This is a genomic window from Polynucleobacter sp. (assembly GCF_044342855.1).
In the GTDB taxonomy this organism is placed as follows: Bacteria; Pseudomonadota; Gammaproteobacteria; order Burkholderiales; family Burkholderiaceae; genus Polynucleobacter.
Genome location: NZ_JBIIPA010000001.1, coordinates 114,558 through 170,857, shown reverse-complemented (window position 1 = coordinate 170,857; position 56,300 = coordinate 114,558). Strand labels below are relative to the sequence as shown.

The window sequence follows — 56,300 nt, the reverse complement described above, 5'->3', positions numbered from 1 at the left end:
GTCAACCCACCAAAATCTTCAGCGCGCTATTTGAACCGCCGTATGCGGAACCGCACCTACGGTGGTGTTAGAGGGCTGAGGGAGTAATCCCTCAGCCTACTCGATCCTATTTCAAGGCTACGCCTGCAACTTCTTGGCGACACATTCGCTAAATCCCATCCGCCTCAACCATTCGAACCCCTTTTCTTTGTGTGCATAAATATTTATTACTAAAGTTCACAACTTCACAACTTCTGTAGTAAAGTAGTGTGAAAGGAGGGTAAATGAGAAGAGCGATACCAAAAACACATCAAGCTTTAGATTGGATAGGGAGGGGAATGACCGCAGCTCAAGCCGCTAGGAAGATGGAAATTTCAGAATCTAGCGTCTACGCCGCCTTAAGAAAAACAAAAGCAAAAGATTCAGGTTGCTGTCCAACGTGTGGTCACAAATTAAGGAAATAAGATGAAAAAAACTCTATTAGCTGTTGCCTCAATCTCCGTAGCTGCATTTGCATATGCAAATACCTCATCTGATTCTTCTGAATTGGTAAGCCAGCAGTGCAAGATCTCCGCTGAAGCAGTTTCAACATTAAAAAGTTTGCGCTATGGCAATACATCGATTCGTAAGGATGTAGCCGGCCTGATTAACTTAAATCTCAAAGTTCAGGAAAATAAAGATGCGGCGCAGATGACCTTAAACCGCATGGTTGACGATCAGGTGATTACGACATCAGCTTTGGAAGCAAAGTACTGCTCTTAATGTGCTTATGAATGGGTTGTTACCCAATCATCTGTAAAGGCGTTTGATGACCCATTCATTTGAATGTCCAGAATGTGGCAACCCCAGGGGGATGCTTGGAGAATGTCGGCAATGCGGAAGTGAGGAACCTCCAATTCCGCATATCGATACGATGGTATTGAATTTGAAGTTCGATAGTCCAAGTGCTGAAGAAGCTTTGGATCGTTTAACCGTTGGTCTACGCCGCGCATCAGAGGTGGGTATTAAGGCAATCATCTTGATCCATGGTTATGGTGCAAGCGGTGAGGGCGGAAGAATTAAGTGGGCTGTTCATGATGCCCTCGAAAATAACTATTTCTCAGACGGGGTCGATGAATACCATTTTGGTGAACAAACCGCCTTTGGTAGCGAGTCTTATCATGCGCTTTTGCGAAGAAGGCCGGGTCTTAAAGCCTATCTCAAGCACTTCAAAGAAGGTAATGCTGGAATGACAGTATTAATACTGTGATTCCTGTGTGGAATTGCTTAGAACGGACTTATCCATCTAATTCGATGGCATCAGCAAGGAGTGGTAATGACTGCTAAAAAATCGACAACTGTGCATGAAGAGGTTCAAATCAATTCTGAAAATTTAATTGGTGACTTCAAGGCGCTCATGGCAGACGCTGAAGATCTCATTAAGGCAACAGCAAGCCATAATGATGGCCCACTGAGCGCAATCCGCTCGAAGGCTTTGGATACCCTCAATAGCGCAAAAGAAAGTCTTTCCTCTGTTGAGGGTACTGTGACTGAAAAGGCTAAAGTCGTTGCTGAGCGCACTGATGGGTTTGTCCATCGCAATCCCTGGGAGGCGGTAGGTGTTGCTGCTGTGATTGGCTTATTGCTTGGTTTATTTATTCGTCGTCGCTAGGTACTCATGTCACAAGAAAATCTTTTTTCCTCGCTAAAGAATCTGGTCTCTACCGGGGCATCCATTGCTCAGACCCGTCTGGAGTTGATCTCTACTGATGTGCAGATTGCGCGTGCGAAGTTTTTGAGCCTTTTAGTTTTGGTGATCTTTACTTTGTTTTTCTTATTCTTTGGCTTGGTGATGCTGGCCTTGCTCATTGTGATTTATAGCTGGGAGACTGATCGTATCCTCGCCCTCAGCTTACTCACGAGTGGCTTCTTGGCAGTAGGGGGCATTCTGGCTTTGGTAGTTTTACGCTCACTCAAGACTATGCCAAAATTATTTGATGCAACGATTACAGAGTTGGTTAAAGATCGTCATGAGCTTGCGAAACGATGAGTCAAAAACTGGCCGAACTTCAAGCTAGGCAAAAGGTACTGCAGGAGAGGGCAGCCCAAGAGCGGGCTGATTTTGCCTTACATTTTGAGCCCATAGAAAAACCCCTGTCGTGGGCCGATAAAGGTATAGATGCTTTTAATTTCATGAAGAGCACACGGATCTTGTGGACTAGTGCGTTCGCTGTTTTAGCGCACTACAAACCCAAGCTTGCCAGCAAGGTACTCGCTGTAGGTTGGGGTACTATCAAGCTTCTCAAGGGTGCTAAGAGCCTCCTGTAGCCAGTGCTTTAAGCAACTAAGAGCGTCTTATTGGGAATCCCGCTTTGGGTTAAACTCTTTCCACCATTTAAACCAGCGATTTCCAGCAAGGTGAGAGCGCCAGCTACTTCAAAGCCAGCTTTTTTGAGTAGATTGCTAGCCGCAATGATGGTGCCGCCAGTAGCCAAGACATCATCCACAATCAAAACACGCGCACCTTGCGGCAGGGTGGACTGCTGAATTTCCAGGGAATCAGAGCCGTATTCCAAGCCATAAGACTCTCGGTGGCTTGCCAAGGGTAGCTTATTGGGTTTGCGAGCTAATACGAGGCCTTTATGGGTCTGGTGGGCCAAGGCAGTGCCAAAGATAAATCCACGCGATTCAATGCCCAGAATATGGCTATAGTTGAACCGTTGAGCCAATGCCTCAAGCTGTACCGTAGTCTCTTTGAATGCCTCAGGATTTGCCAAAAGAGGGGAGATGTCCCTAAAGAGGATGCCTGGCTTGGGAAAGTCCGGGACGCCGGGTAGATAATCTAATAAATTCATTATTGACTGACATGAAAACACAATTACTTATTATTACCGCACTGGAGTCCGAGCTTGATAAAAGCGTTTTGCCGGCGAGTGTCGACATTGTGTATTCAGGGGTTGGAAAAATCAATGCAACAGCAGCCAGCATTCGGGCTATTCATGAATTTCATCCTAAACGGATAGTGAATTTTGGAACCGTTGGAAAAATCAACCCCACCCTTCATGGATTATTAGAAATTGGGAAGGTGATACAGCGCGACATGATGACCGTACCGCTGGCACCAAGAGGGCAAACCCCTTTTTGCCCTAAACCCTCTCAATACCTATCCTTGGGTGGCGAGCATACTTGCGGCACTGGTGATAGCTTTGTAACTGCACACGATCCTTGGTTGGTATCGCAAGGTGTTGATGTAGTCGATATGGAGTTATTTGCCATTGCTAATATTGCTTATCAACTGAATATTCCATGGCAATCGTTTAAGTACGTTACCGATGATGCCAACGCAGATTCTGGAAATGAATGGGCACACCGTGTAAACCATGGTCAAGAGCTTTACCTTGACAAGCTCAAAGAGCTGTTGAGCGCTTAAATGCGGATCATGGATTAAGTCATGCAGATGAATACTCAAAAGCCTTGGCTGAAAAACTATCTCGAGGACGTACCTCATGAGATTAATTTGGCTGGTCACTCATCGATCATTGATTTAATAGAGGAGGCTTTTACAAGCCATTCTGGTCGCGTGGCGATTGAGTCGATGGGGCATAACATGAGTTACCGTGAGCTCGATATTCTCTCAAGGGACTTTGCTGCCTATTTGCAAACCTTAGGGCTTGAAGCGGGCTCCCGCATTGCCATCATGTTTCCTAATGTCCCGCAGTATCTCATTGCGATGCTTGGCACTCTCCGCGCAGGCTATGCGGTTGTTAATATCAACCCCCTGTATACCGCTCGCGAGCTTGAGTACCAACTACAAGATAGTGGGGCATCAGTATTGGTAATGCTGGAAAATTTTGCGCATGTCTATCAAGATATTTCCAATCAAGCGCTAGTGAAAAAGGTGATTGTGAGCAGTCTGGGTGAGACCTTAGGCCCTAAGGGCCTCATCGTTAACCTAATTGCTCGTCATATCAAAAAGCTCATTCCGCATTGGAGTTTTCCTTGCGTTAAATTGAATCAAGCCCTTAAGATTGGTTCGGGGCATGGATTTATTAGACCCAATCTAGCTCAAGACGATATTGCTTTTTTGCAATACACAGGTGGCACAACCGGTGTTTCTAAAGGCTCCGTTTTACTGCATCGAAACATATTGGCCAACATTCTTCAAATTGAGTCTTGGCTTGAGCCTGCCTTAAAAAATCGACATCAGCAGCAACTGGTATTTTTGTGCGCGCTCCCGATGACGCATATCTTTGCACTGACTGCTTGCGGACTCCTTGGAATTCGCAAGGGCGCTAAATTGCTACTGGTTGCCAACCCCCGAGATATTGCCGGCTTCATCAAGCTCCTAATAAAGCATCCGGATATCAATATTTTTCCAGGCGTCAATACGCTTTTTCATGCGCTGATTCATCATCCTGAATTTACGAATGTGAAGTTGCCTAATTTATTGGTAACGATTGGCGGTGGTATGGCCGTACTCAAGAAAACAGCTGATCTGTGGCAAAAACTAACGGGCGTTCCTATTGCCCAGGGATACGGCCTTTCTGAGACTTCGCCGGTGGTCTGTGTAAATACCCCGTTTGTACAAGAATTTACTGGATCGATTGGCATGCCATTGCCTAGTACCGACGTGTTGATTCTTGATGATGATGGAGTTCAGGTTCCGTTTGGTGTTGCCGGAGAGATCTGCATTAAGGGGCCGCAAGTCATGGCAGGGTATTGGAATGGGCCTGAAGAGACGAGTCAATTTATGACGCCAGAGGGATACTTTAAATCTGGTGATATTGGCATCATGAGCCCAGAGGGTTATCTGCAGATCGTGGATCGCAAAAAAGACATGATCGTGGTTGCTGGTTTTAAAGTATTCCCCAATGAAATTGAAGAACTGATTTCTTTAATTCCTGGAGTAAGAGAGTGCGCCGTGATTGGATTCCCGCACCGCAAGCTTGGCGAGATCGTGAAGGTCTATATCGTCAAAGATAAGCCTGAGCTAACCGAGGCTCAGGTCATTCAGTATTGCAAAGAGCAAATGACGAGTTACAAGCGCCCTAGAAAAATTGCCTTTATCGATGAAATGCCAAAGTCCAATGTTGGCAAAATTCTACGCCGCCATCTACGCGATTTATAAATAATTACAAGCCACCACCAAAGCGATATTGCCAAGAAATTCCATATAGGTCATAACTGTTATTGGTTCTGGAGTACTCACCAGCGCTTGCTGATAGCCGAACTGAGTTATGTTTGTTTATCGGGTAGGACATCGTTGTGCCAAAGCGCCAATTTTCTTGATTCCCGCTAATGGGATTACCGTTGACATACGATTGCCCGCCAGTGAAGTAGGTGGCGTCAACTGAGATCCAGGCGGTATTCTGAAAGTAATAAATCGCATGGGTCTGAGTTGAGTAGACGGGATTTTGAGATAAAGAGTTGTCGCCAATAAAGTTGGTATTGCTGGTGTAAAAAATGCCTGCACCGGCCAACTCTAACCTCCAAGGACCAAGAGCCTTGGATATACCCAAGCCTGGCTGGATGAACCAACGATTTGCACCCACATTCATCAGTTGGTTGTCATCGTACATCCCCCACGGAACCGATGCTGCAAGACTCGCTCCAACAATCAGATCTTGTTGGTAATTCTTAAACTCATCAAGGCTGAGTGCAGGGGCTCCGTAGAGGTTAATTGCCGCCTTGATAAGGGGGTCAGATAGGCCTTCGGTACTGGCATTGACCGTCCGTCCGCCAATAGTGCTGGATCCAGTTAACTGTCCGTAGGGAAGGACTAGAGTGAGTTTTCCGGACTGTCCGCCTGCATCAAAGATATGGGTTAGACCCATCACTTCGCTGGTCAGTGTGTAATTACCGGCCTTAGCTTGAGCAATTCCAGCGCTAATGAAGTTAATACCGACTGGTGCATTGGAATACGTCCGCGCTTCGATTTCTTGGGCATGCGATAGGGTAGGTAATAGGGCGCCAGATATCAGCAGTCAAACACCTATTGCAAGAGATCTTCCTTGAATCATTGAGGATGGCTTAATCACCAAGACTGTATTACTACCGTCTTATGAATTTGATTTTGACTTAGCGCCAAATAAAATTTCTAGAGTGGCATTGCTGCCGAGCATCAAGCTCATAGCTGTCAACAATAGGTAGGGCCACACAATTAACCAATACACAACTGCTTTGAATAAGGCAAAGCCAAAGATGGATAAAGGAATGGGCCTTTCATCTAGCGATGTTGCGGCAAAAAGGCGAGAGCGCAAAACCAAGATCCGAAGTAAATGGTTGGCTGGAATGCCTTTACAAATTCCTCTTTCACTTTTTGTTTAAAGCTATGCCCAGGAGCAATATTTGGTGATGTCGCGTTCATGAAGGCTTTCTAGGATATAGAATTAGCAGTTACTGCAAGAGCTTCCAACTTCAACTGGAGCGGGATCGTTTGTATAGCGCGCAATGAATGCATGTTTACTCTTGAGTGGTAGCTTGATCCACACGAAGTGACCAGATCCTGGTGCAACATCAATTGACTCGCCCTTGAGATTCCACATGGCATCTAAGACCATATCTTGATTGCCTTCAGGCTCAATAATCTCTAATTTATCCCCAATAGAAAAACGATTCTTCACATCGACCTTGACGCGGCCTGAGGCTTCGTCAATCTCCAAAGTCTCGCCAACATAGAGACTTCTGCCGGATAAAGAATGGCCACGCATATAGAGTTGATATTCCTTGTCGTGATGACGCTCATAGAAGCCATCGGTGTAGCCGCGATTTGCAAGTCCCTCTAGATTGCCAATGAGGGACATATTCATTGGGCGACCAGCTACTGCGTCATCAATTGCAGTGCGATAGGATTGGCAGGTACGAGACACGTAATAGGGTGATTTGGTGCGCCCCTCAATCTTGAAAGAATCCACGCCCATCTTGGTCAAGCGTTCAATGTGTTCAATTGCGCGCAAATCTTTCGAGTTCATGATGTAGGTGCCATGCTCATCTTCTTCCATCGGCATCAGATCATCCGGACGACGCGCCTCTTGTAATAGAACGACGTCACCACTGGTATTTTGTTGGCCTGGTTTGACCTTGTAGTCCCAGCGACAGGCATTAGTGCAAGCGCCTTGATTGGAATCGCGATGGGACATATAGCCAGATAGTAGGCAGCGTCCCGAGTAAGCGATACACAAAGCACCATGTACAAATACTTCCAACTCCATCTCTGGACAATCTTGACGCACTTCTTCGATTTCATCAAAGGAGAGTTCGCGTGACAAAATGACGCGACTGATGCCAACTGAACGCCAGAATTTTGCGGAGGCGCCATTCACGGTGTTTGCCTGGACTGATAAATGAATCGGCATATCTGGCCAAGCTTCTCTGGCCATCATGATGAGTCCAGGATCAGACATGATCATCGCATCAGGCTTCAATGCAACCACTGGGTCCATGTCTTTAATATAGGTACGCGTCTTGCCACCATGGGGTAGTAGATTCGATACTAAGTAAAACTTCTTGCCTAAAGCATGCGCGGTATCAATACCTTCTTTGAGTGTCTCCATTTTTCCAAAGTCGTTATTGCGGACTCGGAGGGAGTAGCGAGGCTGTCCGGCATAAATGGCATCGGCGCCAAAGTCAAAGGCGGTTTGCAGCATCGAAAGACTGCCGGCTGGGGCTAGGAGTTCTGGAATCTTGGTCATGGCGTCATTTTAGTGAATACAGGCATTCTTGCTTGATTTGCTACATTAATGGGCCCTGCAGCCCCATTGATATCGATTTATTCAGGCAGACCAAGCAAGCAGCCAGCTAATGGAGAGTATCCTACGGGGGTCTGTGGCGAGCATTTCAAAAATGAGCTGGGAGCCTTCCCCTGAGCTTTCCACCTTAAATTGAAGGCACTTATTAAAGAATTTAGAAAGAATGCAATGACCAAACTCACATCTAAGCCCATCCTGAAAAAAGCGAGCGGTATTCTTTCTCAAGAGTTTGCTATCCCCAAAGACATTGCTTGGGCCTGGGTCACGTTATTGCTGTCACAAGAAGAGCAACGGCGCGATAGTGAAGAAAAGCGCTATGCCCGCATTGCAGAATTCGAAGCCTGGATTGCAGAACTCAATTTACCGATCGACCCAAAAAATCCTGAGGGTGGCGCAGTCAGTCCGGAATCAGTAAAAAATTCAGCCAGAAATGTATTTGAGTGGCCGCATGAGTACATCTTTGAAGAGCCGGCTGCAGCCAAGCATCCAGACTCCAAGATTGCCTATGGCGATACGATTACCAAGCCCATTCTGGATGCTATTAAAGACGCCGGCGGATCAGATGATCGTCCTGCATTAATTGCGATTTTGGAAGGCTATGCAAAAGAAGGTAAAGAGCCATTCGCCAATGTCACACCAGAGGGCATTGAGTGGAAAGGCAGCAATTGGTCCGAGGGAGACAAATTCAACCTCCTCACCATTAAGGCCTTAAATAACCGCCTGGCCAATCTACGCAAAAAGGGATTGATCTAAGCCAAATCAATAGGCCTACGCCACAAAAGAAAAAACCACCTAAAAGGTGGTTTTCTTGTATCTGGCTCCTCGACCTGGGCTCGAACCAGGGACCTACGGATTAACAGTCCGGCGCTCTACCAACTGAGCTATCGAGGAATAAGCCGATATTATAGCAAGATGAAATCATCTACTCCAAGTTCTGTGCAGATCCCTAAAGTATTGACCATTGCCGGGTCCGATAGTGGCGGTGGCGCGGGCATCCAGGCGGACCTCAAAGTCATTACAGCCCTTGGTGGATATGGGATGTCAGTCATCACGGCGATTACCGCTCAGAACACCTTAGGGGTGAGTCGGATTCAGGACATAGACCTTGACGTGGTTGAGGCTCAGATCGATGCGGTATTTCTGGATATTGGGGTGGATATTGTCAAAATCGGGATGCTGGCCAGCCCAGAAATCGTGCGCACCGTGGCATCTGCCCTCAAGCAGCATGGGGCCAAAAGAATCGTCTTAGACCCTGTATTAAGGGCGACTTCAGGTGCAAGCCTTGGTGGCGACGATACAGCTCAAGCCATCATGAGTGATCTATTTCCGATGGCGATTCTAGTTACCCCTAATTTAGACGAAGCCTCATTATTATTGGGTCGAGAGCTAGCTAGCCCAAATGATTTCAAGGTGGCGGCTCAAGACTTGCTCGATATGGGTCCGCAGGCTGTTTTGATCAAAGGGGGCCATCTCGATGCGACTCATACCCAACTGACTGATTTCTTAATGTGGCGAACCATTAGGGATGGCCTTGAAGTTGTCCAGTCTAAAGAGTTCAAGCACTACCGCGTTAATACGGGCAATACCCATGGAACCGGTTGCTCACTAGCATCCGCTATTGCAACCTATTTAGCAGACGGTCATGACCTTACTCATGCGGTTGCCAAGGCAATTTCTTATGTTGAGGCAGGGTTAGAGGCAGGGCGTTTCTTGAGTATTGGCGAGGGTCCCGGACCCTTGTGGCATATGCATGATTTTTATCCAACTGCACTGCCAGAAGAAGGTAAATATTAGGTTTTCATCAACTCTTGCAGATGCTTGACGGCTGCTTTAGGGTCGCTGGCTGCATTAATAGCTCTCACAACAGCAACAGAGCCAACCCCGCTCTGTGCCACCGCATGAATACTGCTTTCATCAATTCCGCCAATAGCCACTAAAGGGTAGTGACTCAAGAGCTTGGCGTATTTATAGAGGCGACCTAAGCCTTGTGGTGCAGTTTCCATCTTCTTTAAATTGGTTGCAAACACGGCACCCATGGCGATATAACTGGGGCAAAAGCGATCTGCATACACCATCTCGGCATAGCCGTGCGTACTTAAGCCAAGTCGAAGGCCTTCGGATCGAATGGCATCTAAATCTGCCGTCTCTAAATCTTCTTGCCCCAAGTGAATACCATAAGCCCCGGCTTCAATCGCCTCTTGCCAATAATCATTAATAAAGAGCAGAGTTTTACTGCCTTTAACAGCATTGACGGATTCCGCAATTTGCTTGCGGATTAGTTTTTTATCTTCGGACTTCAAGCGAAGTTGTACGGTTGGCACTTCAGCCTCGACCATGCGCTTTACCCAATCCGCATCCGGCATTACTGCATACAGACCTAGACGCTTAGGGCACTCTGCAAAAGCATTGGGGTTCATGTTGCGTGTCCAGGGAAGCAAATCAAAATGCTCAGGCCTGGATGGCCATTTAAAGGGATTAAACCCACCATCTTGGTGAACCATGCGAGACCAAGCTTTGCCCAATACCTTGGCATCACATTCAATAAAGCCCATGGTGATTGCGGCAACCGTGCCGGCTAGTTCGTAATGATCAGCAGCATGCTCGTTATCAATTTTTGGTGGCTGAGAATTGAGGCTATAGGCTGGAATCGGGATGCACAAATCATCCTTGGCATGGGCTGCAATAATTTGATCCGCAAGGTCGCGTACTAAGCTCATTAGGATTGTTCTTTAGTTTTGGTGCCAGAAAGGCGTGCCAACCAAAGGGGTACTGGCTTGAGCAGACTGCTGCGCTTTCATGGCGCCGGACAGGTGGGCGGCACGGCCAGCATCAACTGCCATCGCAAATGCTTTTGCCATCGCCACTGGATCATCAGCCAAGGCTACGGCCGTGTTTAATAGTACGCCATCGAAACCCCATTCCATTACAGCGCACGCATGGGATGGAAGACCCAAGCCGGCATCTACTAGGAGCGGAACTTTCAAGCGGTCACGCAAGAGTTTTAATGCATAAGGATTTAAAGGGCCTTGACCGGTTCCAATCGGCGCCGCCCAGGGCATAACAGCCTGGCATCCGACATCCACCAAACGTTGGCACAAAATTAGATCTTCAGTGCAGTAGGGCAAGACTTTAAAGCCATCTTGAATTAATGTTTCTGCGGTTGAAACTAGACGCAAGGTATCGGGTTGCAAGGTGTAGTCATCGCCAATGAGCTCTAACTTAATCCAGTCAGTTTTAAATACTTCACGAGCCATCTGTGCAGTAGCGATAACTTCTTTTGGGCTATGGCAGCCTGCAGTATTAGGTAAAACGGGTACAGCCATTTTTTTGAGAAGATCCCAAAAACCAGAATGCGCTTCTGCTGTAGAGGTGCCTTGCCTGCGTAGGCTTACCGTAATCATTCCGGGATTAGATTGCTTAACGGCATTTTCCAAAACTTGTGGAGAAGGGTAACGCGAAGTCCCTAGCAATAAACGGCTAGCAAAAGTCTCTCCATACAGAACCAGTGGATCTGCAGTGTTTAAAGGATTTGGCAAAGGGGCGGTCATATGAATGGATTACTTATGTATTAATTTGATTGATTCGTAGATGAGTTAGCCGCCAGTAACCGGTGCAATGACTTCCATTTCATCGCCTTCACGCAAAACTTCTTCTGCGTGCCTGGTCTTGGGAACGAATTCATAATTGATGGCAACAGCAAAAGGTGGTTTTGCATCGATGATCAATAGAACATCATCAATCGTGCTGTTATCCGGAACCTCTTGAGCAACTTGGTTGACCATTATGCGCATGCGCTTAGCTCCTGATGAGTTGAACCTGATACCTCTAATCCCAATTCAATTGCAGTCGAACTAGATCCTGAGCTCAACACCTCTAATGCGCAATCCAGAACAGCTGGAGAGATCATAAAGCCATGTCGATAGAGGCCATTGATCATCATGAGGTCAGCCTGATTGGTCTTTTGATCAATAGAAATCTCAGGCAGGTTGTCTTTGAGTGTGGGGCGGCACTGTGTAGCCATCTCCAAAATACGTGCTTCGGCAAAACCACTATGCACGGTATAAACCGCGCTGAGTAGTTCCATTGCGGAGCGCACGCTCATAGGAGATAAATCCTCAGATTCAATTTCTGTTGCACCAACAACATAGACATCATCTTCTTTTGGGGCGATATAAATTGGGTAGCGTGGATGAATTAAGCGAGTAGGGCGGCGTAGTTTGACTTCAGGTGCATGCAAGCGAATCACTTCACCGCGCACGCCACGTAAATTTTTGGATGCGTCACCAAGCTGTTTCCAGGATTCCTTGGCGCCTAAGCCGCGACAATCAATCACCCAATCAAAACCATGCGCTTTGCTACGGAGCTCTTCGGGATTGGCGGCTTGATTCCAATGACAAGGCACCTTCATTAAAGTGAGCTCAACTAATAAAGCTTCCAGTAATTGGCGGTTATCTAGTTGGCCTTCATTGGGAAGGTAGAGGCCTTGGGTAAAACGATCAGCAACACCCGGCTCAATTTGTGCGAGAGATTGGCTATCTAAATGAATCGGCTTGGAAAGCGCCTGATTACGATCACAATTTCTTTCAAGGTGGGAGGCAAAACGTTCCGCATCACTGGAATCTTGACGATGCCATAAGATCAACGTGCCATCTTGCTGAAAGTAAACCGGTTTAGCTAGTTCATCGATGAGCTGCTTCCAGCGCGGCAAGCTATGAACACCCATCCGCACAACGTTATCTTCCGTAATGGCAGATTCCGCTAGCGGCGCAAGCATTGCGGCAGCAATACGTGCAGCCGCATTAGCAGCATCTGTGCCGCCTTTCTCAAACAGCTCAACTTGAGCACCTCGTTTAGCAAGTGCGACCGCTAGCAACCGACCCATAAGGCCGGCGCCAACGATGGCATACTTGCCGTTTGAGAACGCCTTAGTCACTTACTGATAAATCTCGCTACCGCGCTTACGAAACTCTGCTGACATCTCTTCCATGCCTTTTGTAGGATCGGTTGAGGCTTCTGCAGTAATCGGTATTACTTTGCTTACCTTCGGATTGCCATCAGCATCCAATGTAGCAGCGTAATCACGCACTTCTTGAGTAATCTTCATGGAGCAGAACTTCGGTCCACACATTGAGCAGAAGTGCGCAATCTTGGCGCCTTCAGCAGGTAAGGTTGCATCGTGATATTCACGAGCACGCTCAGGATCTAGGCCAAGATTAAATTGGTCTTCCCAGCGGAACTCGAAACGCGCCTTGGATAAAGCGTTATCGCGTACTTGAGCGCCAGGTAAACCTTTAGCTAAGTCTGCGCCATGGGCTGCAATTTTGTACGTGATGATGCCGGTACGGACATCCTCTTTGTCCGGCAAACCTAAATGCTCTTTTGGTGTGACATAGCAAAGCATCGCTGTACCGTACCAACCAATTTGCGCAGCACCAATACCGCTGGTGATGTGATCATATCCAGGTGCGATATCGGTAATCAATGGCCCAAGAGTATAGAAGGGTGCTTCTAAGCAATGCTTTAATTCCTCGGTCATATTCTCTTCAATGCGTTGCATTGGAACGTGACCAGGACCTTCAATCATCACTTGAACATCATGCTTCCATGCTTTGGCAGTCAACTCACCAAGAGTGTGAAGCTCGCCAAACTGAGCTGCATCATTGGAGTCAGCGATACAACCTGGACGTAAACCATCGCCTAAGCTAAATGACACGTCATAGGCTTTCATGATCTCGCAGATCTCATCAAACTTCGTATAGAGGAAGTTTTCTTTATGGTGAGCCAAACACCACTTCGCCATAATCGAGCCGCCGCGAGACACAATGCCAGTAATACGATCAGCAGTGAGTGGAACATAGCGCAGCAATACGCCTGCATGAATAGTGAAGTAATCCACACCTTGCTCAGCTTGCTCTACCAAGGTATCGCGGAACATTTCCCAAGTGAGGTCTTCTGCAATACCACCGGTCTTATCGAGCGCTTGGTAGATTGGAACAGTTCCAATTGGAACAGGTGAGTTACGAATAATCCACTCGCGGGTTTCATGAATATATTTACCTGTGGACAGATCCATGATGGTGTCTGCACCCCAACGAATGGACCAAACCATTTTCTCTACTTCTTCATTAATAGAGGAGGTCACTGCAGAGTTACCGAGATTGCCGTTAATCTTCACGCGGAAGTTACGACCAATAATCATTGGCTCTAGTTCAGGGTGATTGATGTTCGCAGGAATGATCGCGCGCCCAGCAGCAATTTCTGAACGTACAAATTCACCAGTAACAATGTCAGGCAAATTAGCGCCGTAGCTCTTACCCGGATGCTGCTTGAGGAGTTGTTTGTATTCCGGATTCTTGCGCAATTGCTCAAGGCCCATGGACTCACGCAAAGCAACGTATTCCATTTCAGGAGTCACGATGCCCTTACGGGCGTAATACATTTGGCTTACGTTTTGGCCAGCACGTGCAACGCGAGGAGGATTAATGTGGGCAAAACGCAGATTCTGGGTAGCTGCATCTTGTGAGCGAGCAACGCCGTATTCAGAGCTCGGTCCAGTTAATTGCAGTGTATCGCCACGTTCTTCAATCCAGTTCTTGCGCAATAAAGGTAAACCTTTTTCAAGGTTGATCACAATATCAGGATCGCTATAAGGACCTGAGGTGTCATAAACCGGTACAGGTGGATTGGGAACCATCTCTTCACCAACACGCGTTGATAGTTGCTCAATCATTCGGATGGGAGCTTTGATATCAGGACGCGAACCCTCTAGATAGGTTTTGGTAGAAGCGGGATAGGCAAATTTTTGGCCAAAGTCTCGCTCTAAGCTCTTAAGGCTAGGAATTTCTTGTTTAGATTTATTATTGGTATCGCTCATGTCCATCTCCTGACTGTAATTAGATGGACGAAACCGGGTGACGGTCTGATGGAAAACTCCCCACGCCAGCATTACCTGGATCGGGTTATAGGGTCTTTCTCAGCGCCTCACAGTAATAATCACTATCAGGGCACCCCTGTTTCATCCTTAGAGCTAATTTAACCACGAATTCACACCAAGTTGGGCGGCCAAAATCAAGTAGTGAGGGGTACTTAAGTCTAAGGCGGGGAAATCTAGCCTGCTTTGGTATTACGCAATATGAAATCCGCCGTCACAAATGCGGCATCGCTAGTGAATTCATCTGCAAGGATCCGGGCTGCAGCCTCTGAAAGTGAGATTTCAATAAAACCACTGACTTCGCCGTCATGGTTGGTGGGAACAAAGTTGTCCGCTAGCTCCAAGTCATAGATGTAGAGCAGCTCATCATGAAAGCCTCGCCCTGGAATGGGGCGGCGCATATGAATACGGCCAACAGGCTCAATTTGGTCAGAAATCTGCGGTGGAACACCAGCTTCTTCCCATAATTCTCGGCGGGCGTTCACCCAGGGGGTTTCATCAGCCCCAATACCACCTGCAGCCAAGTTATCTAGCCGACCTGGGTCAGTAGTCTTGGTTTCGCTCCGGCGCCCAAGCCAGAGATTGCTGGCCTTGGTATAGCCATTGATGTGGGTTGCCATACTGCGAAAGCCAAAAGTACGGAAGGCAGAACGCTCTAAACGGAAGTATTCATGCCCATTTTGGTCAATCCAGGCGAAATCTTCATGTCGCCAGCCGGGGATAAAGCCACCTTGTTGCATCCGGTCGGCGATTTTCGCCAGACTCTCGGAGAGTGCCAAGGGTCTTGCATGGCGAATCGTCAGGCGATCGTGACCCATTTCCACATGGGGAATTGGGTTTTTGGCCAGGGATTCTTGTAAATACGGGATGAAATCCGGATTTAAGTGCCCAATGACCTGTCCAGAGGTTGTGCCACCCAGAAAGTGGATGGGTAAAAAATCCTGTGGGGCAGACCTCGCCGTGTTTTGGAGCATCTCTTCAAGGGCGGCAATAGTGCTAGTAGTGAGCTTATGCATGCGCTAAGTGTAAGAGAAATTAAAAATACTGAAAAATTAGTCTAAAAATCTATAAACGAAATTCAATTGTCAACAGATCTTTACTTATATTTTTGTCGGAGACGGATGCTCATAATTTAAGCAAGCTAGGTCACTCTATACAAATCTGCTACTTACGAAAACTTTTGGGTATTTATCCACAAAACCTGTGGATAAGTTTTTATTTGGAAGTGGTCCCGCCGACAGGAATCGAACCTGTATCCCACGCTTAGGAGGCATGTGCACTATCCATTGTGCTACGGCAAGAATAAGAAAATAAAAAACTAATTTTTAAAAAGATGTTGAGGCGTGAAACATTATCCACTGATTACCAGCCACACATCGCCCATACCGAATTGGTGATGGCAACCATCATGTCAGGAGCAAAGTAGGTGAAAAAAATTATCCCTAAAACCAGCATTGCAAAAAGATATAAGAGTGGCTGCGGGAATCGAATTTTTACTTGCACGATGTCTTACGCGAGCGCAGCACGATGAATCGCACGCTCTTTGACTGGTAGGTTGACCAAGAATGCAAATACACCCAAGGCAATCGCGATATTCCAAACAATCAAATAGGAGCCGGTGCGATCAAATAAGTAGCCGCCAAAATAAGCACCACAGAAGCTACCCAATTGATGCGAGAAGAATACCAGACCAGAAAGCATGCTGAGATATTTCACGCCGAAGATCTGCGCCACGATCGCATTGGTTAAGGGGATAGTGGATAGCCACAGAAAGCCCATGATGGCCGCAAAGATATAGGTAGAAGCTGGGCTGAGCGGTAGCCAAACAAAAGCCATGATGGCAACAGACCTGAGGATATAGATGCCCGATAGTAGGTAGCGCTTAGGAAAGCGTTGGCCTAGTATTCCGGCGCTATAGGTGCCAAAGATATTGAATAAGCCAATTAAGGCTAGCGCAGTCGTTGCTACTGCTGGTGCACCAACATCGGGATAAATCTTGGATAAATCTTTAAGGTAGGGTGCTAAGTGCACGGCAATAAATACCACCTGAAATCCGCACACAAAATAACCCAAAGTGAGCAATCTAAAACTAGGATTGCCGACGGCTTCTTTTAGCGCTTGTTTAATTGTTTGATCGCTCGATTGCTGCAGATTACCTACAGTGGGTTCGCGCAACATAAACGCAATCGGAATCATTAAGCTGGCCATCAGCGCCAACATGAGTAGTGCATCGTTGGCACCAAAGCTGCTAAGTAATCCTTGCTCAACCGGAAGCATGAGGAACTGTCCAAATGATCCTGCGGCTGCTGCAATACCCATTGCCCACACCCTTTTTTCTGCGGCAACGTTGCGACCTAAGATTCCATAGATCACGCTATAGGTTGTTGCGGTTTGAGCAAGACCAATGAGCAGCCCGCCTGCCAATGAAAAGTTCAAGGCATCGGTAGAGATCGCCATGCCAGCTAAACCAAGTGCATAAAGTGCACCACCAGCGACCATAATTTTGAGGGCACCAAAACGATCGGCCAGTGCTCCGGTAATCGGTTGAACTGCACCCCAAATCAAATTCTGCAATGCAATGGTGAGGGCGAAAGTTTCACGACCCCAGCCATTAGCAGAAGTGATGGGTAAATTGAAGAGACCAAAACCATGGCGTATGCCCATGGAGAAGGTCACCATCAGCCCGCCAAAAATCAGCACTTGTTTAAGGGATAGCTTTTGGCTTGATTGACTCGATGACATTGGGTTAAATAATGCCTTTTTCTTGAAGGGTGGCAATAGCCTGAGGATCTAGGCCCAAGCGTTCCTTCAAAATCTCATGTGTGTGCTGACCCAGGGTGGGTGGAGGCATACGGACTTCAACTGGGGTCTCTGACAGTCGCATCGGGCTAGCAACAAGCTTCATATTGCCGGCAGTAGGGTGCGGAACGTCAATTTGGACGCCGCGCGCCTTAACTTGCTCGTTATCAAACACTTCTTCGAAGTTATTGATGGGGCCACAGGGTACGTTTGCTGCCTCTAAAAGGCTAATCCACTCAGCCTTAGTTTTACGACGAGTCATCACTTCTAGTAATGGAATCAATGACTTGCGATGTTCTACCCGCAAAGGATTGCTGATATAGCGTGGGTTTACCGCCAAATGTTCCTCACCCCCGGCAGTAACAAAGTGTCCAAATTGGCCATCATTGCCGACTGCCACAATCATCCAACCATCTGAAGTTGGGAAGGTTTGATAGGGGACGATGATGGGCGAGGCGTTACCCCAGCGACGGGGAACTTTATCCGAGCATAAGTAGGCGCTAGAGACGTTGGCCATGACTGCAATTTGGGTATCCAGGAGAGCCATATCGATATATTGCCCTTGACCGGACTGATCGCGTTGGACTACTGCGGCCAATATGGCCGTGCTGGCATACATGCCGGTAAAGATGTCGGCTATTGCCACACCAGCCTTTTGTGGGCTAGCGCCAGGAAAATCATCCGCTTCGCCAGTAACGCTCATGAAGCCACCCATCCCTTGGATGATGAAATCGTAGCCTGGGCGATGCGCATAGGGGCCATTTTGGCCAAAACCGGTAATTGAGCAGTAAATTAGGTCAGATTTGACCTTTTTCAGGCTTTCATAATCTAGGCCGTACTTGGCTAGATCGCCAACTTTGTAGTTTTCAATGACTACATCAGACTCTTTAGCGAGCTGGCGAATGATTTCTTGACCCTCAGGCTTGCTGATATCGACCGTAATGGAGCGTTTATTGCGATTAATGCAGATGAAATAGGCCGTCTCTAGCGTGTCATTGCCTTGGGCATCTTTTACAAAGGGAGGGCCCCAATGGCGGGTATCGTCCCCAACGCCTGGGCGCTCCACTTTAATGACATCTGCGCCCAGATCGGCGAGGTTTTGTGCGCACCACGGGCCGGCAAGCACACGGCTGAGGTCTAAAACGCGAATATGACTTAAGGCTCCCATCCGCTAATTTTGGCATGAATAGAGGGGTAATTCAGGAAAATTCGGGTTTTGCTTTACACATGACTACAATTTGCCAGCATGGCTACCCGTAAAACTTCCGAATACAGCGAATCATCGATTCAGGTCCTAAAAGGACTGGAACCCGTCCGTCAGCGGCCGGGAATGTACACCCGCACCGACAACCCTTTGCACATCATTCAAGAGGTGCTCGATAACGCTTCTGATGAGGCTTTGGGTGGATTTGGTAAGCAAATCATCGTGACATTGCATGCCGACAGCAGTGTGAGCGTGGAAGATGATGGTCGTGGAATCCCGGTTGGAATGCATCCGACTGAGAAGTTGCCAGTTGTCGAAATCGTATTTACTCAGCTCCATGCTGGCGGTAAGTTTGAAAAAGGTACTGGTGGTGCTTATGCATTCTCCGGTGGTTTGCACGGAGTTGGTGTTTCCGTAACCAATGCCTTATCCAAACGATTAGAAGTGACTGTATGGCGTGAAGGGCAAGTTTCTAATTTGACTTTTGCTGATGGCAAGGTCATCGAAAAGCTGAAAACCAGCGCTGCCGGTAAGGAAGATAAATCGCACGGGACAAGAGTGCGTGCTTGGCCTGATGGCAAGTATTTCGATAGCCCTGGCATCCCGATGCCAGAACTCATTCGTTTATTGCGCTCCAAAGCAGTTTTGTTACCAGGCGTCAAGGTAACCCTGATTCAAGAGAAATCTGGTGAGAGTCAAACCTGGCAGTATGCCCAAGGCTTGCGCGGCTATCTCAATGAAGCGATGGCTCAAGCTGGCCATGGTGCAGAAGTGATTCCCCCATTTGAGGGTGAGCAATACGCTACTGGTAATGGTGATGACGATTCCTTTGCTGAAGGCGAGGGCGCTGCATGGGTTGTCACCTGGACAGAAGACGGTCCACCAGTGCGTGAGAGTTATGTGAATTTGATTCCAACTCCAGCAGGCGGAACACATGAAAGCGGATTGCGTGAGGGTCTCTTTAACGCCGTTAAAGGTTTTATCGAGATGCATGCTCTACAGCCTAAAGGTGTGAAGCTCATGCCAGAGGACGTATTTGCACGCGCCTCCTTCATTTTGTCTGCTAAGGTTTTAGATCCCCAGTTCCAGGGTCAAATTAAAGAGCGCTTAAATTCCAGAGATGCCGTGCGCTTGGTTTCTGGTTACGCTAAATCTGCTCTTGAGCTTTGGCTCAACGAGCACGTGGATTACGGCCGTAAATTAGCTGACTTGGTAATCAAGCAAGCTCAAGCGCGAACCCGTGCAGGCCAAAAGGTCGAGAAGAAAAAATCTTCTGGCGTGGCAGTCCTTCCTGGAAAGCTCACCGATTGCGAGAGCGAAGATATTGGTCTGAATGAAATTTTCCTCGTTGAGGGAGATTCAGCGGGTGGCTCAGCAAAGATGGGTCGCAATAAGGAGTATCAAGCGATTCTGCCTTTACGCGGTAAGGTTCTCAATACCTGGGAAGCAGAACGCGATCGCTTATTTGCGAATAACGAAGTGCATGACATTGCGGTTGCGATTGGCGTTGATCCACATGGCGCTAATGACACGCCCGATTTATCGAACTTACGTTATGGCAAGGTGTGCATCTTGTCAGATGCGGACGTCGATGGTGCGCATATTCAGGTATTGCTACTCACTTTGTTTTACAAGCATTTCCCTAAGTTAATTGAATTAGGTCACATCCATATTTCAAGACCACCATTGTTTAGGGTGGATGCACCAGCGCGTGGCAAAAAGCCAGCGCAAAAGATCTACGCACTAGATGCAAATGAACTTCAAGCAATTGAAGATAAATTGCGCAAGGATGGCGTTAAAGAATCTGCTTGGCAAATTTCTCGCTTTAAAGGTTTGGGGGAGATGAGCGCTGAGCAATTGTGGGATACCACTTTGAATCCAGACACACGTCGCCTCTTACCGGTGACTTTAGGCGCCTGGACGGAAGATGAAACAATTAAAACAATGGATATGTTGATGGGTAAATCCGAATCCGGGGCGCGTCGTGATTGGCTTGAAGAGCGCGGTAACGAAGTTGAGGCGGATATCTAATGGCGATTAAAAAAACTCCAGGTGGCACGGAGCCGCATGATCAGGCAGACTTGTTTGCTGGCGAGCCTATTGAAATGAATATTGTTGAAGTGGATGAACCCATTGCTGCTCAAGCAGGCGGCCCTAAGGATCCGCATGATCCTAAAGTTGTTGAGCTCAATGAAGATGACAAAGACAGTCTAACGCTGGCAGTCTACGCAGAGCGCGCCTATCTTGATTACGCAATAAGCGTAGTTAAAGGCCGCGCCTTACCGGATGTGTCAGATGGTCAAAAGCCGGTTCAACGCCGTATTCTGTTCTCGATGAGTGAGATGGGTTTGCGCGCTGATGCCAAGCCAGTGAAAAGTGCTCGTGTTGTGGGTGATGTATTGGGTAAGTTTCATCCACACGGCGACCAATCTGCTTATGACGCATTAGTCCGCCTTGCCCAGAGCTTCTCTCTACGCTACCCATTGATTGATGGTCAAGGTAACTTCGGCTCACGTGATGGTGATGGCGCAGCGGCAATGCGTTACACCGAAGCACGTTTAACCAAAATTGCTGGCCTTTTACTGAGTGAGATTGATGAAGGTACGGTTGATTTTGCGCCGAACTACGATGGATCTTTCCAAGAGCCCAAGTTGTTGCCAGCACGTTTGCCTTTTGTTCTTCTAAATGGGGCATCTGGTATTGCTGTAGGTATGGCGACGGAGATTCCTTCGCATAACTTACGTGAAGTAGCTAGTGCAGCCATTGCTTTGATGAAGTCTCCGAAAATGAGTACTTCAGAGTTGTTGGAGATCATGCCTGGCCCAGACTATCCAGGCGGCGGTCAGATTATTTCTTCCCCGGCAGAAATTGCGCATATCTATGAAGCGGGTCGTGGTAGTTTAAAAGTGCGCGCGCGTTGGTCTGTCGAAGAATTGGCTCGTGGTCAGTGGCAAATTGTAGTGAATGAGTTGCCGCCATCCACTTCATCGCAACGCGTACTGCAAGAGATTGAAGAGATTACTAATCCGAAGGTCAAGGTTGGCAAGAAGACCTTAACCCCTGAGCAGAGCAATCTCAAATCCACCATCTTGAATGTGCTCGATGGTGTACGTGATGAATCGAGCAAAGATGCTGCTGTGCGCTTGGTATTTGAGCCTAAGAGCAAAAATATTGATGTCAATGAGTTTGCGAACTTATTACTCGCTCACACATCATTAGAGTCCAATGCGCCAATGAACTTGGTGATGATTGGTACTGATGGCCGCCCACGTCAAAAGGGTCTCAAAGAGATTATTTCTGAGTGGATCTCTTTCCGGGTTGCTACTGTTACACGCCGTACTCAGCACCGCTTAGGTAAGGTGAATGACCGCATGCATATTTTGGAGGGGCGCTTAATCGTTCTTCTGAATATTGATGAGGTCATTAAGATCATTCGTAATAGCGATGAGCCTAAGGCCGACCTTATTAAAGAATTCAAACTCAGTGATCGCCAGGCGGAAGATATCTTGGATATCCGTTTGCGTCAGTTGGCTCGCCTTGAGGGCATCAAGATTGAACAAGAGTTAAAAGAGCTCAAGTCTGAGCGTGACGACCTTGAAGGTTTGTTGCAGAGCGATACCGTTCTCCGCAAACGCATCATCAAAGAAATCGAATCCGATATGAAGGATTTTGGTGATGATCGTCGTACCTTGATTCAGGAAGATAAGCGTGCTATTGCTGAAACTAAAGTGTTGGATGAGCCAGTTACAGTCATTGTGTCTCAAAAGGGCTGGGTGCGTGTACGCCAAGGCCATGAGCATGATGCAACACAGTTTGGCTTTAAAGCGGGTGATGCTCTCTACGGCACATTTGAGTGCCGCACAGTCGATGTGATACAAGGTTTTGGTAGTGATGGTCGCGTTTATACCGTGCCGGTTAGTGAGCTGCCTGGTGCCCGTGGTGATGGTTCGCCATTGACCAGCTTTGTGAACTTGGCTGCTGGATCACAAATGGTGGCTTACTATGCCGGCCAGCCTGATGATCTAGTGCTTATTTCTACAAGATCAGGTAATGGCTTCCTTGCAAACGTAGCCGATATGACTACCCGTAACAAGGCTGGTAAATCATTTGTTGGTATTGATGGCAAATTCCCAGGTGGTGATGCACCTCTTGGAGCAGCTAAAGTCACGGTCGGTATGAAGCAAGTAGCCTGCTTATCAGAGGGCTCTAAGTTATTGGTATTCCCGCTGGATGAGCTGAAGCGTTTGCCTACTGGTGGTAAGGGTGTCATTTTGATGGGTCTAGATGACAAAGAGAAGTTGGCATCTGCAATTGCAGTCGGCCCTGATGGCGCTACATATTCTGGTGCTGGACGCGCAGGTAAGCCAACCGAATTAAGCCTTGATGCGAAAACCTTGAAATCGTTTGCAGGCAATCGCGCGCGTAAGGGTCATTTCGTAGAGCCAAGACTCAAAGACGGAAAGCTCAAGGCAAACTAAGAAGCAAGCCTAGCTTGATAGAAGTTTAAAAACCCGGTCATTAACTGATCGGGTTTTTTGTTTTCACTTATACCTTTTTAGGAATTGGAACACCGTACTTGACGGCAATCACTTCAGCCAAAATGGATACAGCAATTTCAGGTGGTGTCAAAGCGCCGATAAATAGACCAACAGGCCCATGAAGACGCTCCACTTGTTCTCGTGTCACATCAAATTCCAATAAGCGGTCTTTGCGTTTCTGAGTATTGATTCTGCTGCCCAGTGCGCCAACATAAAAAGCAGGGGACTTTAATGCTTCCATCAAGGCCATGTCATCGAGCTTGGGATCGTGGGTTAAAGCCACTACAGCCGTATGCGAGTCAACGCCAATTTCTAGCAACACATCATCTGGCATGCCCTTGATAAATTGAATCTGTTCACGATTGATGCCTTCTGCATACTCTTCACGAGGATCAATGACGATAACTTCAAAGTCAGATGCCAGGGCAAAGTCTGCTGTATAAAGCGATAGCTGCCCGGCACCAATAATGACCATGCGCCAACGAGGACCATAAGTGATTTTCATTAATCGCTCATCGCAAATAAATGCCTCGTTACGGTTTCCGGCTTCTAGAGTCGATTTACCGCTCGTAAGATCAACTATGCGGGAGGTAATTTGGTGACCGGAGATGGAGGTCAGAATAGCTTCCAGAATCACCAATTCTGGTTTTGGTTCGACGAGCAAACGTAGCGTTCCGCCACAAGGCAAACCAAAGCGCGCTGCCTCTTGCTGGCTCACCCCGTAGACCACCATTTCTGGGAAGTCTTTAGTCAGGATTTCAGTTTGAACTCGACGAATCAAGTCGTCTTCAACGCACCCACCAGATACCGATCCAGTAACTTGCCCATCGCCCCGAATAGCCAACCAAGAGCCGATGGGTCTTGGGGCAGAACCCCAGGTTTGAACCACCGTGGCAATGGCAACGGGATGGCCGGCCTTGAGCCAGTCAACCGCGGCTTTTAATACGCTTAAATCGGTACTGTTCATTTCTTGACTTTAGTTTTCTTATATTTAATTTTTTGTATTTATTATTTTTTCTGGCAATCTAATTATTATCACCCTAATGACAAGTTCTAGCCCATCCACTCAAGCTTCGCATTTACGCCTTGCCGTACTCTTGTTGGCGGCGGGAGAGGGTAGTCGGCTGGGTACGCATCCCAAAGCCCTGCTCCGCAAAGCGGGTCAGACTCTTTTACAGCGATTTTCCGGTGCAATCCAACGATTTGCCCCAACTCAATACACCGTAGTGACTGGCTTTCATGCCGAAGCGATTCAGTCCGAGATCGAGAAGTTGAATACCGCCTTGGCTCATCCAATTAAGGTCATTCAAAATCCTGCTCCAGAAAAAGGTCACGCTTCATCTGTTCGCCTTGGCCTCGAATCCCTTAAAGGGGAGTTTGATGTCTTACTGGTCGCACTCTCAGATCAACCTGAGATAGGGGTAATAGAGGTTCAAGAACTGCTAGATGCATTTCTCAAGCGAGAGATCGGCGAGGAAATCATTCTCCCAATGGTGGAAGGTAGGCGCGGTAATCCGGTGCTCTTCTCACGAAAAGCAATATCAGCAATTCTTGCAAATCCTGGGATGGTTTGTCGGAAATATATGGATGCTCATCCTGACCAAGTGAAGGTTATGCACGCCAGCAATCAGGCATTTGTATTGGATGTCGACATGCCGGAAGACATTCATAAATACAAATTAAGCCTGACTTAGTTTTTTAAATCTCGGCAATCAGCTCGATTTCAACGCAAGCACCCAAAGGGATTTGGACAACGCCAAATGCACTGCGTGCATGCTTACCGGCTTCGCCAAATACCTCAAAGAGCAGTTCTGAGCAGCCATTAACAACTAAATGTTGTTCAGTAAATTCAGAAGTGGAATTCACGAGACCCATTACCTTCACAATGCGCTTTACTTTATCTAGGGAGCCCAAGTGATTTTGTAAAGTAGCAATTAAATCAATCGCAATTGACTTGGCTGCAGCTTTGCCGGTCTCTGTATCCATATCTTGACCAAGCTTGCCAACCCAAGGCTTGCCATCTTTCTTCGCAATATGACCAGAAAGAAAAACAGTGTTACCAGAGGTAGCTGCCATTACATAAGCGGCGGCAGGTGGTCCAGGCGGAGGTAGATCAATACCAAGGGTTTTCAGGCGATCGTTAATGCGATTTGTCATAGAGTTCAGTGGTGTTAAATAAAAGACGGAAAAAAAGGAAATGGGTCAATAGAGACTTTATTACAGCAAATATTACTTGATTACTTTGACAGTTGACGCATGGCATTTTCAAGGCCATTCAAAGTCACGGGATACATACGGTCTTTCATCAAACCTTTCATGATGTCGATGGATTGCCTGTATTGCCAAACGGATTCTGGCTCTGGATTGAGCCAAGCAAAGTGCGGGAAGTGGTCAATCAGGCGATTGATCCACGATGCACCTGTTTCTAGATTGTTGTATTCAACCGATCCGTTGAGGCTCAGAATTTCATAGGGAGACATAGTGGCATCTCCAATGAAAATGAGTTTGTAGTCGGGACCATACTTATTAATGATGTCTTGAGTGGCTGTCACCTGGTCTCGTCTGCGTCGATTACTTTGCCAGAGATGGTCGTACACACAGTTATGGAAGTAGTAATACTCCAGGTGCTTGAATTCAGTTTTGACGGCAGTAAACAATTCAGAAATCCGTTGGATATGGTCATCCATCGATCCGCCGACATCCATTAGCAACAGGACTTTGACTTGGTTGTGACGCTCGGGTCGCATTTGGATATCAAGCATCCCTGCATTTGCAGCAGTGGAGTGAATGGTCTTGTCCAGATCTAACTCTAGATTGGAGCCTTCTCTGGCAAATCGACGCAAGCGACGCAATGCCATTTTGATATTGCGTGTCCCTAGACTGAGATCGCTGTCGTAATCTTTAAACTCTCGCGCTTCCCAGACTTTGATGGCTGTACGATTGCCAGCACTTTCACCACCAATACTAATACCTTCTGGGTGATAACCGCTATGACCAAAAGGAGATGATCCTCCGGCACCAATCCATTTATTCCCGCCGCCGTGCCATTCCTTTTGTTCCTTCATGAGTTCTTGAAGACGCTTTTGTAATGCCTCGGGACCGCCTAACTTTTTGAGCGCTGCTTTTTCTTCCTCAGTGAGTACGCGCTGTAATTTTTTCTCTAGCCAGTCCAGGGGGATATCGGGAGCAAGGGCCATGATTTGCTCTACGCCATTAAAGTAGGAGCCAAAGACTTGATCAAAGCGATCAAAGTGCTGTTCATCCTTTACCAATGTCATGCGCGCTAATTGATAAAACTCATCAATTGAAGGCTCAATGACGCCTTCCTTTAAAGCCTCCAATAGCGTTAAAAATTCTCGAACAGAAACCGGCACCTTGGCCTCTTTGAGTTTGAGAAAAAATTGAATCAACATGATTCAGCTATTGCGGTGTTGAAGTACGTGAGATCAGCGGTGATTGCGATTCATCATGACGAGACGCTCAAACAAGTGAATATCTTGTTCGTTTTTTAGAAGGGCGCCATGTAACGGTGGAATCGCAATCTTGTCTTCGTTGCTATAGAGCGCTTCAGCGGGGATGTCTTCAGCTAACAAAAGCTTTAACCAATCGATTAATTCAGAAGTAGAGGGCTTCTTCTTCAAACCCGGTAGTGATCTGATTTGGTAAAAAGACTTAAGAGCCGCATCCAGCAATTCTTGTTTGATGTTTGGGTGATGGACATCCACAATGCTTTGCATAGTTCCAGCATCTGGAAATGAGATGTAATGAAAAAAGCAGCGACGCAAAAATGCATCCGGCAATTCTTTTTCATTGTTTGAGGTAATGATGACAAGAGGGCGGTGTTTGGCCTTGATAAGCTCTCTTGTTTCGTATACGTAGAACTCCATGCGATCAATTTCTCGTAAAAGATCGTTCGGAAATTCGATATCCGCTTTATCAATCTCATCGATTAACAGTACAACAGGCTCATCGGCTTTAAATGCTTGCCAAAGGACACCTTTAACAATGTAGTTGCGTATGTCATTTACTTTTTCATCGCCAAGCTGGGAGTCTCTTAGTCGGCTAACCGCATCGTATTCATAGAGCCCTTGCTGAGCTTTGGTGGTTGACTTGATATGCCATTGCATCAGGGGCATATTCAATGCTGCGGCAACTTCCTCAGCCAGCATGGTCTTACCTGTTCCTGGCTCACCCTTGATTAAAAGAGGGCGCTGCAGCTGAATTGAGGCATTTACCGCCAATTTCAAGTCATCAGTAGCTACATAGCTTTGGGAGCCATCAAAGCGGGATTTGGTCTTAGTCATCTCTAGAGCAATCAATTTATCTTCGAATAGCGTTCAAGTATAGGTAAAAGGGCGGGTATTGTCAGTGTTTTCACTGATTTCAAGCTCTGGAATGGAGAATTTTCTCCTGTCTCCGCTATACTCTCTCCAAATTGATTTAAATCAAACTCGTTAACGATGATTTCTATGAAAAAACACCTCATTCTTTCCCAATTTGTACTCTGCGCTGGCTTGGCTTTTGCCGGTTTTGCTGCTCAAGCTCAAGACGTCAAAGGTTCTGCTCAGGCTGGACAAGGCAAGGTTTGGCTCTGTATCGGCTGCCACTCTATTCCTGACTACCGCGCAGACTATCCCTTGGTTTACAAGGTTCCAATGCTTGGCGGCCAAAATGCTGCCTACATTGCGAGCGCTTTGTCTGCCTATAAGAAGGGCGAAAGAAAGCATCCAACGATGCGTTCAATTGCTGCTAGCTTGTCTGATCAAGACATGGCTGATCTTGGCGAATACTATGCTGCGCAAACTGCCAGCTCACCAAATAACCCATTGAAGTGATATTTAGAGGCACGTTTATGAAATTCGCACTAATTACCGCCATTTTGTTATCCAGTATCGGCGTGGCTCAAGCTGCTAGCGCTGATAAAGGCCAAGCACTTGTAGAGAAGGCTAATTGTGCTTCTTGCCATGGCGCTGGACTAAACGCACCTATTCTGCCTGCCTATCCAAAGCTAGCTGGCCAGTATTCTGATTACCTCTACTACGCATTAAAAGCGTACAAAGTAGGCAATGGAAATGCCCAATACGGTCGCAATAACGCCATTATGGGTTCCCAAGTTCAGACATTCTCTGATGCGGATATGCAAGATATCGCTGCTTATATCGCCAAATTACCAGGAAACTTTGTAATTAAGAAGTAATTCAAAGACTCTTGCTGCACAAGTAAAAAGGCTTAGGTTAATCACCTAAGCCTTTGTTCTTATGGGCCTGCGTTTCGCTTATTTGGTTGCCTCAAGCCCTCTAGTGAGATGTTTTCGCATTGCCAGCTCTGCTGCCAGAGGATCTCTTTTAAGGATGGCCTGAAGAATTTCGCGATGCTCCACGAGTGAGCTTAATAAACGGCCACTTCTGGTCAAGGAGTCACGTCTTTGGAGCTTTAGCACCTTGCGAAGGTCTTCAATTACGCCATTCATCCACTTGTTGCCAGCAATTTCTTGGATCAGATCATGAAATTTGACGTTAATCTCAAAGAATTGCTCAGTATCACGGTCTGCTGCAGCCTTTTCTAGGCGGTGATGCAGGTTATCAAGCTGTGTGAGCTGAGCTTCAGTTGCCTTTATGGCGGTTTCTTTAGCCGCTTGACCCTCCAGTAAGGAGAGGACAGTAAATATTTGCTCTAGGTCGCGCCGATCAACTTCGGTGACATAGGCGCCTTTATTCATTTTGGTTGTCACTAGGCCTTCAGAGGTCAGCACCTTGATTGCTTCACGCATCGGTGTACGTGAGATGCCAAATTCTACCGCCAAGCTTTGCTCGTCCAGCCAGCTCCCAGGAGACAGTTCATGCGAAAAGATCTGCTCGCGTAGTCGCTCGGCTACATCTTCGTATAGAGGCCTATTAATTAGTTTTGTATTCATAATTATGTATACATTATCTATACAAATTTAAAAATGTCAAGCAAAATAGCCTTACAAATTTAGTAACAATGTAATAAAGCCAACCGGGAGTGCTTTATGAGTACAAGTGAAAAAAAGTCAGCATCGAATGCGTCCAATGCCTGGCCTAATGTGCCGGATAGCAATTTAGATGCTTGGAAAAAATCAGCCCAAAAGTCAGCGCAAAATGGTGATGTTGATAAATTAGGTTGGCAAACACCTGATGGTATTCATCTCAAAGCCTTGTATACAGCCGAAGATACCGAAGGTCTTCGGTACACACATTCATTGCCAGGGTTTGAGCCATTTGTGCGTGGGCCTCAGGCAACGATGTACTCAGTTCGTCCTTGGACTATTCGTCAATACGCCGGCTTTTCAACTGCAGAAGAATCCAATGCGTTTTACCGTAAGGCGCTAGACGCAGGTGGACAAGGTGTTTCTGTTGCTTTTGACTTGGCAACCCATCGCGGCTATGACTCTGATCATCCACGTGTAACTGGTGACGTTGGTAAAGCCGGTGTAGCAATTGATTCTGTAGAAGATATGAAGATTTTGTTTGCTGGCATTCCATTAGACAAAGTTTCCGTTTCAATGACGATGAACGGTGCGGTGTTGCCAGTATTGGCTGGATACATTGTTGCCGGTGAAGAGCAAGGCGTGAAGCAAGAGTTTTTATCCGGAACAATTCAGAATGACATTCTGAAAGAGTTCATGGTGCGCAACACTTACATCTACCCACCAGAGCCTTCCATTCGCATCATCGGTGACATTATTGAATACACCGCTAAGCACATGCCGAAATTTAATTCGATCTCTATTTCGGGTTATCACATGCAAGAGGCTGGTGCGAACCAAGTTCTCGAATTGGCATTCACATTGGCTGACGGTAAAGAGTATGTAAAAACCGCCTTGGCCAAAGGATTGGATGTTGATGGCTTTGCTGGTCGTCTTTCATTCTTCTTTGCTATTGGCATGAACTTCTACTTAGAAGTTGCTAAGTTACGTGCTGCACGCCTCTTGTGGTGGCGCATCATGAAGTCCTTTGAGCCAAAGCATCCAAAGTCGCTGATGTTGCGTACGCATTGCCAAACATCCGGCTGGTCTTTAACCGAACAAGATCCGTATAACAACGTTGTTCGCACAACAGTTGAAGCTATGGCTGCAGTATTTGGTGGCACTCAGTCCTTGCATACGAATTCATTTGATGAGGCGATTGCTTTACCATCCGAGTTCTCTAGTCGTATTGCTCGAAATACCCAGTTGATTCTGCAAGAAGAAACACACATCACTAGCGTTATCGATCCATGGGCCGGTTCTTACATGATGGAGAACCTCACTCAAGAGATGGCTGATAAAGCTTGGGAAATTATCCAAGAAGTAGATGCCATGGGTGGTATGACCAAGGCCGTGGAAAGTGGCTGGGCTAAATTAAAGATTGAAGCTGCAGCTGCTGAGAAGCAGGCCAAGATTGACTCTGGCTCCGATGTCATCGTTGGTGTTAATAAATATAAGCTCGGTAAAGAAGACTTAGTTGATGTCTTGATGATTGACAACGATAAGGTTCGTGAAAGCCAAGTTGCACGATTAAAAGATATCAAAGCGAAGCGCGACTCCAAAAAAGTAGAGGCTGCATTGGAGGCATTAACTAAAGCTGCAGAAGAAAATACAGGCAATCTATTGGGGTTGGCTGTGCAAGCAATTCGTTTACGCGCTACGGTTGGTGAAGTTTCTGATGCATTGGAAAAAGTTTACGGGCGCCATCGCGCCGATACTCAAAAGGTGACTGGTGTGTATGCAGCTGCTTACGACTCAGCAGAAGGCTGGGAAAAATTGAAGGTAGAGATTGCTGATTTCGCAAAAGACTTTGGCCGTCGTCCACGCGTGATGATTGCGAAACTTGGTCAGGATGGTCATGATCGCGGTGCAAAAGTAGTTGCAACCGCCTTTGCTGACTTGGGCTTTGACGTAGATATTGGACCGCTGTTCCAAACCCCAGAAGAGTGCGCTCGACAGGCGATTGAAAATGACGTTCACGCTTTAGGAATTTCAACTCTGGCTGCTGGTCATAAGACCTTGGTCCCGGCAATCATTGCTGAATTGAAAAAGCAGGGTGCTGACGATATTATTGTCTTCGTTGGCGGTGTGATCCCAAGACAGGACTACGACTTCTTGTGTGAGGCAGGTGTGAAGGGTATTTATGGCCCAGGCACTCCAATTCCAGCTTCAGCCAAGGATGTGCTTGAGCAGATTCGTAAATCTGTAAAGCCAGAGTAATTTACAGATCGAAAACATCAGCATGCTGAATGCAGTTGACCAAGCTTTAGTGAATGATCTCACTAGTGGGCCGTCATTGGCTCAGCGTCGGGCTTTAGCCAAGATCATTACCTTGCTTGAATCTACGCGCATGGATCATCGTCACCGTGCAGATGAGGTGCTCAATACCTTATTACCAAAGACGGGCAAGTCATTTCGCCTTGGAATCTCGGGTGTGCCTGGAGTTGGCAAATCCACTCTGATAGAGACTCTCGGTTTGCATCTGATTGAGAAGGGGCATCGTGTTGCTGTTCTGGCTATTGATCCTTCTTCTAGCTTATCCGGCGGCTCCATTTTGGGCGATAAGACGCGCATGGAGAGGTTATCGGTATTGGATAAGGCCTTTATTCGTCCAAGTCCATCATCTTGCACATTGGGCGGCGTGGCCGAGAAAACGCGTGAAGCAATGTTGGTCGCTGAAGCAGCAGGCTTTGACATTGTGATCGTTGAAACCGTAGGCGTTGGCCAAAGTGAAATTGCAGTTGCCGGCATGACAGACATGTTCTTGCTATTGCAATTACCTAATGCTGGCGATGATCTACAGGCGATCAAAAAAGGCGTCATGGAGATTGCGGATCTGATTGTGATCAATAAGGTTGATATCGATCCAGATGCCGCTATGCGTGCGCAACTATTTATTACGAGCTCTCTCCGTCTTTTGGGTTTTCAAGGCAATCCCGATCATGCCTCACATGATCAAGAGTATTGGCATCCTACTGTCATGACCTTAAGTGCGCTAGAAGGTAATGGCGTACCCGAGTTATGGGAAAAAATTCTGCATTTTCAGAAGCTACAGAACGCTAATGGCAAATTGCAATACCGCCGAAAACAGCAGGCAGGCGCGTGGATGTGGGATCGCATTGATGCAGGTCTTAAGAATGCTTTTCAGAATCACCCAGCAGTACAAACACTTTTACCTGGTCTGAGTGCCGAGGTAAATCAAGGAACCATGGCCGCTTCTGTTGCCGCTAGACGTTTGCTCGAAGCAATGGGACACGAATTTTTCTAAGGGGTAGTTATGAAGGACATCATTCAACAGCTAGAAGCAAAGCGTGAACTTGCCAGATTAGGTGGCGGGCAAAAGCGTATTGCTGTTCAGCATTCCAAGGGTAAGCTCACCGCACGCGAGCGTATTGAGCTCTTGCTAGATGCCGGTACCTTTGAAGAGTGGGATATGTTCGTTGAGCATCGTTGCCACGATTTCGGTATGGCTGATCAAACTGTTCCGGGTGATGGTGTTGTCACTGGTTACGGCATGATTAATGGCCGCTTGGTGTTTGTATTCTCACAGGACTTTACCGTCTTGGGCGGCTCTCTTTCAGAAGCGCATGCTGAGAAGATTTGCAAGATCATGGATCAGGCGCTCAAAGTAGGTGCGCCGGTGATTGGTTTAAATGACTCTGGTGGTGCACGTATTCAAGAGGGTGTTGCTTCATTGGGTGGCTATGCTGAGATTTTCCAGCGCAATGTAACTGCCTCGGGCGTTATTCCGCAAATCTCCTTAATCATGGGCCCATCAGCTGGTGGCGCTGTATATTCACCAGCCCTTACTGACTTCATCTTCATGGTGAAGGATAGTTCTTATATGTTCGTGACTGGTCCGGAAGTAGTAAAGACCGTAACGCATGAGGATGTCACTGCAGAAGAGTTGGGTGGTGCGGTAACTCACTCCACTATTTCAGGTGTTTGTGATTTAGCTTTTGATAATGACGTTGATGCCATCATGATGCTCCGTCGTTTCTTCAATTACCTGCCTTTATCCAATCGCGAAAAACCACCCATGATCAATGGGGCTCAGCGCACTGAAGAGCCTGATTTCTCACTCGATACATTGGCACCTAGCAACCCCAATCAACCGTACGATATGAAAGAGTTGATTGAGAAGATTGTCGATGACGGCGAGTTTTTTGAGCTCCAGCCTGATTACGCAAAGAACATCCTGATCGGTTTTGCGCGCATGGAAGGTCGATCAATTGGTATCGTTGCTAATCAGCCTTTAGTTTTAGCGGGTTGCTTGGATATCAAAGCATCTATTAAAGCTGCTCGTTTTGTTCGCTTCTGCGATGCCTTCAATATTCCCGTTGTGACCTTGGTTGATGTACCTGGATTCATGCCTGGTACATCGCAAGAATACGGCGGCATTATTAAGCATGGCGCCAAGTTGCTTTATGCCTATGCGGATTGCACAGTTCCTAAGGTGACACTGATTACACGCAAAGCCTACGGCGGTGCCTATGACGTGATGGCCTCTAAGCATTTGCGTGGCGACGTTAACTTTGCTTGGCCTTCTGCAGAAATTGCCGTAATGGGCCCTAAAGGCGCTGTTGAAATTATCTTCCGTGAAGAAAAATCGGATCCAGCAAAAATTGCTGCGCGTGAGGCTGAGTACAAGGCGAAGTTTGCAAACCCATTTGTGGCAGGTCGACGTGGCTACATTGATGATGTGATCTTGCCGCATGAGACACGTAAGCGCATCTCACGTTCTTTGGCGATGCTAAAAGACAAAGAGCTCACAAACCCACCACGCAAACACGGCAACATTCCTCTCTAAGGCGCCGATAAATCATGACTACGAAAATGTTTAAGAAAATTTTGATTGCTAACCGCGGTGAGATTGCTTGCCGTGTAATGAAAACTGTCAAGAAGATGGGTATTAAGACGGTTGCCGTCTACTCTGAAGCGGATAAAGAGGCGCGTCATGTTCAGATGGCTGATGAGGCTGTTTGTATTGGGCCTGCTCCCTCACGCGAATCGTATCTGGTGATGGATCGCATCATTCAGGCTTGTAAAGATACTGGTGCTGAAGCAGTTCATCCGGGTTACGGCTTTCTTTCTGAAAACGAACAGTTTGCTAAGCGCTGCGAAGAAGAGGGTATTGTATTTATAGGTCCCAAGCATCAGTCTATTGCAGCCATGGGCGACAAAATAGCCTCGAAAAAACTGGCTCTTGAGGCTAACGTTAATACCATCCCTGGCTACAACGAAGCGATTGATACAACTGAAGAAGCAGTCAAGATTGCTCAAGGAATCGCTTACCCGGTGATGATCAAGGCATCAGCAGGCGGCGGCGGTAAGGGCTTGCGTGTTGCATTTAATGATAAGGAGGCTGCCGAAGGCTTTGCTGCCTGTAAAACAGAGGCAATGAATAGCTTCGGCGATGACCGTATCTTCATTGAAAAGTTTGTCGAAGGCCCGCGCCATATTGAGATTCAGGTTCTGGGTGATTCGCATGGCAATGTTGTTTATTTGGGTGAGCGTGATTGCTCGATTCAGCGTCGCCATCAAAAGGTGATTGAAGAAGCTCCATCACCATTTATTGATCCTGCAACCCGTAAGGCAATGGGTGAGCAGGCTGTTGCTTTAGCAAAGGCTGTGAACTATCAATCCGCCGGTACAGTCGAGTTTGTGGTTGGTAAAGACAAGTCTTTCTACTTCCTCGAGATGAATACCCGCTTGCAAGTTGAGCATCCAGTAACCGAAGGCATTACCGGCTTAGATTTAGTCGAGCAAATGATTCGTGTAGCTGCTGGTGAGAAGCTGGTGTTTAAGCAGGAAGATATTAAGCTTGATGGTTGGTCAATGGAGTGCCGTATCAATGCGGATGATCCATTCCGTAACTTCCTGCCATCTACCGGCCGATTAGTGAAATATCGTCCACCAGAAGAGTTGGATGGTGTACGCGTAGACACTGGCGTCTATGAGGGTGGCGAGATCCCGATGTACTACGACTCGATGATTGCGAAGTTGATCGTTCATGGCAAGGATCGCACTGAAGCAATTGAGAAGATGCGTGCTGCACTCAATGACTTTGTCATTCGCGGCATTCATTCAAACATTCCTTTCCAGGCAGCGCTTTTGCAGCATCCACGATTTGTATCCGGTGACTTCACTACTGGCTTTATTGCTGAAGAGTATCCAGATGGCTTCAAGAAGGATTCTGTTCAGCCGGCTGATCCGAAGCGTTTAGCAGCCTTAGCAGCATTTATGCGCTATCGCTACCTCGAACACATCAAGATGATTGACGGTCAATTGGCTGGCCATGAAATGACCATTGCGAAGAAGTTTGTAGTGGTTACTGGCTCACGAGTCGGATCAAGCGAAGAGATGATGGAGATTCCTGTTCGCGTTGATTTAAAAGATGGCGTCTACTCTGTCTACATCGAAGAGGAGAGCGATGTTAGTCGTTACAACATCGTTAGCAATTGGCGTCCAGGCGAGCTTTGCTTACGTGCAACCATCAATGGCACACATAAGATCACTGCACAAGTAGAGCGCAAGGGCGTTAAATACGCACTCGTCTTAGATGGAGCGCATTACGAATGTATGGTCTTGAGCCCTCTAGGTGCTGAACTTCAACGTCGTATGTTGGTTAAGATTCCGCCAGACACTTCAAAGTTAGTGATGTCTCCAATGCCTGGCCTCTTAACTAACATTTCTGTCAAGGTTGGTGAAGCGGTTACTGCTGGTCAGAAATTGGCTGCCATTGAAGCCATGAAAATGGAAAACACGCTTGTTGCCGCACAAGATGGCGTGGTTGCTGAAATCTGCGCCAATGTTGGCGAAAGCTTAGCGGTTGATCAATTAATCATTCGCTTTGAATAAGGTGAGTCATGACTAAACCATTCAAAATTTTGGGTGTTCAGCAAATTGCTATCGGTGGCGAAAATAAAGATCGCCTCCGTAAGCTCTGGGTTGACTTATTAGGCTTTGAATATAAGAGTACTTTTGTCTCCGAGCGTGAAAACGTTGATGAAGATATTTGCGCAATTGGTACTGGGGCTCATGAAATTGAAGTTGATCTCATGCAACCCTTCGATATTGAAAAGAAGCCAGCTGTTCATCAGACGCCTTTAAATCATATTGGCCTATGGGTAGACGACCTGCCAAAGGCAGTTGAGTGGTTATCAGCTCAGGGCCTGCGCTTTGCTCCAGGGGGTATTCGTAAGGGTGCTGCGGGATATGACATTACCTTTGTTCACCCTAAAGGCAATGAAGAGTTTCCGTTTTGTGGTGAAGGCGTACTGATTGAGCTAGTTCAGGCTCCACCAGATATCATTGCAGGCCTGAGTTCATAAGTATCTAGAGAGTCCAAATTGACCCGTATATTGGCCATCGACACCTCCTCAGCGTGGTGTTCGGTGGCTTTATCTTTACCTGATGCTGCGCCTTTAGTTCGTCACCAAAAAGTGTCGGCTGGCGCTAGCCAACTCTTACTGCCTTGGGTGGAAGAGCTGCTATCCGAAGCTTCGATTGAACTTTCTTCTCTAGATGCGATTGCGATTGGTAATGGCCCAGGAGCTTTTACTGGAGTACGATTAGGTGTGGCTGCTGTTCAGGGCCTAGCCATAGCGGCAAGGCTGCCAGTTTTACCTGTGACGAGTTTAGATGCCATTGCTAGTCAACTGATTCAGACCCCCGCTTTTATTTCTTCTGGCGCTCAGTCATTTGTTATCGCAGTAGATGCTCGCATGGATGAGGCTTATTGGGCTAGCTATCAGAATGTCGCAAATCAATTACCCCAGCGTCAGGGAGAAATACACCTGACTCCACCAGAGGGAATTGAGCTCGCGAATATTGAGTTCTTGGCTGGTAGTGCAATCATTGAGTTTGGAGATCGTGTTTTTGCAAGTGTTTCACAACCCTTTGCTGGTAGCCATCTTGATTCTGTTATTGGGGTGAATGCTCTAGGCGTTTTGGCCTGTGCCGAGGAAATGTGGGGCAAAGGTCTGCAGCAAGATGTGCATCTGCTAGAGCCTCTCTACATCCGTAACAAGGTGGCATTGACCTCTTTGGAACGAAGTCAGCAACATGGTTGATAACGCCCATTCTTTGCACTCCAGTGCTGAAGGTGTATCAGAGCTCTCATTTCTACCGATGACCGTGGCAGATTTAGATTCTGTATTAGCAATTGAATCTGTTTCGCATATTCATCCTTGGACAAGAGGCAATTTCTCAGATTCACTTGCCGCCGGGCATTGGGCTTATTGTGTCAGACCTCAACTGGAAGATGCGGTAAGAGGCAGCTATTTAGATCCCGAAGTTCTCTGGGCCTATTGCATTTTGTTCCCGGCCGTAGATGAGTTGCACCTCTTGAATATCACCGTCTCTCCAAAGTTGCGTCGTTTAGGTATTGGCATAAAAATGATGAATGCAATTGAGGGTGTAGCGGCACAGCAAAAAATGCCCCGGATTATTCTTGAGGTTCGCCCCACCAATGAGGCGGCCCTAAAGCTCTATCAAAGCCTGGGATACGAGCAAATTGGTTTGCGTAAAAACTACTACCCAGTTGATGCCACAAGCAAATTGCGTGAAGATGCTCTAGTTTTAGCTAAATCGATTAAGCTTGAGGCATGAATATGAGTACAAATTCTACCTTTCTGAAAGAGATGGGCATTAGCGAGTGGACTTCACGAGACGCTGCTCCAGAACAAGCCCAGGTAATGGTGGCTGCAGCAGTGACTGCCCAACAGGCTGATCCAATCGCTACCGCAGCAGCCGTTAACCCGGAAACACGTGAGCGAATTTCTTCTGGAATATGGTGGTTTTTTGGTAACAAACCTCAGGGTGACGCAGAAGCACTTTTTCAGAACATCATTCGCGTTCTTGGCTTAACTCCACAAGAATGGACTTGGAAAAATCCAGCCGACAAGCTCAATCCAGAGTTATTGCCACAAGATGGAACTCCGATAGTTGCTTTAGCTTTTGGAGGTCCGGCAGCTCAAAAATTATCAGGCGAACGTGATGCATTACCGGAGCTTCGCGAAACCGTTTTAGCTATTAATGCTGATGGTGCAGAGGATCTGCCGCTGATTGCGACTTTTGAGCTAAATCAATTGATTGCTAGGCCAAAAGATAAGGCCTTGTTTTGGCAAGATTTGTTACTTGCTAAATCGGTATTGCAAAATATCTAAGGCTTGCGCTTAGTGCTTGTGCTCACCAATCAAATGCATTGAGTCATATTCAGCTTGATTGGCAGCATGACGTTTGATCACTAGCCACATTATTGCGCTTACAGCGACACCAAAGCCAATGATTACTGCCTGAATCGGTGCATCTATCCAAATTAATCCAGAGTAGATTAAGAGCATCATCAACACTGAAATGTTTTCATTAAAGTTTTGAACGGCAATCGAATGGCCCGCAGACATCAGCACATGTCCGCGGTGTTGAAGTAGTGCGTTCATTGGCACCACAAAGTAACCGGCTAGCCATCCAACCAATATCAATAAGAAATAGGCTGGCAATAGGTTCAAGGAGATCTCAAACTTACCGATAGTCCAGAGTGTTGTATTAGGCAGCATATCTGAGTTATAGATTGCCATGACGCAGACCACGAGACCCATAGCAATGCCGTAAGGAAGGACTCTGAGGGAGCTACGAAGTGGAACGCGCCAAGCTGCCCACATAGCCCCTCCAGCAACACCAAAGGCCGAGATTGCCTGAAGAATGGCTCCCTGAGATAAGGTCATGTGCAAGGCAACTTGAGCCCACTTAATCACAATGAACTGCAGGGTAGCGCCAGCCCCCCAAAATAGAGTGGTCACTGCCAAGGAGATCTGTCCAAGACGATCATTCCAGAGGGTCTTAAAGCAAACAGCAAAATCCTTTATCAACTCGATTGGATTGGTTTTCTGGGACTCATAGCGCGCCCCAGTATCCGGAATGCGTAAATTGATCAGAGCGGCCAATACGTAAATCATCATGATGATCAGAATGGCGGATTCTGCGGCGGTATCAATGCTGGTATCGAGGACCGGCATATCCAGGCCTAAAAGGCTCTCGGAGACAATTTTACTGATGAGGACACCCCCAAGCACTGTCCCCATAATGATGGAGCCTACGGTAAGGCCCTCAATCCATCCATTGGCTGCAACCAGCTTCTCTGGGGGTAGCAGCTCGGTCAAAATGCCGTACTTAGCTGGTGAGTAGGCAGCAGCCCCAAGACCAACAATGGCATAAGCGAGTAAAGGGTGGCTACCAAAAAGCATGACCGCGCAGCCGATAAACTTAATTGTATTGGTGATGAACATGACATTGCCCTTAGGGCGGGAGTCAGCAAAGGCTCCCACAAAGGCTGCCAGCAATACGTAAGAGAGAACGAAGAATAATTTGAGTAAAGGAGTCATCCAGGCCGGAGCGTTGAGCTGGACCAAGAGGGCGATTGCTGCGATTAGCAATGCGTTATCAGCAAGCGACGAAAAAAATTGCGCCGCCATAATGATGTAAAAACTACGGTTCATTCGTACAATCTAGTCATTAATGTAATTAAAACATGAAAGGAGGGGTGGATATGAGCTCGTCGGCTAATCGCTTGATAAATAGGCCAATCTTGGCAACTATACACACTGATGCCTTTCGTCATAATTTAGGTCGAATTCGTGAACTCGCCCCGGAATCAAAAATCTGGTCGGTTGTAAAGGCCAAAGCCTATGGGCATACCCTTGAGGCTGCCTTTAAAGGGCTGGAGTCTACTGATGGTTTTGCCTTGCTGGATATTGCAGATGCACAATGGCTCAGAGATCATGGCTGGGAAGGCCGCATCCTGCTTTTGGAGGGTCTTTTTAGTCAACAGGAGCTTGAGTTAGCAAGTAGGCTCAAATGTGATTTGGTAGTCCACAGTAAGAAGCAAGTTGCCTGGCTGGAGTCCTTTGCTAATCATTCGGGTCAACCAATCAATCTCTTTTTAAAGCTCAATTCCGGCATGAATCGCCTTGGTTTTAGGCCAGAGCACTACCGGATTGCTTTTCACCGTTTGCATGCGGCTGGTTATCGATTACACCACATGACTCATTTTGCTAATGCCGATCAAGTCGATCAAGCGCCATCGGTAGGTGAGCAAATGGAATGCTTTGCGCAGGCGACTGAGGGCTTAGATGCCCCGAGCTCCTTAGCTAATTCAGCGGCAATACTCTGGCATCGCAATGCATTGGGTGATTGGGTTCGTCCGGGAATTATGTTGTATGGCGTTTCACCTACGGGAGTGCATGCCGATATTGTTCGTTCTGAACTTCAAGCAGTGATGCAGTTACGAAGTGAAATTATCGATATTCAGGAATTAAAGAAGGGTGATCTCGTTGGCTATGGTGGTCGCTACCAAGCTCAAGAAGATATGCGAATCGGCGTGATTGCTTGTGGCTATGCAGATGGTTATCCCCGTCAGGCAGAGGATGGCACGCCAGTTTGGGTGGAAGCTGCAGATGCCCAGGGTGAGGGGATGATTTGCCCTATTGTTGGGCGAGTATCCATGGACATGCTAACGATTGATTTGCGTGAAGCACCCAATGCCAAGATCGGCAGTGTGGTTGAACTGTGGGGTCAAGAAGTGCCTGTGGATGATGTAGCTCAGATGAGCGGAACCATTGGCTATGAGCTTATTTGCGCATTGGCACAAAGGGTGCCAGTAGTAATCAAGTAACGCTCTGCGCTACTTGATTGCATCTGCCTTATTTGATTTTTACTTATTCCAGATCTGCCACCAACGACGCTCTTTTTGAACGCGTTGGCCGGTAATCATCATTTGGCTATCAGGGAAATTGAGTTTGAATACGCGAAGCGAATCATTACTCAAGTCGGTCATACCCAACTTCTCATAAGACTTCGTCAGTAGGTAGAGGGCTTCCTCAACAGCAGGTGCGCGATCGTAATCACGAATAACTAGTTGAGCTCTATTAGCTGAAGCTAGATAGGCACCACGTTGAAAGTAGAAGCGTGCAACGATAACGTCAGCCTCTGCTAAAGAGTTCACGATGTAGCGCATGCGATCCAAAGAGTCGGGTGCATATTTACTATCTGGGAAGCGCTCAACAACTACTTTGAAAGATTCAAAAGCTTCTTTAGCTGCTTTTGAATCGCGCTCACTTAAATCTTGCCCAGTAAATTTACCGAGCCAACCCAAATCATCATTAAAGCTAATCAAGCCCTTGAGGTAGTAGCCGTAATCTAAATTAGGGCTACCTTGGTGAAGTTTGATGAAGCGATCAATGGCAACTAAAGCTTGAGCTTGTTCCTGACCTTTCCAGTAACAATAAGCAGCATTAATTTGGGCTTGTTGTGAATAAGGGCCGAAAGGGAATCGGCCTTCAAGCTTCTCAAAATACTTGCCGCACTTAGCGTAGTCGGCATCATTTAATTTATCAGTAGCCTCGGAATAGAGCTTGGTCTCAGACCAAAGATCAGAATCATCTTTTGCTCCATCGCTACCTGCACAGCCACCCAGAACTAAGCAGGCTGCACTAGCTGCAATAAATAAAGAAGTAAGGGATTTTCTGGAAGATGACCCAATGGTGGCAGCAAGCCTTAAACTGGCGTCTGTAATAACGTCCGACATAACTAAAAGGCTCTTTAAGCGTGGCATTGCCGCATACTCCCGATTCGAATCCCATTGATTATATCGATGATGAGGATTTTATTGCCCTAGAAGTTCCCGCCGAGGTCAGCGGAGAGCGTTTAGACAAGTTCCTAGGTGGCGCTTTGCCGGATTATTCCCGTAATCGGCTTAAGGCCTGGGTTGAGGCTGGAGCGGTTACTGTAGACGGAAAAGTCACCAAAGTCCGCCATTTGCTCCGTGGGAGCGAGAGTATTAGGGTCTTTCCGCAAGAAATGCCGGAACAATTTGCCTTTGCCCCCGAAGATATCCCCCTGGATGTTGTTTACGAGGATGACACGGTCATTGTCATCAATAAGCCCGCTGGGCTGGTGGTCCATCCTGCAGCTGGTAATTGGGCGGGTACCTTGTTAAATGGCCTGTTACATCGCTTTCCTGAGCTCAAGCAGCTTCCAAGGGCCGGAATTGTGCACCGCTTGGATAAAGACACCTCTGGATTAATGGTGGTGGCCCGCACGGACATCGCCCAAACCTCTCTGGTAAGGCAGCTACAGGAGAGGACGGTAGGTCGACGCTATCTCGCTTGGGTTTGGGGGGATGCCCCCTCTCAGGGCAAGGTATTGGCAAGCGTTGGACGTGATCAGCGTGATCGCCTCAAAATGGCAGCCGGCTCACCCCAGGGCAAGCCTGCAGCAACGCTGTTTCGACGCTTGGCTAAAGGAACTTTTGCTGAAAGTCCGACAGCCTTGCTGGAATGCCGCCTAGAAACGGGCCGTACCCATCAAATTCGGGTTCACCTCGAGTCTTTGGGTTTTCCACTGTTAGGGGATCCCGTTTACCGCAAACGCACCCCTGGCGTAGCTAAGTCATTGCCTTTTAGCCGTCAAGCTTTACATGCTTACGCTCTTAGCCTTCAGCACCCAGCAACGCATGAAGTCATGACCTGGTTTAGACTACCCTCCCAAGATTTAATCGAGTTATTGCCACTGGTGGGGATGGGTGAAGAAAATTTACCCAAAGAAGAGGTATTAATGGCGTCTATCAAAAATGATCAACGCAATTAATCGGATTGAACCAACCTGGGCTTCGCCACAGCAAATTAAGGCTTTTTGCACAACTCGGCATGGCGGTATTGGCAAGCCACCATTTAATACCCTCAACCTTGGACTTAATTCTGGCGATGATTCAGCGGACGTTCTGCATAACCGCAGCATCGTGAGATTACATCTCCCCGCTGAGCCACTTTGGCTTAAGCAGATCCATGGTGTGACCGTCAGCACTCCAGCTTCCAGGAATGCATCTGCCGGACAACCATTTGAGGCGGATGCTGCTGTTACCAATATCCCAAATGAAGTGCTGGCGATTCTGACTGCGGATTGCATGCCAGTATTGTTTGCAAGCAAGAGTGGTGATGTTGTTGTTGGGGCGGCACATGCTGGCTGGCGTGGTCTGAGTGCTGGCGTTCTAGAAAATACCCTCCAGGAAATGCTTGCCTTAGCGCCAGAGCTCAACATAAAAGATATTGTTGTGTGGATGGGCCCCGCTATTGGTCCAACAGCATTTGAGGTGGGCGAGGATGTGCTCCAGGCTTTTTCTACCCAAGGTCAAACTATCCTATCAAAGGCATTTACGCCCATTGATGGGAAGTCTGGAAAGTATTTGGCAAATCTATATTTGCTTGCCCGAGAGCGACTAAGGTCATTGGGTATTGAGCAAATTGATGGCGGTGACTTTTGCACCTTCAATGATTCGGAGAGATTCTTTTCTTACCGTAGAGACAAAGAAACCGGACGTTTTGCTTCTTTCGTTTGGATATCTGCCGAAACATAAACTCGGGGTTATTGCTAGCTTAGCCCTAGGGCTAGGGTTAGTGCGTATAACCCTTCCAGCCTGATAGGTGCAGAATAGCCTCAATAACTTTACGAGATCATTATGTTTGCAGGTATGAATACAGGTGTCGCGCCATCATTGGCTCCACACCACATGGCGTTAATTCCACCAGAGCGTTTAGCAGAAATTCAAAAGGAATACTTCGCTGAATTTGCCCATCTTGCAACCAATCCTGAAGCTATCGAAGTAAAGGACCGCCGCTTCTCCGGCAAAGCTTGGCACTCGTCTTGGAGCAAGATGATTGCTGCAACTTATCTGTTGAACTCTAAGCATTTGCAGGCGCTTGCAAATGCGGTTGATGCTGATGAAAAAACCAAAGCCAAAATTTTATTCGCTACTGAGCAAATGATTGATGCTTTATCGCCTTCAAACTTTATCGCCACCAATCCCGAGGTTCTTGAAAATATTATTAGCTCGCAAGGTCAGTCTATTCAAAATGGAATCGTGAATTTGCTGGGGGATTTGAAAAAAGGCAAGGTTTCGCTGACTGATGAAAGTGCTTTTGAGGTTGGCAAGAACATTGCTACAACTGAAGGCCAGGTGGTATTCCGAAACGATCTTTTTGAATTGATTCAATACACGCCACTTACCGAAACAGTCTATGAGCGACCCTATTTAATGGTGCCGCCCTGTATTAACAAGTACTACATATTGGATCTACAACCCGATAACTCTGTTGTGCGTTACATGGTTGAGCAAGGCCATACTGTTTTCTTAGTTTCCTGGAAAAATCCTGACGCCACCATGTCTAAAGTGACCTGGGATGATTATGTTGGTGATGGCGTGATCAAAGCAATTGAGGTGGTCAAAGATATCGGCGGAACAGATCAAATTAATGTGCTTGGCTTTTGCGTAGGCGGAACTTTAACTTCTACTGCTTTAGCTGTATTAGCGGCGCGTAAAAAAGATTACGTTGCCAGCTTAACTTTGCTGACAACATTATTGGACTTCACTGATACCGGGATTCTGGATGTCTTTATCGATGAAGGCATGGTCAAGTTACGCGAGAGCACCATTGGTGGTGAGGGTGGTCATTTCGGGATGATGTCGGGTTTAGATCTAGGCAATACCGTCTCATTTTTGCGTCCAAACGATTTGGTGTGGAACTATGTTGTTGAGAATTACTTAAAAGGCAATTCGCCGCCACCATTTGATTTGCTCTATTGGAATGGCGACTCCACCAATCTGCCTGGCCCTATGTATTGCTGGTATCTACGTCATGCCTATCTACAAAATGAATTGGTTAAGCCAGGCAAACTGACTGTTTGCGGTGAAAAGGTTGACCTAGGCAAGATCACCGTACCCGCCTATATCTATGCATCACATGATGACCACATCGTGCCCTGGAAATCAGCCTATGAGTCCACTCATATCTTAAAAGGTAAGAATCGATTTGTCTTGGGTGCATCAGGACATATCGCTGGAGTAATCAATCCACCGGCAAAAAATAAACGTCATTATTTTGAAAATAATAAATTAGCAAAAACTGCGGATGAGTGGTTGGCTGCAGCAAAAGATATCAAGGGTAGTTGGTGGCCTAACTATGCTTCATGGTTAGAGCAGTTTGGTGGCAAGAAAATTAAAGCTAGTAAAACGTTTGGTAATACACAGTACAAAAAACTAGAAGCGGCGCCTGGTAAGTACGTGAAAGAAAAAGTATCCGCAGCTGCTCAATAATAATTTCATAAGGGGAATTACATGTCTCAAAAGATTGCATATGTAACTGGTGGTATGGGTGGCATCGGTACTGCTATTTGTCAACGCCTTGCCAAGGATGGTTTCAAAGTTATTGCTGGTTGTGGCCCAAACTCCCCGCGCAAGGATCGCTGGATTGGCGAGCAAAAAGCTTTAGGTTATGACTTCATTGCTTCTGAGGGTAACGTTTCTGATTGGAATAGTACGGTTGCTGCATTCGATAAGGTTAAAGCTGAAGTAGGCCGTGTTGATGTTCTCGTAAACAATGCTGGCATTACTCAAGACAGCGTGTTCCGCAAAATGACTCCTGAGCAATGGAAAGCGGTTATTGATACCAATCTCAACTCACTATTCAATGTGACCAAACAAGTGGTTGATGGCATGGCGGATAACGGCTGGGGTCGCATTATCAATATTTCTTCTGTAAACGGCCAAAAGGGTCAGTTTGGGCAATCTAACTATTCCACAGCAAAAGCAGGCTTACACGGATTTACGATGGCATTGTCGCAAGAGTTGGCATCTAAGGGCGTGACTGTAAATACAGTTTCTCCTGGATATATCGGTACAGACATGGTCAAGGCTATTCGTGAAGATGTTCTGGAGAAGATTGTTGCTGGTGTTCCAGTTAAGCGTTTGGGCACTCCAGAAGAGATTGCTTCCATTTGCTGCTGGATCGCTTCTGATGATGGTGGCTATGCAACCGGTGCCGACTTCTCCTTAAACGGTGGTCTGCATACAGGCTAAACACCTCAAAAATGCAGTTTTTGTGGCGAGCTCATCGGCATATTTACCTTTAGGTCAAACTAGAGATAAACTATGCCGATGTTGCATTGCAGTATCGAGAGTTAGGAAAAATACATGGCCACACGTTCCAAAAAATCAGGCGATAGCCGCCTGATCAAGAAATACCCCAATCGTCGTTTATATGACACCCAAACCAGCACTTATGTCACCCTGGCTGATATTAAAAATTTAGTGATGGCCGGCGATGCTTTTAGCGTTGTGGATGCAAAAACTGAAGATGATTTGACGCGCAATATCTTGCTGCAAATTATTTTGGAAGAAGAGGCTGGTGGAGCGCCAGTGTTTTCAACACAAATGCTTTCTCAAATCATTCACTTCTATGGAAATTCCATGCAAGGGTTGATGGGCAGCTATCTTGAAAAGACGATGCAATCTTTTGTGGATATTCACAATAAGTTGGGCGATCAAACACAGGGCTTGGGTGCAGGCAGCACCCCTGAGGCATGGGCCAAGATGATGAATCTTCAAAACCCAATGATGCAAGGCTTAATGGGCAACTACATGGAGCAAAGCAAAGATCTGTTTGTGAAGATGCAAGAGCAAATGCAGAGCTTCCCATTTACTGGGCAATCTAATAAAACAGAAAAAGAATAGTTGTGGCGGGCAAAGTTGGTTTTGTTTCCTTGGGCTGTCCCAAGGCATTGGTGGATTCCGAACTCATCCTCACTCAACTTAGTGCTGAGGGTTATGAGACTGCCAAGGATTATTCTGGTGCAGATCTCGTAATAGTGAACACCTGTGGCTTTATTGACTCTGCTGTAGAGGAGAGTCTTGCCGCGATTGGTGAGGCCTTATCCGAGAACGGCAAGGTGATTGTTACGGGCTGTCTTGGAGCTCGTAAAAATGCTGATGGTAGCGATCTCATCCAGAGTATTCACCCTAAAGTCCTTGCTGTTACTGGCCCACACGCCACGCAAGAGGTGATGCAGGCTATTCATCTGCACCTGCCAAAACCTCACGATCCCTTCACTGATTTACTGCCGCCGATTGGTGTGAAGCTCACGCCAAAGCATTATGCGTATCTTAAGATCTCTGAAGGCTGCAATCACCGTTGCACCTTCTGCATTATTCCAAGCATGCGTGGCGATCTGGTTTCACGCCCGATTGGCGAAGTACTCCTTGAGGCCAAAAAATTATTTGAGTCCGGGGTTAAAGAGTTATTGGTTGTTTCGCAAGACACGAGCGCATATGGTGTTGATATTCAATATCGCACTGGCTTTTGGGGTGGCAAGCCCGTCAAGACGCGCATGTTTGACTTGGTGAACGCCTTAAACCAAATCGCGAGAGAGCATCAAGCCTGGGTTCGCCTGCATTACGTTTACCCATATCCACATGTTGATGATGTTCTGCCTTTAATGGCTGAGTTCTCTGATCATGGTTATGGCGTCCTCCCTTATCTAGATATTCCTTTGCAACACGCGCATCCAGATGTGCTCAAGCGTATGAAGCGTCCCGCTAGCGGAGAAAAGAATTTAGAGCGTATACAAGCATGGCGTGCTGCTTGCCCGAACTTGGTAATTCGTAGTACTTTTATTGCAGGCTTTCCAGGCGAAACCGAAGAAGAGTTTGAGTATCTTTTGAACTTCCTTGATGAGGCTCAAATAGATCGCGCCGGTTGTTTTGCTTATTCACCGGTTGAGGGTGCAACTGCCAATGCCTTGGATAACCCGATTCCGGAAGCGTTGCGTGAAGATCGCAGAGCCCGTTTTATGGCCAAGGCTGAAGAAATCTCGACTAAACGACTTGCTAAAAAAATAGGCAAGCGCATTCAGGTCATTATTGATCGCGTGGATGAATCTGGCGGAATTGGCCGAACTATCGGTGATGCCCCTGAAATTGATGGTTTGGTGAGGGTTTTAACTCCTAGCAAGCCTTCAAAGCGCTATCGCGCTGGCGAAATCATCAAAGTGACGGTGATTAGCTCCCAAGGGCATGACCTAATAGCCGAAACTTGACTATTGGAATAAAAATTGTGTTTTGGCCTTTCATTGGGGTCATTATTTTGCCTAATTAGGTACCGTAAAGGGGATTGTTATGAGTCGTGATGTCGTCATTTTAAGTGCTGTACGTTCAGCCATTGGTACTTTCAATGGATCATTGAGTAGCCTCGAGCCATGTGAACTCGGCGGTATCGTGATGAAGGAAGCGGTTGCCCGCTCTGGTGTAGATCCAGCCTTAATTAATTACGTTACTGTGGGTAACACTATTCCTACGGATAACCGTTACGCCTATGTAGCTCGTGTTGCCTCTATTCAAGCTGGCCTCCCAATGGAATCCGTTGCGATGGCTTTGAACCGTTTATGCAGCTCCGGTTTGCAAGCAATCGTGACGACTGCTCAACAAATTATGTTGGGTGACTGCGATTACGGTATCGGTGGTGGTGTTGAAGTGATGTCGCGCGGCATGTACGGCTCACCAGCAATGCGAAGCGGTGCTCGCATGGGCGATACCAAAATGCTTGATTTAATGGTTTCTGTATTGACCGATCCATTTGGTGTTGGTCATATGGGTGTTACTGCAGAGAACCTCGTTGAAAAGTGGAAGTTCACACGTGAAGAGCAAGATGCCCTCGCCGTAGAATCCCATCGCCGTGCTGCACACGCAATCAAAGAGGGTCGTTTCAAATCTCAAATCGTTCCAATCACCATCAAAACTCGTAAGGGTGATGTGGTGTTTGATACAGACGAACATTGCAAGCCAGATACCACCATGGAAACTTTGGCGAAGATGAAAGCAGTCTTCAAAAAAGAGGGCGGTAGCGTTACTGCTGGTAATGCATCAGGCATCAACGATGGTGCAGCATTCTTTGTATTGGCTGAAGCTGAAGCTGCCAAGAAGGCTGGCCATAGGCCAATAGCTCGCTTAGTGTCTTACGCTATTGCTGGTGTGCCCAACCACATCATGGGTGAAGGCCCAATCCCAGCAACCAAGATTGCTCTTGAGCGTGCTGGCTTGAAATTGGATCAAATTGACGTGATCGAATCTAATGAAGCATTTGCTGCTCAAGCTTTGGCAGTGACTAAGGGGTTGGGTTTAGATCCAGCCAAGACAAACGTCAATGGTGGAGCGATTGCATTGGGTCACCCAATCGGCTGCTCTGGTGCCGCTATCGCTACTAAGGCTATTCATGAATTACACCGTGTTCAAGGCAAATACGCTTTGGTCACAATGTGTATTGGTGGTGGTCAAGGTATTGCAACTATTTTTGAGCGCCTGTAATCAGGGCTTATTTACTGCTGTCACCTAATACCAGGTGAATTAGGCGATTAGCAGTAAAGCAGCATCCAAGCCGACTCGGTCAAAAGCCGCGTCGGCTTTTTCTTTGACTATGGGTTTTGCTTTATAGGCAATACTGATTCCAGAGCCATGCATCATTGGCAGGTCATTTGATCCATCACCCATGGTGATAGAGTTTATTTTTTGGCAACCTATCAGATTACAGGCTTGCTCTAGGTAGGTATCTTTGGCTGCACCATCAACGATATTGCCAATGACTTTACCCGTCAACTTGCCGTCAATGATTTCTAAAGTATTGGCTTGGGTTTGCTTAAAGCCAAACTCCTGTTGGAGCTTTTGGGTAAAGAAAGTAAAGCCACCAGAAACTAGCAGGGTATACAAGCCTCTAGCATTCGCTCCAGCTAACAATTCAGTTGCACCAGGGTTAGGTCGCAAACGTTCACGGTAGACCGAATCCAATACATCAGCGGATACACCTTCTAGAAGGGCTACGCGTCTGCGCAAGCTTTCTTTAAAGTCTTTAATTTCACCACGCATAGTGGCCTCAGTGATTTCTGAAACGGCCGTCTTCTTGCCTGTGAAGTCTGCAACCTCATCAATACACTCGATATTAATAAGAGTGGAGTCCATATCCATTGCCAGTACCTTCACTGCATCAGGATTAAATCCTGGGGAGAGGAAAGCCAAATCCGTGTCGTGTGCAGCAGCAATATCGCGCAGAGCAACTCTTGCCTCCGGCAATAAGGCTTCAGAGCAAGTCCAGCGGGCGGTGAAATATTTTGAGTGAGACTGTTCCTTAGTCTCCTTAGTAATTTCAATGCCTAAGATTTTTGAATGCGCAATTAATGCAGCATTTAATTGCAAAGTGATTGGGGAGCTTGCAAGCGCTACAAGAGTAAGGTGCTTAGACATGGGCGATTAACGATCAGTAATTAATTTGCTTGAGCGGTGTTGAGCATGGCGGATTCATTGAGGCTTCTGAGAATTTTCCGGATATGGTCTAGACGTTGCTCTAGTTTCTCAAAATCTTTCTCTTTTTGGGGGAGAATTTTTAACTTATCTTGCCCATTAAGTTGAATGTACTTAGACGACTGAATCAATTGAATAATCTTCATTGGATCAATCGGAGGGTTTGGTATGAACTGAATCTGGATAGACACGGAGCTAGCATCAATCTTCTTGATTCCAAACCCAGCCATTTCTAGGCGTAATCGATGGGTTTCATATAGAGATTTAGCTTGATCAGGTAAATCTCCATAGCGATCTACAAGCTCTTCACGCAATCCCATGAGTTCAGAGAAATCATGTGTGCCGGCAAAGCGCTTGTACATGGATAGCCGCTCATGAACATCGGGGCAATAGTCATTCGGAAAGAGGGCGGGTACACCAAGATTGACATCGGTGGTCGCCTGCAGGGGTGATAGAAGATCTGGTTCTTTGCCGCTACGTAAGGATTTAACTGCGCGATTGAGCATCTCGGTATACAGCTGAAATCCAATTTCATGAATTTCACCGGATTGTTTATCACCCAGGACCTCACCCGCGCCGCGGATTTCTAAATCATGCATCGCTAAATAGAAACCAGACCCCAGCTCTTCCATGGCTTGAATTGCATTTAAACGCAGTTGCGCTTGCTTGCTAAGAGCCTCAGGGTCCGGCACTAGCAAATAGGCATAAGCTTGGTGATGAGAGCGCCCAACACGACCACGTAATTGATGTAACTGCGCCAATCCAAACTTGTCTGCGCGATGCATGATGATGGTGTTAGCAGTTGGAACGTCAATACCCGTTTCAATAATGGTGGTGCATAGCAAGATGTTCGTACGCTGTGTCACAAACTCACGCATAACTGATTCCAGTTCACGCTCATGCATTTGACCGTGCGCTACGCTAATTCGTGCCTCTGGAATCAATTGCTGTAAAGAATGCTTACGGTTTTGAATAGTTTCGACTTCGTTATGCAGGAAATAGACCTGTCCACCACGCTTAATTTCACGCAGTACAGCTTCACGAATAACGCCATCACCTTCGCGGCGCACAAATGTTTTGATAGCCAAACGTTTCTGGGGTGCCGTCGCAATGATCGAGAGCTCACGCAAGCCTTCCATTGCCATGCCAAGAGTTCTTGGAATTGGCGTAGCAGTCAGGGTCAGAATATCCACTTCAGCGCGTAATGCCTTGAGCGCATCTTTTTGGCGTACACCAAAGCGATGTTCCTCATCGACGATAACCAAGCCTAAGTTGGCAAACTGAGTTTCTTTTGAAAGAAGTTTATGTGTGCCAATAATGATATCGGCCTCACCTTTAGCAATTGCCTCAAGAGCTGCATTAATTTCTTTGGTGTTTTTAAAGCGCGAGAGCTCAACAATGCGCACGGGCCAATCAGCAAATCGATCTTTCCAAGTTGCGACGTGTTGTTCGGCGAGTAGGGTGGTTGGCGCCAGGATGGCTACTTGCTTACCCCCCATAACGGCAACAAAGCTGGCGCGGAGTGCAACCTCAGTCTTTCCGAAGCCCACATCGCCGCACACCAATCTATCCATTGGTGTGCCGCTGGTCATATCCCCGATCACTGCGGCAATTGCATTTGCTTGATCAGGAGTTTCTTCAAAGCCAAAGCTTTCAGCAAAGGCGGCGTAGTCATGTGCCGAGAATTCAAAGGCATGACCTTTTCGAATCGCTCTTGCTGCATATAGGCTTAATAGCTCAGCGGCGGTATCGCGAATTTGTTGTGCAGCTTTTCGTCTTGCTTTATCCCACTGACCAGAACCCAGTTGATGCAATGGTGCTGAGTCAGGATCGGAACCTGCATATCGGGTCACCATCTGTAGCTGTTGCACCGGTACATATAGAGTCGCATCTTTGGCGTAAACCAAGTGCAGGAACTCTTCAAAAATAGGTTCTTCTTTGGGCGGCGCTAAATTGAGTAGTACCAATCCTTGATAGCGACCAATGCCATGATCTGAATGCACAACAGGATCACCGATCTTGAGCTCAGATAAATCCTTGAAGAGCATATCCGGATCGGTGCTCTCACTTTCTTTACCCTTGCGTCGTTGACGTGCAGTGGTAGTGAAGAGCTCGGCCTCGGTAACAACAATGAGGTTTTTAGCTGGCCAGGTAAAGCCGTTAAAGAGTTGCGCTGTGACTAGGCCAAAAAGTGATCCACTCTTAATAAAATCAGCAATTCCTTCAAAGCCTTCTGGCTTCAAGGGATAGGGGGGTTTGCCATTCTGCCCGGCAACCGAATTACCCTCTTCAAAGAGTTGGCGAATCGATTCTTTGCGACCATTGCTATCGCTACAAATGAGTACGCGAACTTTTTCTTGAGAAACCAAGGCACGCAAGCGATTCATTGGATCTGCATCACGACGATGTACTGCTAAGTCAGGAACAGATAAAAAATGCGGAGAAGCTTTTGTTTCTTTGTCCGCTTCCTTATCCAATGCCAAACGTGCATTAGGTTTAGCTGCCGTAAAGAATTGATCGACATCTAGGAATAGCTCTGCTGGTGGAAGAATAGGGCGATCCAGATCGTGCTTTAAGAATTCGTATCTAGAAAGCGTATCTTTCCAAAAGCTCTTAATAGAATCTTCAACATCACCGATGCTGACTATCCAGACGGGATCACCTGAGCGTGGGAAATAATCAAATAGGGTAGATGACTCTTCAAAGAAGAGGGGCAGATAGGATTCAATACCCGCACTCGGAATCCCGAGGTTGGCATCTTTGTATATTGAGCAGCGAGCTGGATCCCCTTCAAATACTTCGCGCCATCTGCCGCGGAAGGCGGTACGTGAAGCATCATCAAATGGAAATTCATGCCCCGGTAATAGGCGAACTTCTTTAACCGGATAGAGGCTGCGCTGGGTATCTGGGTCGAAAGCTCGAATTTGCTCAATCTCATCACCAAAGAGATCGAGGCGATACGGCAGGCTAGAGCCCATCGGAAATAAATCAATCAAGCCACCACGAATGCTGTATTCGCCGGGACGCATGACTGCGCTGACGGGATCGTAACCAGCTTGCTGAAGCTGGAGCTTTAGTGCCGCCTCATTAAGTTTGTCACCTTGCCTAAAGAAGAAAGTGTGCCCAGATAAAAAGTTTGGCGGCCCAAGTCTCTGCAAAGCGGTGGTGATGGGCACTAAGACAATGTCGCAACTACCGTTCAGTAATTCATAAAGTGTTGCTAAGCGTTCTGAGACCAAATCCTGATGTGGTGAGAAATGGTCATACGGCAGAATTTCCCAATCGGGCAATAGGCGCGTTTTAAGTTGTGGGGCAAAAGCCGGAATCTCTTCGAGAAGACGCTGGGCTTCCTGCGCCTGCGCACAGAAAATAACCATGACTGAGAATTCAGATCGATACCGCAGAGCGGATTGGGCTATTAATGCGGCATCTGAGGAGCCAACTAGCCCTGAAAAGGTAAAGCGCTGCCCAGCCCGCGGCGCAGGTATGGGGGGTGCTAGTTTTAATGCATCAGACATCTGTGCTCATTATAGAATCAGGTATGCACCCAGCAAATCAATCTTCACCCCAATGTCACGCCTTGTTACCTACGGCCGGAACAGGATCCAGACTTGGTGGAGTTTTGCCAAAGCAGTTTCAAGAGCTTGCGGGCAGGCCAATGCTAGCTTATGCCTTGGATGCCTTTATTGCCACCCCAGAGATTGCCTCTATTTGGGTGGGGGTTAGTCCAGGATTTATCGACAATCCTATCTTGAGCTTACTTTCCAGTAAATCTACTTCTATTCAATTTCTTGCGAGCGGCGGTCCCACTCGTCAAGAAACCGTCAGAAATACTCTGGCCGCCATGCTCAAGGCAGGTATTCCAGAGAATGATTGGGTGCTAGTTCATGACGCTGCTCGTCCTGGCATTTCTCCAGAGCTGATTCAAAAGCTGATTCTTGCAGTCGCTCAGGCTGGTGAGGGCGGTCTCTTGGCCATGCCTTTAGCGGATACCTTGAAAATGGCTGATGCCAACTCCGCAATTGCCGGTAACCCCAATAGGGCGATGAAGACGATTTCTCGTGATCATCTTTGGCAGGCGCAAACGCCCCAGATGTTTGGCCTAAAGCACCTGCATGATGCAATTGAAGGGGGCATACGACTAGAGGCCGATATTACCGATGAAGCAAGTGCAATGGAGCTCTCCGGCTCTAGCCCATTATTAATAGAGGGTGCTACCCGCAACTTCAAAGTAACTCACCCAGCAGATTGGGATTTGATGCAAACCATCTTGCAGGCCTCCTGCAAATAAGATCTTAGAACCTATAACGACAACTCAATGACTTCAAGCGCTCCTCACATTCCCCAGTTTCGCATTGGTCAAGGTTACGACGTTCACGCCCTGGTTGCGGATCGTAAGTTGATATTGGGCGGTGTTCATGTTCCCAGTGATAAAGGCCTGCTAGGGCATTCGGATGCGGATGCCTTGTTACATGCATTAACCGATGCTCTGCTGGGCGCTGCTGGGTTGAATGATATTGGCCAGCTATTTCCAGATACCGACCCTCAGTTTAAGGATATGGATAGTCGAATTTTGCTCAGAGCCGCTCTTCAGAAGATTCAGGCTGCTGGGTTTCAGGTAGGTAACGTCGATGCGACGATTATTTGCCAAAAGCCTAAATTAGCTACTTTTTTGCCCGATATGGTCCGCAATATCGCCGCAGATTTGGCTGTCACGCCAAGCCATGTCAACCTGAAGGCCAAAACCAATGAATCCCTTGGGCACTTAGGTAGAGGTGAGGGCATTGCAGTCCATGCGGTGGCTTTGCTCTATAAGGCCTAAATATCCTCCAAAACCGCTAAGCATTGTAGAATTACGGTCTTTAGTGTGAAGCTTCAGCTCGGTAGTGTTTGCGGAATTCGCGCGAGGATGGCGAAATTGGTAGACGCACCAGGTTTAGGTCCTGACGCCAGCAATGGTGTGGGGGTTCGAGTCCCCCTCCTCGCACCACAAGATAACTACTTGGCTTGGGCTTCACATATTCCGATTTTCAAATAAGAGACGAGAATGGCTGTGCAGATAGAAAATTTAGGTCAGTTAGACCGCAAAGTGACCTTAGAGTTCGCTCGTGCCGATTTGGCTAAGGCTAGAGAAGACCGTTTGGCTAAATTGGGTAAGACCATGAAAGCCCCAGGCTTCCGTCCAGGCAAAGTGCCTAAGAACATGGTTGAAAAGCAGTACGGCATGCAAGTGGATTTCGAGCTGCAGTTCGATAAAGCTTCTGAGCTGTTCTATGACTTAGCTCAAAAAGAAAAAATTCTCTTAGCTGGTCAGCCACGCCTTGATCCTAAATCTGAATTAGACGCAGACAAAATCGTGTTTGATGCTTACTTTGAAGTGTTGCCAGAAGTGAAGATTGGCGATTTCAGTAAAGCAGAAGTAACTCAGTACACAACCGATATTTCTGATGCAGAAATTGATCGTGCTTTAGATGTATTGCGCAAGCAGCAAGTTCATTACCATCCGCGCGGCGAAGCTGGTGCTCATGGTGATGGCGGTGCAAATCTGGCTGCCCAAGCTGGCGACCAAGTTGTGATCGACTTTGTTGGTAAGATCGATGGCGTTGAATTTGCTGGCGGTAAAGCTGAAAACTTTGAATACGTTCTTGGTGAAGGCCGCATGCTCCCAGAATTTGAAGCTGCTACATTGGGCCTCAAAGCAGGTGAGAGCAAGACATTCCCATTAAACTTCCCAGCGGATTACCACGGTAAAGATGTAGCCGGTAAGACTGCAGATTTCACAATTACTGTTAAGTCTGTTAACTGGGCACACCTTCCAGCAATTGATGATGCCTTTGCATTATCTTTAGGCGTTACCGAAGGTGGCGTTGCTAAGATGCGTGAAGAAGTTAAAGAAAATTTAGATCGCGAAACCAAGCGTCGTATTACTTCCCTGTTAAAAGGCGAGGTAATGGAGAA

General features: G+C 47.1%; 54 protein-coding genes, 3 tRNA genes and 1 riboswitch (1 of these 58 only partly in view). Of the genes, 34 read left to right on the top strand and 23 right to left on the bottom strand.

What is annotated here, in order from left to right:
* Window positions 1-444: 444 nt before the first annotated feature.
* The 5 genes from ACIQZ3_RS00895 (at window position 445) to ACIQZ3_RS00875 (ending at window position 2,286) form a co-directional block, all read left to right on the top strand.
* Complete coding sequence (locus ACIQZ3_RS00895) at window positions 445-741, top strand: hypothetical protein (RefSeq protein WP_216224678.1); 297 nt, start codon at window positions 445-447, stop codon at window positions 739-741.
* Between the two features lie 46 nt (window positions 742-787).
* Window positions 788-1,228: a Smr/MutS family protein gene (locus ACIQZ3_RS00890; protein WP_397389703.1), complete on the top strand. Its 441-nt coding sequence runs from the start codon at window positions 788-790 to the stop codon at window positions 1,226-1,228.
* A 66-nt stretch (window positions 1,229-1,294) separates the two neighbouring features.
* Entirely contained in the window at window positions 1,295-1,630 is a 336-nt protein-coding gene (locus ACIQZ3_RS00885) for a YqjD family protein (protein WP_397389702.1), read from the top strand.
* Window positions 1,631-1,636: 6 nt separating this feature from the next.
* Entirely contained in the window at window positions 1,637-2,008 is a 372-nt protein-coding gene (locus tag ACIQZ3_RS00880) for a phage holin family protein (protein WP_397389701.1), read from the top strand.
* Entirely contained in the window at window positions 2,005-2,286 is a 282-nt protein-coding gene (locus ACIQZ3_RS00875) for a YqjK family protein (RefSeq protein WP_397389700.1), read from the top strand. Before ACIQZ3_RS00880 ends, ACIQZ3_RS00875 begins: the two co-directional genes overlap by 4 nt.
* Window positions 2,287-2,294: 8 nt before the next feature.
* On the opposite strand, the gene ACIQZ3_RS00870 is transcribed toward ACIQZ3_RS00875, so the two are convergent.
* Window positions 2,295-2,813 (bottom strand): adenine phosphoribosyltransferase, encoded by a 519-nt coding sequence (locus ACIQZ3_RS00870; protein WP_397389699.1) that lies wholly within the window; start codon window positions 2,811-2,813, stop codon window positions 2,295-2,297.
* An 11-nt stretch (window positions 2,814-2,824) separates the two neighbouring features.
* On the opposite strand from ACIQZ3_RS00870, the gene ACIQZ3_RS00865 reads away from it, so the two are divergent.
* Window positions 2,825-3,388, top strand: a complete 564-nt coding sequence (locus ACIQZ3_RS00865; protein ID WP_397389698.1) for a 5'-methylthioadenosine nucleosidase — start codon at window positions 2,825-2,827, stop codon at window positions 3,386-3,388.
* A 21-nt stretch (window positions 3,389-3,409) separates the two neighbouring features.
* On the top strand, window positions 3,410-5,086 hold the full coding sequence (locus tag ACIQZ3_RS00860; RefSeq protein ID WP_397389697.1) for an AMP-binding protein: 1,677 nt from the start codon (window positions 3,410-3,412) through the stop codon (window positions 5,084-5,086).
* A 4-nt stretch (window positions 5,087-5,090) separates the two neighbouring features.
* On the opposite strand, the gene ACIQZ3_RS00855 is transcribed toward ACIQZ3_RS00860, so the two are convergent.
* From ACIQZ3_RS00855 to yegQ, 3 genes are all read right to left on the bottom strand, one after another.
* Window positions 5,091-5,807, bottom strand: coding sequence for a transporter (locus ACIQZ3_RS00855; RefSeq protein WP_397389710.1), 717 nt, complete (start codon window positions 5,805-5,807; stop codon window positions 5,091-5,093).
* Between the two features lie 377 nt (window positions 5,808-6,184).
* Complete coding sequence (locus tag ACIQZ3_RS00850; RefSeq protein WP_397389696.1) at window positions 6,185-6,325, bottom strand: hypothetical protein; 141 nt, start codon at window positions 6,323-6,325, stop codon at window positions 6,185-6,187.
* A 22-nt stretch (window positions 6,326-6,347) separates the two neighbouring features.
* The gene (gene yegQ, locus ACIQZ3_RS00845) at window positions 6,348-7,649 is read right to left on the bottom strand and encodes a tRNA 5-hydroxyuridine modification protein YegQ (protein ID WP_397389695.1); all 1,302 of its coding nucleotides are present in this window, start codon (window positions 7,647-7,649) and stop codon (window positions 6,348-6,350) included.
* A gap of 225 nt (window positions 7,650-7,874) precedes the next feature.
* On the opposite strand from yegQ, the gene ACIQZ3_RS00840 reads away from it, so the two are divergent.
* Window positions 7,875-8,459, top strand: a complete 585-nt coding sequence (locus tag ACIQZ3_RS00840; RefSeq protein WP_397389694.1) for a hypothetical protein — start codon at window positions 7,875-7,877, stop codon at window positions 8,457-8,459.
* A gap of 62 nt (window positions 8,460-8,521) precedes the next feature.
* On the opposite strand, the gene ACIQZ3_RS00835 is transcribed toward ACIQZ3_RS00840, so the two are convergent.
* A tRNA-Asn gene (locus ACIQZ3_RS00835) sits at window positions 8,522-8,597 on the bottom strand.
* Window positions 8,598-8,618: 21 nt separating this feature from the next.
* Between ACIQZ3_RS00835 and thiD the strand changes: the two genes are divergently transcribed.
* Window positions 8,619-9,500 carry a bifunctional hydroxymethylpyrimidine kinase/phosphomethylpyrimidine kinase gene (thiD, locus tag ACIQZ3_RS00830; protein WP_397389693.1) on the top strand — a complete coding sequence of 294 codons (882 nt, stop codon included), beginning with the start codon at window positions 8,619-8,621 and terminating at the stop codon, window positions 9,498-9,500.
* Here the strand turns inward: thiD and ACIQZ3_RS00825 are convergent.
* From ACIQZ3_RS00825 to ACIQZ3_RS00785, 9 genes are all read right to left on the bottom strand, one after another.
* Window positions 9,497-10,423, bottom strand: coding sequence for a thiamine phosphate synthase (locus ACIQZ3_RS00825; protein ID WP_397389692.1), 927 nt, complete (start codon window positions 10,421-10,423; stop codon window positions 9,497-9,499). The two genes, thiD and ACIQZ3_RS00825, sit on opposite strands and share 4 nt — an antisense overlap.
* A gap of 12 nt (window positions 10,424-10,435) precedes the next feature.
* Window positions 10,436-11,254: a thiazole synthase gene (locus ACIQZ3_RS00820; protein WP_397389691.1), complete on the bottom strand. Its 819-nt coding sequence runs from the start codon at window positions 11,252-11,254 to the stop codon at window positions 10,436-10,438.
* A 45-nt stretch (window positions 11,255-11,299) separates the two neighbouring features.
* The gene (gene thiS, locus ACIQZ3_RS00815) at window positions 11,300-11,497 is read right to left on the bottom strand and encodes a sulfur carrier protein ThiS (RefSeq protein ID WP_397389690.1); all 198 of its coding nucleotides are present in this window, start codon (window positions 11,495-11,497) and stop codon (window positions 11,300-11,302) included.
* Window positions 11,488-12,639, bottom strand: coding sequence for an FAD-dependent oxidoreductase (locus tag ACIQZ3_RS00810; protein WP_397389689.1), 1,152 nt, complete (start codon window positions 12,637-12,639; stop codon window positions 11,488-11,490). Before ACIQZ3_RS00810 ends, thiS begins: the two co-directional genes overlap by 10 nt.
* On the bottom strand, window positions 12,640-14,580 hold the full coding sequence (thiC, locus tag ACIQZ3_RS00805; protein WP_397389688.1) for a phosphomethylpyrimidine synthase ThiC: 1,941 nt from the start codon (window positions 14,578-14,580) through the stop codon (window positions 12,640-12,642).
* Between the two features lie 40 nt (window positions 14,581-14,620).
* Window positions 14,621-14,728: riboswitch (TPP riboswitch) on the bottom strand.
* An 85-nt stretch (window positions 14,729-14,813) separates the two neighbouring features.
* A complete protein-coding gene (locus tag ACIQZ3_RS00800) occupies window positions 14,814-15,653 on the bottom strand; it encodes an NUDIX domain-containing protein (protein WP_397389687.1) in 840 nt (279 codons plus the stop codon).
* Between the two features lie 210 nt (window positions 15,654-15,863).
* A tRNA-Arg gene (locus ACIQZ3_RS00795) sits at window positions 15,864-15,938 on the bottom strand.
* A gap of 208 nt (window positions 15,939-16,146) precedes the next feature.
* Window positions 16,147-17,379 (bottom strand): MFS transporter, encoded by a 1,233-nt coding sequence (locus ACIQZ3_RS00790; RefSeq protein WP_397389686.1) that lies wholly within the window; start codon window positions 17,377-17,379, stop codon window positions 16,147-16,149.
* 4 nt (window positions 17,380-17,383) lie between these two features.
* On the bottom strand, window positions 17,384-18,604 hold the full coding sequence (locus ACIQZ3_RS00785; protein ID WP_397389685.1) for a CaiB/BaiF CoA transferase family protein: 1,221 nt from the start codon (window positions 18,602-18,604) through the stop codon (window positions 17,384-17,386).
* A 78-nt stretch (window positions 18,605-18,682) separates the two neighbouring features.
* Here ACIQZ3_RS00785 and ACIQZ3_RS00780 point away from each other — a divergent pair, with 78 nt between their 5' ends.
* Both ACIQZ3_RS00780 and parC read left to right on the top strand, forming a co-directional pair.
* Complete coding sequence (locus ACIQZ3_RS00780) at window positions 18,683-20,671, top strand: DNA topoisomerase IV subunit B (RefSeq protein ID WP_397389684.1); 1,989 nt, start codon at window positions 18,683-18,685, stop codon at window positions 20,669-20,671.
* Window positions 20,672-20,745: 74 nt separating this feature from the next.
* Complete coding sequence (parC, locus tag ACIQZ3_RS00775) at window positions 20,746-23,118, top strand: DNA topoisomerase IV subunit A (protein WP_397389709.1); 2,373 nt, start codon at window positions 20,746-20,748, stop codon at window positions 23,116-23,118.
* 67 nt (window positions 23,119-23,185) lie between these two features.
* On the opposite strand, the gene ACIQZ3_RS00770 is transcribed toward parC, so the two are convergent.
* The gene (locus tag ACIQZ3_RS00770) at window positions 23,186-24,145 is read right to left on the bottom strand and encodes an XdhC family protein (RefSeq protein WP_397389683.1); all 960 of its coding nucleotides are present in this window, start codon (window positions 24,143-24,145) and stop codon (window positions 23,186-23,188) included.
* Between the two features lie 76 nt (window positions 24,146-24,221).
* On the opposite strand from ACIQZ3_RS00770, the gene ACIQZ3_RS00765 reads away from it, so the two are divergent.
* Window positions 24,222-24,872 carry an NTP transferase domain-containing protein gene (locus ACIQZ3_RS00765; protein ID WP_397389682.1) on the top strand — a complete coding sequence of 217 codons (651 nt, stop codon included), beginning with the start codon at window positions 24,222-24,224 and terminating at the stop codon, window positions 24,870-24,872.
* A gap of 4 nt (window positions 24,873-24,876) precedes the next feature.
* On the opposite strand, the gene ACIQZ3_RS00760 is transcribed toward ACIQZ3_RS00765, so the two are convergent.
* The 3 genes from ACIQZ3_RS00760 to ACIQZ3_RS00750 form a co-directional block, all read right to left on the bottom strand.
* The gene (locus ACIQZ3_RS00760; protein ID WP_397389681.1) at window positions 24,877-25,335 is read right to left on the bottom strand and encodes a RidA family protein; all 459 of its coding nucleotides are present in this window, start codon (window positions 25,333-25,335) and stop codon (window positions 24,877-24,879) included.
* 80 nt (window positions 25,336-25,415) lie between these two features.
* Window positions 25,416-26,591 carry a VWA domain-containing protein gene (locus ACIQZ3_RS00755; protein WP_397389680.1) on the bottom strand — a complete coding sequence of 392 codons (1,176 nt, stop codon included), beginning with the start codon at window positions 26,589-26,591 and terminating at the stop codon, window positions 25,416-25,418.
* A 33-nt stretch (window positions 26,592-26,624) separates the two neighbouring features.
* Window positions 26,625-27,482, bottom strand: coding sequence for an AAA family ATPase (locus tag ACIQZ3_RS00750; RefSeq protein ID WP_397389679.1), 858 nt, complete (start codon window positions 27,480-27,482; stop codon window positions 26,625-26,627).
* A gap of 165 nt (window positions 27,483-27,647) precedes the next feature.
* Here ACIQZ3_RS00750 and ACIQZ3_RS00745 point away from each other — a divergent pair, with 165 nt between their 5' ends.
* A complete protein-coding gene (locus ACIQZ3_RS00745) occupies window positions 27,648-28,013 on the top strand; it encodes a c-type cytochrome (protein WP_397389678.1) in 366 nt (121 codons plus the stop codon).
* A 17-nt stretch (window positions 28,014-28,030) separates the two neighbouring features.
* Window positions 28,031-28,375, top strand: a complete 345-nt coding sequence (locus ACIQZ3_RS00740) for a c-type cytochrome (RefSeq protein WP_397389677.1) — start codon at window positions 28,031-28,033, stop codon at window positions 28,373-28,375.
* Window positions 28,376-28,453: 78 nt separating this feature from the next.
* On the opposite strand, the gene ACIQZ3_RS00735 is transcribed toward ACIQZ3_RS00740, so the two are convergent.
* A complete protein-coding gene (locus tag ACIQZ3_RS00735; RefSeq protein ID WP_397389676.1) occupies window positions 28,454-29,092 on the bottom strand; it encodes a GntR family transcriptional regulator in 639 nt (212 codons plus the stop codon).
* A 96-nt stretch (window positions 29,093-29,188) separates the two neighbouring features.
* On the opposite strand from ACIQZ3_RS00735, the gene scpA reads away from it, so the two are divergent.
* The 8 genes from scpA to ACIQZ3_RS00695 are packed head-to-tail and all read left to right on the top strand — an operon-like array spanning window position 29,189 to window position 38,334.
* Window positions 29,189-31,384, top strand: a complete 2,196-nt coding sequence (scpA, locus tag ACIQZ3_RS00730) for a methylmalonyl-CoA mutase (RefSeq protein ID WP_397389675.1) — start codon at window positions 29,189-29,191, stop codon at window positions 31,382-31,384.
* A 22-nt stretch (window positions 31,385-31,406) separates the two neighbouring features.
* A complete protein-coding gene (gene meaB / locus ACIQZ3_RS00725) occupies window positions 31,407-32,432 on the top strand; it encodes a methylmalonyl Co-A mutase-associated GTPase MeaB (RefSeq protein ID WP_397389674.1) in 1,026 nt (341 codons plus the stop codon).
* A gap of 9 nt (window positions 32,433-32,441) precedes the next feature.
* Entirely contained in the window at window positions 32,442-33,974 is a 1,533-nt protein-coding gene (locus tag ACIQZ3_RS00720; protein WP_397389673.1) for an acyl-CoA carboxylase subunit beta, read from the top strand.
* 26 nt (window positions 33,975-34,000) lie between these two features.
* Complete coding sequence (accC, locus tag ACIQZ3_RS00715; RefSeq protein WP_397389708.1) at window positions 34,001-36,025, top strand: acetyl-CoA carboxylase biotin carboxylase subunit; 2,025 nt, start codon at window positions 34,001-34,003, stop codon at window positions 36,023-36,025.
* Between the two features lie 8 nt (window positions 36,026-36,033).
* Window positions 36,034-36,498 (top strand): VOC family protein, encoded by a 465-nt coding sequence (locus ACIQZ3_RS00710; RefSeq protein WP_397389672.1) that lies wholly within the window; start codon window positions 36,034-36,036, stop codon window positions 36,496-36,498.
* Window positions 36,499-36,516: 18 nt separating this feature from the next.
* Window positions 36,517-37,239, top strand: coding sequence for a tRNA (adenosine(37)-N6)-threonylcarbamoyltransferase complex dimerization subunit type 1 TsaB (gene tsaB, locus ACIQZ3_RS00705; RefSeq protein WP_397389671.1), 723 nt, complete (start codon window positions 36,517-36,519; stop codon window positions 37,237-37,239).
* Complete coding sequence (locus tag ACIQZ3_RS00700; protein ID WP_397389670.1) at window positions 37,232-37,777, top strand: GNAT family N-acetyltransferase; 546 nt, start codon at window positions 37,232-37,234, stop codon at window positions 37,775-37,777. Before tsaB ends, ACIQZ3_RS00700 begins: the two co-directional genes overlap by 8 nt.
* A gap of 2 nt (window positions 37,778-37,779) precedes the next feature.
* On the top strand, window positions 37,780-38,334 hold the full coding sequence (locus ACIQZ3_RS00695) for a hypothetical protein (RefSeq protein ID WP_397389669.1): 555 nt from the start codon (window positions 37,780-37,782) through the stop codon (window positions 38,332-38,334).
* A gap of 9 nt (window positions 38,335-38,343) precedes the next feature.
* Here the strand turns inward: ACIQZ3_RS00695 and lplT are convergent, their stop codons facing one another.
* Window positions 38,344-39,663 carry a lysophospholipid transporter LplT gene (lplT, locus tag ACIQZ3_RS00690; RefSeq protein WP_397389668.1) on the bottom strand — a complete coding sequence of 440 codons (1,320 nt, stop codon included), beginning with the start codon at window positions 39,661-39,663 and terminating at the stop codon, window positions 38,344-38,346.
* Between the two features lie 50 nt (window positions 39,664-39,713).
* Here lplT and alr point away from each other — a divergent pair, with 50 nt between their 5' ends.
* A complete protein-coding gene (gene alr, locus ACIQZ3_RS00685) occupies window positions 39,714-40,838 on the top strand; it encodes an alanine racemase (RefSeq protein WP_397389667.1) in 1,125 nt (374 codons plus the stop codon).
* A 39-nt stretch (window positions 40,839-40,877) separates the two neighbouring features.
* Here alr and ACIQZ3_RS00680 read toward each other — a convergent pair whose 3' ends face one another.
* The gene (locus ACIQZ3_RS00680; protein ID WP_397389666.1) at window positions 40,878-41,750 is read right to left on the bottom strand and encodes an outer membrane protein assembly factor BamD; all 873 of its coding nucleotides are present in this window, start codon (window positions 41,748-41,750) and stop codon (window positions 40,878-40,880) included.
* A gap of 20 nt (window positions 41,751-41,770) precedes the next feature.
* Here ACIQZ3_RS00680 and ACIQZ3_RS00675 point away from each other — a divergent pair, with 20 nt between their 5' ends.
* The 7 genes from ACIQZ3_RS00675 (at window position 41,771) to ACIQZ3_RS00645 (ending at window position 49,355) form a co-directional block, all read left to right on the top strand.
* Window positions 41,771-42,811: an RluA family pseudouridine synthase gene (locus ACIQZ3_RS00675; protein ID WP_397389665.1), complete on the top strand. Its 1,041-nt coding sequence runs from the start codon at window positions 41,771-41,773 to the stop codon at window positions 42,809-42,811.
* A complete protein-coding gene (gene pgeF / locus ACIQZ3_RS00670) occupies window positions 42,795-43,577 on the top strand; it encodes a peptidoglycan editing factor PgeF (protein WP_397389664.1) in 783 nt (260 codons plus the stop codon). The genes ACIQZ3_RS00675 and pgeF overlap by 17 nt, the downstream gene beginning before the upstream one ends.
* Before the next feature lie 102 nt (window positions 43,578-43,679).
* Entirely contained in the window at window positions 43,680-45,314 is a 1,635-nt protein-coding gene (gene phaC / locus ACIQZ3_RS00665) for a class I poly(R)-hydroxyalkanoic acid synthase (protein ID WP_397389663.1), read from the top strand.
* A gap of 21 nt (window positions 45,315-45,335) precedes the next feature.
* Window positions 45,336-46,076 carry a 3-ketoacyl-ACP reductase gene (locus ACIQZ3_RS00660; protein ID WP_397389662.1) on the top strand — a complete coding sequence of 247 codons (741 nt, stop codon included), beginning with the start codon at window positions 45,336-45,338 and terminating at the stop codon, window positions 46,074-46,076.
* A 114-nt stretch (window positions 46,077-46,190) separates the two neighbouring features.
* The gene (gene phaR, locus ACIQZ3_RS00655; RefSeq protein WP_397389661.1) at window positions 46,191-46,730 is read left to right on the top strand and encodes a polyhydroxyalkanoate synthesis repressor PhaR; all 540 of its coding nucleotides are present in this window, start codon (window positions 46,191-46,193) and stop codon (window positions 46,728-46,730) included.
* 2 nt (window positions 46,731-46,732) lie between these two features.
* On the top strand, window positions 46,733-48,091 hold the full coding sequence (rimO, locus tag ACIQZ3_RS00650; RefSeq protein ID WP_397389660.1) for a 30S ribosomal protein S12 methylthiotransferase RimO: 1,359 nt from the start codon (window positions 46,733-46,735) through the stop codon (window positions 48,089-48,091).
* A 79-nt stretch (window positions 48,092-48,170) separates the two neighbouring features.
* Window positions 48,171-49,355: an acetyl-CoA C-acyltransferase family protein gene (locus tag ACIQZ3_RS00645; protein ID WP_397389659.1), complete on the top strand. Its 1,185-nt coding sequence runs from the start codon at window positions 48,171-48,173 to the stop codon at window positions 49,353-49,355.
* Between the two features lie 39 nt (window positions 49,356-49,394).
* Here ACIQZ3_RS00645 and serB read toward each other — a convergent pair whose 3' ends face one another.
* Window positions 49,395-50,285: a phosphoserine phosphatase SerB gene (gene serB / locus ACIQZ3_RS00640; protein WP_397389658.1), complete on the bottom strand. Its 891-nt coding sequence runs from the start codon at window positions 50,283-50,285 to the stop codon at window positions 49,395-49,397.
* Between the two features lie 20 nt (window positions 50,286-50,305).
* Complete coding sequence (gene mfd, locus ACIQZ3_RS00635; RefSeq protein WP_397389657.1) at window positions 50,306-53,860, bottom strand: transcription-repair coupling factor; 3,555 nt, start codon at window positions 53,858-53,860, stop codon at window positions 50,306-50,308.
* Window positions 53,861-53,883: 23 nt separating this feature from the next.
* On the opposite strand from mfd, the gene ispD reads away from it, so the two are divergent.
* From ispD to tig, 4 genes are all read left to right on the top strand, one after another.
* Window positions 53,884-54,633, top strand: coding sequence for a 2-C-methyl-D-erythritol 4-phosphate cytidylyltransferase (ispD, locus tag ACIQZ3_RS00630; RefSeq protein ID WP_397389656.1), 750 nt, complete (start codon window positions 53,884-53,886; stop codon window positions 54,631-54,633).
* A gap of 27 nt (window positions 54,634-54,660) precedes the next feature.
* Entirely contained in the window at window positions 54,661-55,164 is a 504-nt protein-coding gene (ispF, locus tag ACIQZ3_RS00625) for a 2-C-methyl-D-erythritol 2,4-cyclodiphosphate synthase (protein WP_397389655.1), read from the top strand.
* A gap of 81 nt (window positions 55,165-55,245) precedes the next feature.
* Window positions 55,246-55,332 (top strand) — tRNA-Leu (locus ACIQZ3_RS00620).
* Between the two features lie 57 nt (window positions 55,333-55,389).
* On the top strand, window positions 55,390-56,300 hold the 5' portion of the coding sequence (gene tig / locus ACIQZ3_RS00615) for a trigger factor (protein ID WP_397389654.1). The gene runs 427 nt beyond the window's last position; the window shows 911 of its 1,338 coding nt (coding positions 1-911); it begins with the start codon at window positions 55,390-55,392; its stop codon lies off the right edge, out of view.

Coding starts and splice junctions, on each gene's coding strand:
- ACIQZ3_RS00755 (WP_397389680.1), bottom strand. CDS start 26,591: ATGTTGATTCAATTTTTTCTCAAACTCAAAGAGGCCAAGGTGCCGGTT.
- phaR (WP_397389661.1), top strand. CDS start 46,191: ATGGCCACACGTTCCAAAAAATCAGGCGATAGCCGCCTGATCAAGAAA.
- lplT (WP_397389668.1), bottom strand. CDS start 39,663: ATGAACCGTAGTTTTTACATCATTATGGCGGCGCAATTTTTTTCGTCG.
- yegQ (WP_397389695.1), bottom strand. CDS start 7,649: ATGACCAAGATTCCAGAACTCCTAGCCCCAGCCGGCAGTCTTTCGATG.
- ACIQZ3_RS00760 (WP_397389681.1), bottom strand. CDS start 25,335: ATGACAAATCGCATTAACGATCGCCTGAAAACCCTTGGTATTGATCTA.
- ACIQZ3_RS00785 (WP_397389685.1), bottom strand. CDS start 18,604: ATGGGAGCCTTAAGTCATATTCGCGTTTTAGACCTCAGCCGTGTGCTT.
- ACIQZ3_RS00660 (WP_397389662.1), top strand. CDS start 45,336: ATGTCTCAAAAGATTGCATATGTAACTGGTGGTATGGGTGGCATCGGT.
- ispD (WP_397389656.1), top strand. CDS start 53,884: ATGCACCCAGCAAATCAATCTTCACCCCAATGTCACGCCTTGTTACCT.
- ACIQZ3_RS00865 (WP_397389698.1), top strand. CDS start 2,825: ATGAAAACACAATTACTTATTATTACCGCACTGGAGTCCGAGCTTGAT.
- ACIQZ3_RS00890 (WP_397389703.1), top strand. CDS start 788: ATGACCCATTCATTTGAATGTCCAGAATGTGGCAACCCCAGGGGGATG.
- ACIQZ3_RS00720 (WP_397389673.1), top strand. CDS start 32,442: ATGAAGGACATCATTCAACAGCTAGAAGCAAAGCGTGAACTTGCCAGA.
- ACIQZ3_RS00885 (WP_397389702.1), top strand. CDS start 1,295: ATGACTGCTAAAAAATCGACAACTGTGCATGAAGAGGTTCAAATCAAT.
- mfd (WP_397389657.1), bottom strand. CDS start 53,860: ATGTCTGATGCATTAAAACTAGCACCCCCCATACCTGCGCCGCGGGCT.
- thiD (WP_397389693.1), top strand. CDS start 8,619: ATGAAATCATCTACTCCAAGTTCTGTGCAGATCCCTAAAGTATTGACC.
- ACIQZ3_RS00800 (WP_397389687.1), bottom strand. CDS start 15,653: ATGCATAAGCTCACTACTAGCACTATTGCCGCCCTTGAAGAGATGCTC.
- alr (WP_397389667.1), top strand. CDS start 39,714: ATGAGCTCGTCGGCTAATCGCTTGATAAATAGGCCAATCTTGGCAACT.
- ispF (WP_397389655.1), top strand. CDS start 54,661: ATGACTTCAAGCGCTCCTCACATTCCCCAGTTTCGCATTGGTCAAGGT.
- ACIQZ3_RS00765 (WP_397389682.1), top strand. CDS start 24,222: ATGACAAGTTCTAGCCCATCCACTCAAGCTTCGCATTTACGCCTTGCC.
- thiC (WP_397389688.1), bottom strand. CDS start 14,580: ATGAGCGATACCAATAATAAATCTAAACAAGAAATTCCTAGCCTTAAG.
- ACIQZ3_RS00820 (WP_397389691.1), bottom strand. CDS start 11,254: ATGACCGCCCCTTTGCCAAATCCTTTAAACACTGCAGATCCACTGGTT.
- ACIQZ3_RS00860 (WP_397389697.1), top strand. CDS start 3,410: ATGCAGATGAATACTCAAAAGCCTTGGCTGAAAAACTATCTCGAGGAC.
- thiS (WP_397389690.1), bottom strand. CDS start 11,497: ATGCGCATAATGGTCAACCAAGTTGCTCAAGAGGTTCCGGATAACAGC.
- ACIQZ3_RS00870 (WP_397389699.1), bottom strand. CDS start 2,813: ATGAATTTATTAGATTATCTACCCGGCGTCCCGGACTTTCCCAAGCCA.
- ACIQZ3_RS00740 (WP_397389677.1), top strand. CDS start 28,031: ATGAAATTCGCACTAATTACCGCCATTTTGTTATCCAGTATCGGCGTG.
- ACIQZ3_RS00645 (WP_397389659.1), top strand. CDS start 48,171: ATGAGTCGTGATGTCGTCATTTTAAGTGCTGTACGTTCAGCCATTGGT.
- serB (WP_397389658.1), bottom strand. CDS start 50,285: ATGTCTAAGCACCTTACTCTTGTAGCGCTTGCAAGCTCCCCAATCACT.
- ACIQZ3_RS00695 (WP_397389669.1), top strand. CDS start 37,780: ATGAGTACAAATTCTACCTTTCTGAAAGAGATGGGCATTAGCGAGTGG.
- ACIQZ3_RS00825 (WP_397389692.1), bottom strand. CDS start 10,423: ATGAGCTTAGTACGCGACCTTGCGGATCAAATTATTGCAGCCCATGCC.
- ACIQZ3_RS00875 (WP_397389700.1), top strand. CDS start 2,005: ATGAGTCAAAAACTGGCCGAACTTCAAGCTAGGCAAAAGGTACTGCAG.
- ACIQZ3_RS00850 (WP_397389696.1), bottom strand. CDS start 6,325: ATGAACGCGACATCACCAAATATTGCTCCTGGGCATAGCTTTAAACAA.
- ACIQZ3_RS00770 (WP_397389683.1), bottom strand. CDS start 24,145: ATGAACAGTACCGATTTAAGCGTATTAAAAGCCGCGGTTGACTGGCTC.
- ACIQZ3_RS00790 (WP_397389686.1), bottom strand. CDS start 17,379: ATGTCATCGAGTCAATCAAGCCAAAAGCTATCCCTTAAACAAGTGCTG.
- ACIQZ3_RS00750 (WP_397389679.1), bottom strand. CDS start 27,482: ATGACTAAGACCAAATCCCGCTTTGATGGCTCCCAAAGCTATGTAGCT.
- ACIQZ3_RS00840 (WP_397389694.1), top strand. CDS start 7,875: ATGACCAAACTCACATCTAAGCCCATCCTGAAAAAAGCGAGCGGTATT.
- meaB (WP_397389674.1), top strand. CDS start 31,407: ATGCTGAATGCAGTTGACCAAGCTTTAGTGAATGATCTCACTAGTGGG.
- pgeF (WP_397389664.1), top strand. CDS start 42,795: ATGATCAACGCAATTAATCGGATTGAACCAACCTGGGCTTCGCCACAG.
- phaC (WP_397389663.1), top strand. CDS start 43,680: ATGTTTGCAGGTATGAATACAGGTGTCGCGCCATCATTGGCTCCACAC.
- ACIQZ3_RS00780 (WP_397389684.1), top strand. CDS start 18,683: ATGGCTACCCGTAAAACTTCCGAATACAGCGAATCATCGATTCAGGTC.
- ACIQZ3_RS00700 (WP_397389670.1), top strand. CDS start 37,232: ATGGTTGATAACGCCCATTCTTTGCACTCCAGTGCTGAAGGTGTATCA.
- ACIQZ3_RS00745 (WP_397389678.1), top strand. CDS start 27,648: ATGAAAAAACACCTCATTCTTTCCCAATTTGTACTCTGCGCTGGCTTG.
- scpA (WP_397389675.1), top strand. CDS start 29,189: ATGAGTACAAGTGAAAAAAAGTCAGCATCGAATGCGTCCAATGCCTGG.
- ACIQZ3_RS00895 (WP_216224678.1), top strand. CDS start 445: ATGAAAAAAACTCTATTAGCTGTTGCCTCAATCTCCGTAGCTGCATTT.
- parC (WP_397389709.1), top strand. CDS start 20,746: ATGAATATTGTTGAAGTGGATGAACCCATTGCTGCTCAAGCAGGCGGC.
- accC (WP_397389708.1), top strand. CDS start 34,001: ATGTTTAAGAAAATTTTGATTGCTAACCGCGGTGAGATTGCTTGCCGT.
- ACIQZ3_RS00735 (WP_397389676.1), bottom strand. CDS start 29,092: ATGAATACAAAACTAATTAATAGGCCTCTATACGAAGATGTAGCCGAG.
- ACIQZ3_RS00710 (WP_397389672.1), top strand. CDS start 36,034: ATGACTAAACCATTCAAAATTTTGGGTGTTCAGCAAATTGCTATCGGT.
- ACIQZ3_RS00880 (WP_397389701.1), top strand. CDS start 1,637: ATGTCACAAGAAAATCTTTTTTCCTCGCTAAAGAATCTGGTCTCTACC.
- ACIQZ3_RS00680 (WP_397389666.1), bottom strand. CDS start 41,750: ATGTCGGACGTTATTACAGACGCCAGTTTAAGGCTTGCTGCCACCATT.